Below are 54524 nucleotides of genomic sequence, written 5' to 3'. Positions count from 1 at the left end.
CCGCTCGCCAAGCTCGGCGAGCGAATGGGCGCTGCCGCATCCGTGCTCTACCGCGAAGGCATCCGCCTTCTCACGGTCCACGTCGTAGACCGTGAGCTGCCAGCCGCCGGCAATCTGATTGGCCGCCATAGGCCGGCCCATGTTTCCGATGCCGACGAAGCCAACCTTCGTCGTGCCCATTGAAGCGGTCAACGTTTTCCTCCCTTTCATAAGCTTTTGCCGGCGGGCCAGTGCCGGAATTACATGGCCGAGACCTTTGCTGCCCTGACGCTTTCCTTGCTGGCCTGCGCCGCGATGGCGGCGTTTCGCCCGGCGATGCGGCCGAAGACCGCGCCGCTCATGAGGCCCGTCGCACCGGGATAGTTGAAGTAGAACAGGCCGCCGACCAGCTCGCCTGCCACGTAGAGGCCGGGGATCACCTGTTCGCCGCCATCGATCGCCTGGGCGTCGGTGGAGATACGCAGGCCGCCGAAAGTGAAGGTGATGCCGCAGGTCACGGCATAGGCTTCGAACGGACCGGTCTCGATGGGGTTCGCCCAGTTGGACTTGGGAATATCCAGGCCGTCGGTGCGCCGCCCGTCCTTCACGGTCGGGTCGAAGGGCACGTCGCGCGTGATCGACGCATTATAGTCGCGCACCGTCTTGAGGAAGGTTTCGCGGTCGACATCCCCCATCTTGTCGACCAGTTCCTCCAGCGTATTGGCGACCACGCGGGTGACGCGTCGGGTCTTGTATTCCGGCCGCAGGAGATGAACGACGGTGGAATCGAAGATCTGCCAGGCGAACTGCCCGGGCTGTTCGAGAATGACCTTGCCGTATTTCGCATAGGTGTAGTTGCGGATGTCCGCGCCCTCGTCGAGGAAGCGCTTGCCGGTGGCGTTCACCATGATCGACCACGGATAGCTGTCGCGCTCATAGTCTCCCGTGACGGAGAGGTCGCCGAAGTCCTCGGCATAACGCTCCCAGCCGACGGCATGGCAGCCGGACCAGTTGCCCTTGGGCTGCGCGCCGACCTTCAGCGCCATGTCGAGCCCGTCGCCGGTGTTGAACTTGCTGCCGCGCACCTTGGCGAGATCCCAGCCCGGGCCGAGATATTTGGTGCGCCATTCGCTGTTCGCCTCGAAGCCGCCGCAGGCCAGAACCACCGACTTCGCCCGGACCTGCTGCGTCACGCCGTCGAGCTTGACGACGACGCCTTCGACGCCGGCATCCGAGCTGATGAGTTCGCGGACCCACGCATTGTAGCGCACGTCGATGCCCGCCTTCTTCACCGCCGCATAGAGCGAGTCGACGAGCCCCTGCCCGCCGCCCCAGGCCGCAAGCGTCGCGCCGCCCCAGAACTTGAACTTTCCATCAACCTTGAAGGACTGGCGGCCGAACTGCGGATAGAATTTCACCCCCTGCTTCGCCATCCAGTGCATGGTGGCGTTGCTCTGGCGCACGAGGATTTCGCAAAGATCGGGATCGGTGCGATTGTGCGTGATGCGCGCCATGTCGTCGAAGAACATGTCTTCGGTGTAGCTGCCGAAATCGCTGTCCATCTCCTCGGGCGTCAGGTCCGGTGACAAGGCCCGGATGTCATCCGAACCCGTATAGGCAAAGCGCATCAGGCCTTCGGTATAGGAACTGTTGCCGCCGCGCTCGCCTTCGGGAGCACGTTCCAGAACGAGCACGCTGGCGCCAGTCTCCCGCGCCGACAAAGCCGCGCACAGCGCCGCGTTGCCCCCTCCCACAACCAAAACGTCATACTCAATCTCACTCATCGGCCGCTCCATGACTCCATCCTCGCGAACTTTCGTGCTGGGTCATTCCTAGCAAAGACGCTGCCGGAATTATCAGACTATCTGGTGCTTCTAGTATTCCGGAGGAGCATAGTGAGAGGAGGAGCGGCCAGGATGGCCGGGACAAGCGAAGCTTGACGGAGGGTGGCTTTCTTGCCGGAGCGCGTGGGACGGCGCACCGAACATCACGCGCCGCAGCGTGCCTTCAATGCTGGAGGCCGAGGACAGCGCCGCTCACGGCCCTGATCCTCTTTGCCACGGTGTGCTGCCGATGCGGCTTCTCCACATCACCGGCCGCCGCGTTGAAAATCGAAAAAACTTCGCCGCACGATCATCCCTACCCCAGCCAGACCGTTCGATCCCAGACCGGAACCGTCCCGGCAATTTCCATGATGATCGTGCGGATGCGCAGAACCACGCTGGGCGGAATTCGCCCTTGAATGATGATGGCCTGGGGCTCGAATCTGATTTCGGGCCGGTATTGGGCGCAGAGCTCGTCATATGCGACCGCGGCGTTTATCGAGGCGCGCAAGCCGTAGGCCTGCGCGCCGAAGCCGCCGCCGAGAGATGCCTGGAACATCTCACCCTCCCTTGTTTTCGATATTTATGGGAAACAAAGATACGGTCGCGATGTTCCGTAAAGGCAGGACTTCGGCCTATTATATTTTAAGGGTCCGCGTTGAGCGCGTTTTGCAAGGCTTGCAAAGCCGCGCCTGCTGAAACACGCAAGGCAAATTCCGGCTCCGCTTTAGCCGGTCTCCTTGAGGAACATTTTCCCCGCCCCGTCCGTGCAACGCACCATAATATCTTTATTCTATAGATTTAGTAGATAATATCGGCGTCGATCAATTGCCGATACTCACGGCGTCATCCCTGGGTTCGCAAGCTCGATAACCTGCTTCAAGCGCCGATAGGAGACAGACATCATGGCATTTCCGTACACCGTCGCGACCAACGTTCCCACCGCATCACTCGAGCTCGATGCCGATGTTCTCGTGATCGGCGGCGGCCCGGCAGGGACGTGGGCTGCCATCGCGGCCGCGTCGAAAGGCGCCCGGGTCGTTCTCGTCGACAAGGGGTTCTGTGGTTCCTCCGGCGCCACGGCCCCGTCGGGCACGGGTGTCTGGTATGTGCCGCCGGATCCCGCCCGCCGCGCGAAAGCGATGAACAGCCGCTGGGACCTCGGTGGCCGCCTGGCGGACCCGGCCTGGATGCGTCGGGTGCTGGACCGGACCTACGACAACGTCAACCAGCTCGCGCAATGGGGTTATCCGTTCAGCGACGACGGCGAAGGCAGGTCGATCAGAACCAGCCTCGATGGTCCAGACTACATGCGCCTGATGCGCAAGCGCACGAAATCCGCAGGCGTCAAGATTCTCGACCACAGCCCGGCGCTTGAATTGCTGCGCGACGAGAGCGGCGCCGTAGCAGGAGCGGCGGGTATCCGTCGGCAAAAGGGCGACAGCTGGCTGGTCCGGGCCGGCGCCGTGGTCATCGCGACCGGCGGCTGCGCCTTCCTCAGCAAGGCGCTCGGATGCAACGTCCTCACCGGTGACGGACTTCTCCTGGCAGCCGAACTCGGCGCCGAACTTTCGGGAATGGAATTCTCGACTGCCTATGCGATGGCGCTCGAAGGCGGCTCGGTCACCAAGACACGCTTCTACGATTGGGCGACCTTTACCTTCGAGGACGGCTCGCCAATTCCGGGCGCTGCCTCGAAAGGTGGCCGATCCGTGATCGCGCGTGTGCTCCAGTCCCAGCGCGTCTTTGCGCAGCTCGACAAGGCGGACGCGGAGACCGAGCAGGCGATGCGCTACGCCCAGCCGAACTTCTTCCTGCCGCTCGACCGGGTGGGCATCGATCCCTTCAGACAGCGCTTCCCTGTCACCTTGCTGCTAGAAGGCACGGTCCGCGGCACCGGCGGCCTGAGGATCGTCGACCATAGCTGTGCGACGACCGTTGCCGGTCTCTATGCGGCCGGCGATGCCGCGACGCGCGAGCTGGTTTGCGGCGCCTTCACCGGCGGCGGCAGCCACAATGCCGCCTGGGCAATGTCGTCAGGCTTCTGGGCCGGCAGCGCCGCCGGAGATCACGGCCGCCACCTGCACGGCCGCAACCGCAAATTCGTACGGGCCGGCGGCGTAGGTATCGTCAACGGGTCGAGCAGGGCGATCGACGCGGCTGCCCTGACGCGCACGGTGCAGGACGAGGTCTGGCCCTACGACCGCAACTATCTGCGTTCCGGCGAACGGCTGACGGATTCGCTCGGCCGGCTCGATGGCCTGTGGTCCGGCATCCGCACGGCGCAGTCCGCCACGATCGACGAGGCGCAGCGGACCCGCGAAGGCGTCGCGATGCTGGCCACCGCACGCTGGATGTATCGCAGCGCCCTCTCGCGAACGGAAAGCCGTGGCATGCACAAGCGCGAGGATTTCCCCCAGAAGGACGACAGCCAGCTTCACTACACGACGACCGGCGGTCTCGACGACGTCTGGATCGGGCACGAGCGCGCGCCCTCGCCGGAACTGGAGGTTCTCGCGGCATGATCGAGGTCATCAGTGAGGATCGTTGCACCGGCTGCAACATTTGCGTCAACGTCTGTCCGACCAATGTCTTCGATCCCGCTCCCGGCGGCATTCCGACGATCACCCGCCAGGACGATTGCCAGACGTGCTTCATGTGCGAGGTCTACTGCCCTGAAGATGCGCTCTACGTGGCGCCGCTGACGACGGCTGTCACCGGCGTCACCTCCGCGGAGCTTGAGGCTAAGGACATCTTCGGCAGCTATCGCAAGTCGATCGGCTGGATCAGGGGCGGCCGCCCCCGGCCGGCGCCGGAGATCATGAAACGTCTCGATCATCATTGACGAGCCAACCGGCCGCCGGTCGCGGCGGCCCTGCCCCGTAAAAGTTTGAACAGGATTTTGGCGATGCAACCGACACGCAGGACTTTTCTGGGATTGGCTGCGGCAACGGCCGTGTTTCCCACCACATTCTCCATCACCCGCGCCCAATCCAAGCCGGATGTCATCCGGCTCGCGGGACCGGGCAATGCGGCCGGCAGGCCCTATGGCAACGGCTCGATCGGCGTGCTGCGCGCGCTTGAGCTGCTTGAGAAGGAATTCGAGCCCGACGGCATCCGCATCGAATGGCAGTTCCCGCGCGGCACCGGCCCCGCGATCAACGAGGCCTTCGCCAACCGACAGCTCGAATTCGCGAGCTACGGCGGCCTGCCGAACGTCGTCGGCCGCGGCGCGGGCGTGCGCACCACGGTGCTCGCCGCCTCCGGCATTTCGCCGACCTATGTCGGCGTGCGCCCCGCGGCCGGGATCAAGACGTTTGCCGATCTCAAGGGCAAGAAGGTCGCCTTCCAGCGCGGCACGATCTTCGAGCTCTCGCTCTCGCTCATCCTGGCCGGCGTAGGCCTCAAGAATGAGGACGTGCAGATCTTCGACCTCCAGGGCGCAGACCAGACCGCCGCGATCCAGTCGGGCGACGTGGACGCGCTGCTCGGCCAGGGCAACCAGGTGCTGGCGCTGGTGAAGAGCGGGCTCGTCGAGGTTCTCTACAGCACCAAGGGTAGCCCCGCCCCCGGCTCGACCTTCGGCTCCTTCACCGTCCTCGACAGCTTCGCCGAGGCCAATCCCGAGATCGTCGCGCGGGTCCTGCGCGGCTACGTCCAGGCCTCGCATTTCGCGAGCCTCGATGAGAACCGGGAGAAGCTTTACGACATCTTCGCGCTGACCGGCTCCCCGCGCGAAAGCTATGTCGCCGACTATGCGGGCGATGACCTGCGCGACCGCAACAGCCCGCTGCTCGACGATTTCTACCGCGCGAACATCAAGGCCGGGCTCGACTTCACGCTGGAGCAGAAGCTGGTGCGCAAGCCGTTCGACGTCGACGAGTGGATCAAGGACAGCCTGTTGACCAAGACGCTCGCCGATCTGGGCTATGAGGCGTTCTGGACCCCGCGCGCGGCCGACGGCAAGGCCGTCCAGTTCTGACGAGCCCGTTCACCCAGCGCCCCGGACTAGACGCCTCGGCCGGCCTTGCTGGTGGAAGGAAGGAGATAGAATGTCCGATGTGACTTTCAAAACCGCAGGATCAATCGCCGCCACGCCCTTCGATAGAGCGGCCGGCAAAGCTTCGTCGTATCCTGCCGCAGCCTTCCGGCTGCCGCGATGGGCCAAGCTGTTCCTCCTGGGGATCGTGCCACCGATCGCACTTCTGGCGCTCTGGTCCTATGCCGTGCATCAGGAATGGCTAGCGGAGCAGATCCTTCCCGATCCCCGGCTGGTCTACGAAACCACGCTCGATCTTCTGGTGACGGGGCAGCTCCCGGCCGAGTTGCTCGTCAGCCTGGGGCGCGTCGCCGCCGGACTGGCGCTCGGAGGCGGGCTCGGCCTGCTCTTCGGGCTCGGTTTCGGGCTTTTCCGGACGCTGGACATCTATGCGGCCCCGACGGTGCGGGCCATCTGCCTGGTGCCGTCGCTCGGCTGGCTTCCCTTCTTCATGCTGGTTTTCGGCATCGGCGAAGGGCTCAAGATCGTTCTCATCGCCAAGACATGCTTCCTGCCTTTGATGGTGGGCGCCTATGAGGGCATCCGCAACCGCCCGCGCAAATACGACGACGTCTCCCGCGTGCTGGAATTCTCATGGTTTGCCCGTGTGCGGCTGGTGGTGTGGCCGTCCATCCTGCCGTCGATCCTCACCGGTGTGCGCCAGGCGATGAGCCGCGGCTGGAAGGTGCTGATCCTTGTCGAGATGATCTCTTCGGCCGCCGGCCTCGGTTATCTGATGATGTGGGGACGCAAGGCCTTCCAGCTCGACGTGGTCTTCGCCACCATGATCGTCATCGGTCTCGTCGGCTGGGCGCTCGATCATGCCCTGACACGCTTCCAGCACCGCACGACGCTCTGGTCGTTCAAGGCAGCGGTCTAGGAACATGGCGATGACGACGTCCACCTCCCCCATTTCGCGCCCGGGATTGATCTGGCGGGCGCTCGTGCTGCCGGCGGCCCTGATCGTTCTCTGGGCCCTGCTCGATGCCTTCGGCGCATTGAACAGCGACATTCTCGTCTCGCCCGGCAAGGTCCTCGTCACGGCCTACGAAGGTTTTGCAGACGGCTCCCTTCCGGGCGCCGCGCTCGCGACGCTGCTCCGCGCGCTCACAGGTTGGGTGATCGGCGCGACGCTGGGGCTGGCTGCCGGCGTGCTGCTCGGATTGTCCGGCGTCGCGCGCGGCCTTTTCGACCCGTCGATTTCCAGCCTGCGGCAGATCGCGCTCTTTGCCTGGATCCCGCTGCTCAGCGCCTGGCTCGGCAACGGCGAGGCCATGAAGATCACGCTGATCGCCCTCGGCGCGTTTTTCCCGATGGCGCTGGGCGCGCAGGCGGGCTGCCAGAACGTGCCGGCGCCCTATCGCGAGGTGGGGCGCGTGGTGGAACTCGACCGCAGGGCGATGTTGACCAAGATCATCTTCCCGGCCGCCGTGCCTTCCATTCTTGCCGGAACGGAGCTCTCGCTCAACATCGCATGGCTCGGCACGTTCGGCGCCGAATATCTGATCGGCACCGGCTATATCAACGGCATGGGAGACGGCCTCGGCGCCTATCTCGCTGCCGCGCGCGAATATGCGCGCATGGACCAGGTCCTGCTCGGCGTTCTTTTCCTTGCCCTTATCGGGATCGCGCTCGACCGGTTCGTCCTCGGCCTCTCAAGGAGACTCGTACCATGGCGGATACCCTGACTCTTTCACGACCCAAAGCGGCCCAGGCCGGTTCGGTCAATATCCAGGATGTTTCGAAGACATTCCATGTCGACGACCGCACGGTGCATGCGCTGGACAATGTGTCGCTTGCCATCGAACCCGGCGAGTTCATCAGCATCGTCGGCCCCAGCGGCTGCGGCAAGTCCACGCTGCTGCGCTTCCTGGCCGGCCTCGACCTGCCGGACAGCGGCCGGATACTGGTCGATGGCGAAAAGATCGACCGGCCGAGCCTCAAACGCGGCATCGTCTTCCAGGACCATCGCCTGCTGCCCTGGTTCGATGTTGAGACGAACATCGCCGTCAGCCTTCACAGCGTCGCAGGCCCGGAGGCGGAAAAGCGGAAGCGCGTGCAGTATCTGATCGATCTCGTCGGCCTCACCGGCTTCGAGAAGGCATTGCCCCATGAACTGTCGGGCGGCATGTCGCAGCGCGCGGCGATCGCCCGCGGGCTGGCGCCATGGCCGCCGCTAATGCTGCTGGACGAACCGCTGGGGGCACTCGATTCCCTGACGCGCAGCCATCTGCAAGACGAGCTTCTCGCCATATGGGAGCAGGAAAAGAGCACGGTGTTCATGGTAACGCATGATGTAGAAGAGGCGATCTACCTGTCCGATCGCGTGGTGGTGATGGAGCCACGTCCCGGGCGCATCGCCAGCATCTTCGACATCACCAGCGAGCGGCCACGCCATCGCGACGATCCCGATTTCGTCGCCGTCCGGCGCGAGATCACAAGCCTCCTCGCAAAACGCTAGGCGAGATTGCCCTAAGGAAGCTCGCGCGGATAGGGCTCGATATCGGCACCCCAATAGTGTTTCGCGATGTTCTGGCTGTTTCGGATGACGTCGATAGCGATGCGAGGATCGCCGCCCTCAAAAGTATCCGGATTTGCGCCGCACATCACACAGTACATGTGTTGGTGCAGGACGGCGGCGAAATACTCATAGGGCGGCGCATGTTCCGGAGATCCGACGCGCTGCATCTCTTCGGCCGCCTGTTTCGTGGCAGCCTCCAGGGCTTTGAGAACCGTATCGGTCATGGACTGCTTGGCGCGTTCGATGATATCGACGACTTGCCGTTCGGCAGGCGTCAGGACCGGGCAACTCTTCGTCATGCGGCGTCTCTCCTTAATTTCTCGCGGCGCACCTCTCCAGCGACCACCTGAGGTCCCCGGAGAGGTCAGCATTGCTCTTCGGCCGAATTCTGTCGAAACCGGTTACGTGCGTGTCTCTATTTCAAGTCCTGTCCATCGGGCCGCGAAGGCCCACATGTCAGCAAATTCCTCGATCATCTTGTCGGTTGGTTTTCCGGCACCGTGGCCGGCACGGGTATCGACGCGCAACAGGCGCGGGCGATCACCGAGATCGGCGGCCTGCAAGGCTGCGACATATTTGAAGCTGTGACCCGGCACGACCCGGTCGTCGGTATCTGCCGTCGTCACGAGGATCGCCGGATATGCTCCGTTCGCCTGGATAGTGTGATAGGGCGAGTAGGACAGGAGGTTGCGGAAATCGCGCTCCTTCGCCGGGTCTCCGAAGTCCTGCATCCACAATTGCCCGCCGGTGAAGCGATGGAAGCGCAGCATGTCCATCACACCGACGCCGGGGAGGGCCGCCGCGAAAAGGTCCGGACGCTGGTTGACCACGGCGCCGACCAGAAGACCGCCGTTCGACTCGCCCTGGATGGCGAGACCATCAGGCGATGTTATGCCTTCAGCCTTCAGATATTCGCCGGCCGCGATGAAATCGTCGAAGACATTCTGCTTGTTCTCGCGACGCCCCGCATCGTGCCAGGACTTGCCGTACTCCCCACCGCCCCGGATGCTGGCGACGGCGAAAACGCCGCCTTGCTCCACCCAGGCCAACGAGGCAGGCGAATAGAAGGGGATCATGCTGATGGCAAAACCCCCATAGCCATACAAGAGCGTCGGCGCCGGGCCCGTGACGTCTTTGCGCCGGACGATGAACATGGGCACCTTCGTGCCGTCCTTCGAGGCATAGAAGCGCTGCTCGACGACGATGCGATCGAGGTCGATTGCTACCTTCGGCTCCGCCCAGGCAGACTTTGTATTCGTGGCCACGTCGTAGCGGTAGATCGTGGTGGGCGCGTTGTGGCTGGTGAAGACGAAGAAGGCTTCGTCATCCGCCGCGCGTCCGTGAAACCCTCCGGCGCTGCCAATGCCGGGAAGGTCGATGACGCCATCCGGCGTTCCATCGAGCTTGAAACGCTCGATCTTCGTCTTGGCATCGACGAAATAGCAGACGATGAGCCGACCGCCGAGCAGCGATGCGCTGCTGAGGACCGCGTCGTTCTCCGCGACAATGTCGGTAAATTGGGGCTGTGTGTCACCGAGGTCCAGCGCCACGATCTTCCCGCGCTCCGCGCCCTTCTGCGTGGTGAGAAAGAGCTTCGTCCCGACATTTCCGACAACGGACCAGTAGTGCTCGAAATCCTCGACGATAGCGTGGGGCTTCCAATCCTCGCCCGTCAGGTCCAACACCGTCAGCGCGCTGCCGCCGGAACCGGGCGAAGAGTAGATGATGACATAGCGGCCATCCTCGGTGACGCCGGCAAAATGAAGGAGATGGGGCTGCTCGGGCGTGGCGTAGACGAGCCGGTCCTGGGATTGGGGCGTCCCAAGCGCGTGGAAATAGACCGCATGCCCTGCGACGGTCGCCTCGAAGACCTTTCCCTTTTCCGGTTCGGGAAAGCGGGAATAGAAGAAGCCCGTTCCGTCCGTCGCCCAGGAGATGGACGTAAACCGAACCCACGCGACCTCGTCCTCCAGCAACGTGCCGGTTTCGACGTCCAGGACGCGGATGGTTCGCCAATCCGTTCCGCCCTCCTGCGTCGCGAAGGCGACACGCGACCCGTCCTCCGACGCCGACCACTCCGCCAGCGCGTTCGCACCATCCTCCGACCAGGTATTGGGATCGATCAGCACACGGTCCTGCCCGTCCAAGCCTTCGCGCACGACAAGGGTCTCCTGGTTGGCGAGGCCGGAATTGCGGGTAAAGAAATAGCGGTTGCCTTTCTTGTCCGGAGCGGTGAGACGTTCGAAATCGAACAATTCGGTCAGCCGCGCATGAAAAACGTCCCGTCCAGGCAGGTCCGCAAGATGCGACCGGGTGATGCGGTTTTGTGAATCGATCCAGGCGGCGACGTCCGGATCGCGGCGAACGTCGTTTTCCAGCCAGCGGTAGGGATCGGCTATTGTCGTGCCGAAGTGATTGTCGATGACATCGACACGTTTGGTTTCGGGGTAGGTCAAAAGCGTATCCTCGTTAGCAAATGCAGGGGAGATCAATGGCGCCCACGGAATTGTGGGCGGTCTTTTGCCCGAGTTTCGTCCAGGCAGCCGGAAGCGAGCCCGAAACGCCGGGCTTGATGGATCTTCAGCGTTGTTTCTCCGTTTTTCGGTGGTTTCGCGTCAGCCGTGGCGATGCGAAACGGGTAAGCGCGCCAGGTGCCTCACTCGACGGGGTCGCAGATCGGCAGAGTGCTGGCCGCACGGATGGCAGAAGCGATCCTTTCGGTCACTTCGTCCAGTTCGAATTTTTGGCCCTTGTTGACTGCGGCCGAACTGATGTCTTCATCGACCAGCCGCATGGCGGCCATGGCGGCCGCCGCGCAGAGCTTCACCTCGAAGTCGTCGGGCGATCGGCCGATGCGCCTGGCGACGATCTGCGTAAACTCCACTTCCGCCTGGCTGCACGCCATCAACCAGGCCGATCTCAGCGCCGGCTCCTTTGGAAGAAGCGCGACGATCCGGGCTGCGGCAACGCCGTCGCGAACGGCCTGTTCGCCCTCGATAAACGACTTCATCGCAGCATAGAGGAAGGTCTCTATCGAAACATTGCGGGGCCACTCCCGGAACAACGCGACAAATCGCAATTCCGTCACCAGAAGCAGCGGCTCGACACAGGCTTCCTTCGAGCGGAAATAGCGCCACACCGTGCGTTTCGACACGCCCGATGCCGCAGCGATGTCATCCCCGCTCGTGCCGTCCACACCGTGCCGCCAGAACAGATCCGCAGCATGGCGAGAAACCAGTAGCCGAGCTTCTTCCGTTTTCGAACGTTCGATCGCCGTCTCCCTGTCACTTAGTGCCAGATCGTTATGTCACTAAGTGACAGATCGTGCAAGAGAGGGCCGGGCTTTTTTTGGGCGGGCCCGGCGGCGACATGGTCGACCATCAACTGAAATCGGCGCGTGTCAGGACATAGATCGGCTTGCGAGCGCCGGAATAGGCGCGCCGCGCCGCCTGGTAGATGGAGACACGGGCATCGTCGAAAGCCCTCAGGCAGCCAGCTTCGGAGGTCGCGCCCGGGAAAAGGTCGGACCCGGCAAAAAACGAGATTTCGAACATGCCGTCGTGGCCGATGAAGCGGATGCGCTTGCCGGCCTCTTCATAGCTGCGGCTTTGGTTTGGAAAACTGAGACTCATGAAAGCTCCTTGCGATAGGTGAATGGGCCATCTCCTCGACACGCAGTTTGCGCGTCGATCTGCGAAGAGGCTCCCAATCACCAAGTTGAGGGAAAGCGAAAAATCCGGATTTCTTCTCGGACACAAAGAAATCTGTGAGTATTTTGGAAATCGAGGGAAAAAATGAAGCTCAGAATTGCAGAATCCCATCGATACCGTGCGGCATCCGGAGCTTTAAAACCGAATTCAGCATACCACGGAAACGAAAATCCTGATTTTTATTTTTGAGAAAAGGATCCAGGCGACGGGCCCATCAAGGGCGTTGTCCCGCTTCACTTTTCCAGGCGATCGAACGCGCTTCCCAGGGCTGGACGAGCGCGTGCTCCACGATCAGCATGACACCCACGAAGGCAAGGGAATAGGCGATCACATGCGCGGTCTGGAATTGCTGGAAATAGAGGTGGATACGAAAGCCGATGCCGTTGGACCGGCCGAGGAATTCGACGACGAGGACGATCTTCCAGATGACGGCGATCCCGTTGCGCGCGGCGACGGCCAGCCAAGGTGCGAGTTGCGGCAGGATGAGGTGCCGAAGCCGCTCCCGGGGCGAAAGACGGGCGACGAAAGCCAGATCGTCGAGGGCCGGATCGAAGGACTTCACGCCCTGGCGCACGGTGACCATGACCATAGCCGTCTTGTTGAGGGTCACCGCGACAATCGCCGCAAGCTCGTTGAGGCCGATCCACAGATAGCAGAGCACGATCAGGACCAGCGCCGGCAGGTTCATGAAGATCGTCACCCACGGATCTGCCCAGCGATTGAGCGCCCTGTAGCGGCCGAGCAGGAAACCCAGCAGCGAGCCCGCCGCCATGGCGAGCCCGAAGGAGACGGCCACGCGCAAAAGTGTCGCCAGCAGTTCTCGCGGCAACCGTCCGGCAACGGTTTCCGACCAGAAGACCCGCGCGACCTCGACAGGCCCCGGCAGGACGGTCGGATCGGCCTTCAGTGCGGCGAGCACTGCCCAGAAGAGGCCGAACAAGCCGAGGGAAAGAAGGAACACGCTCCCCTGCAAGCGATCGTCGAGGCTCTTCTCAGACATGCGAATTCTCCCGGCCCGAATATAGCCGCCGAGGACCTCGCCGGATCCGCGACCTTGGTCGTATGGCGGCCTTTCGCCTGGCGCGTAGAGATCGGGCTGGGAGGATCGCGCCATGAGACGACGCTTTGCCCTGCTGAGCTTTCTCGTTTTCAGCCTGCTTGTCTGCCCCGGTATGGCGGGCGCGGCACCGCTCGATCGTGACGCGCTTGCAGGCCTGATCGTGCCGCCCTACGCGCTCGGCGAGCCGGTGAATGAAAAGGGTGTGTGGACGCTGCTGAATTCCGGTGGCGCGGAGGCGGGTTACGTTTTCGAGACCGGTCCGCTGGCGCCGCTTCCGGGCTTTTCCGGCGCTCCCATCAACATGCTCGTGACGATCGACCGCGACGGCCGCTTTCTCGATGTGCGCCTCATCGCGCACAACGAGCCGATCTTCGTTTCCGGCTTGGGGGAAGCGCCACTGCGCGCATTCCTCGAACAATATCGCGGCCATTCGATCCGGGAAGCACTCGTTGTCGGCACGCCGTATGGCGAGGCCGGGGGCGGCTCCGACCTCGTCTATCTCGATGGGGTAACGAAGGCCACGGCCTCCGTCCGCATCGCGCACGAATCGATCCTCGCCGCAACGCTCGCCGTCGCGCGCGAGAAGATGCAGGGCGTGGCGAGCGGTCCGCCGGTACACCCCGATCCGTCGATAGACGAGACATTCGACTGGGCGGAATTGGTCAAGCGAGGGCTGGCCCGGAACCTGAAGGTAACCAACGCCGAACTCGACGACGGCTTCAAGACGACGATCTGGGCGCGCGACGATCCCGAGGCGGCGGACGATCCGCAAGGCCTGTTCCTCGATCTGTGGGTGGTCGATATCGGTCCGCCGTCCATCGCCCGGGCCGTCCTGAGCGAGGAGAGTTTCGCCGATCTTCAACGCCTGCTGCGCGTATCGCCGGACGACGAGCCCATGCTCGTCATCGATGGCGGCCGCCACGGGCTGGTGTCGGCGGATTTCGTGCGCAACACCGCACCTGACCGGCTTGCGGCCGTGCAGGACGGCCTGCCCGTTGCCCTTCGCGATGCCGACATGATGGTGGAGACGCAGCCGGATGTGCCGCAGGGCACGACGATGATCCTGAGGATCGACCGGCGCCTCGGTTTCGACCCCACGCGCGACTGGACGCTTTCCGCCCAGGCCGTGCGCGCCCACGGCATGCTGAAGCCGGAAATGGGCTCGGTCCATTTTCAGCTCGCCCTGAAGGCTGACCCCGCTTTCTTCTTGCGCCCGGAAACGTCAAGGGCGCTGCCGCCCTGGCAGGCCGCGATCGTTGATCGAAAATGGGACGTTGCCGGGCTCGGCATCCTGCTTGCGGGATTGCTCGGCGCCGTCGGCCCCGGCATGCACCGGCTCGCCGCGCCGACGGTGCTGCGTCCGGCACGGCTGGCCTTTCTGGGCCTGATGATCGGCTTCGTTGGCTGGTGGGGCCAGGGCCAGCTTTCGATCGTCACGCCACTCGCGGCACTTCGGGCCGCAAATGGCGGCGGCAGCCTGGCGGTCCTGCTCTACGATCCCTTCTCCCTGATGATCTGGGGCGCCGCCATCCTTGGATTTGTCCTGTGGGGACGCGGCCTCTTCTGCGGATGGCTTTGCCCGTTCGGCGCCATGCAGGAATTCGCCCATCATGCCGGCCGCCTGCTCCGGTTGCCGCAATGGAACCCCTCACCCCTCTGGGACAGGCGACTGAAGGCCGGAGCATGGATTTCGCTCGCCGGCCTGGTCGCCGTCACCTTTCTCGCACCCGAAAAAATTGAAACCGCAGCCGAGATCGAGCCCTTCAAGACGGCGGTGACCACGCTCTTCCAGCGCGAATGGTACTACGTCGCCTATGCCGTCTTCTGGCTGCTTCTCGCGGCAACGACCTTCAAGGGCTTCTGCCGTTATGTCTGCCCTCTCGGCGCGGTCATGGCGCTCGGCGGCCTGTTGCGCACCCGCTCCTGGATACCCCGCCGCGCCGAATGCGGTTCGCCCTGCCAGCTCTGCCGGGTGCGCTGCCCCTACGGCGCCATCCGCAAGACGGGCGAGATCGCCTACAGCGAGTGTTTCCAGTGTCTCGACTGCGTTTCGATCCACGATGACGCGCGGCAATGCGTGCCGCTGGTGCTGGCGCAACGAAAGCGCCCGCCAGTCCAAGCGCTTGCCAAGGTGGAGGCATCGGGATGAAGCGACGGCGGTTCCTGTTCATCGCCGCGGCGGCTGCGTTTTCCGGCACCGCGCGCGCTGAAAACACGACCTGGCAGGCAGACATGCTTGGCGGCACGGTACGGGTGGATCTGCGCGGCCCGCGCGGCCTTGCGCAGGATATCGTCGGACGGATCGGCAGCACGATTGCCGAGGTCGAGGCCGCGGCCAGCCTGTTCAAAACCAGTTCCGCCCTCAGCAGGCTGAATGCCGTAGGCCATCTGGACGATCCGCCGCCGGCTCTTCTCGATCTCCTGAGCCTAGCCAACCATGTCCATCAGGCAACAGCTAGTCGTTTTGACCCAACGGTGCAGCCCCTCTGGCGCGCGCTTGCCGAAGGTCGCGACGTCACCGAAGCACAGGCCGCGATCGGTTGGGAGCGGGTGCGCATCGGACCACCCGTCCAGCTTGCTCGCGGCCAAGCCCTGACCTTGAACGGCATCGCGCAGGGCTACGCGGCTGATCGGGTTCGCCGCCTGCTGTTGGAAGAAGGCTATGCGCAGGCCCTCGTAGACATGGGGGAGTTCGCCGCCATTGGCGGTCCGTTCAGCGTATCCGTCGAAGATCCGGCCCTGGGCCAGATCGCCACGCGCCGCCTCGCCGGCAACGCCATTGCGACCTCAAGCCCTTCGGCGATGATGCTCGGCGCCGGTGTCCACATTCTCGGACCCCATGGTGAGCGGCCCTGCTGGTCGACCATCTCGGTGGAGGCAGAAAGTGCCGCGATGGCGGACGGCTTTTCAACCGCCTTCTGCCTGACGACACGCGATGAGATCCGCGCGACCCTGCGCCGTGTTCCCGGCATCACGCGCGTTACCGCGGTCGATGAGGCCGGCGACGTTTCGACCTTCTAAGCCTATCGTTCCGGCGGCGTGAAGGTCAGGCCATGCGCCGCGAAAACCCGCGCGATTTCCCCGTCGGCAAGCGCTTTTTCGATCGCCTCGTCGACGGCATAGGCGAGGTCCTTGTGTTGGAAATTCACACCGACGCCGATCGTCCAGCTTCCACGCGCAAAGCCGACAAGCGGCGGAGAATGGACCTTCAGCCCGGCATCCGGATGGCGCACGAGACCGGCTTCCAGCTCCGCCCGAGGCCCCATCGCCGCCTTGGTATCACCGTCCGCCAGGCCGTCCATCGCTGCGGCGGTCGAGCGATAGCGGTGAATCTTGTCCACCGGGCCGATCAGGGACGTCAGGTAAAAGTCCGAGATCGCGTCGTTTTCGACCGCCACCGCGTCGAACCGGAAGAAGGGCGGGGTCGGCGCCTTCTCTTCGTAGTCGGACGCACGATAGGCGATGGCGATGCTCTCCTTGGCATATTTGCCGGTAAAGCTCACCTGCTCGATGCGGCAGACGAGCGCGCTGTCATAGGGCACATGCAGCATCACATCGCTGACCCGCCCGCCGACGGCAGCGCCCTTCCAGACATAGTTCAACAGATCGGCTTCGAGATTCTCGCCGGCCGCGACAAGGCGGAATTTCGCCTCGACACCGAGGGCCTTCGCAACCAGCCGGCCGATCTCGACATCCACGCCGACAGCCTTGCCCTTCTCTTCATAGGACCAGGGGGCATAGTTCTCGTAGACGGCGAACTCGATCCAGCCGTCCTCGATGATCCGGTCGAATTCGCGCCCGACATCCTGCGCGAAAGTGTTCTGTGGCTTGGCCTGGGGCACGTAGTCCTCGCAACGCGCGAAAGCGCCGCCCGGAAGGGCGACGCCGAGGACAATGGCCAGAAGTGCACGGCGCAGCATGGCGGGTTACTGCGTGGCCGAAAGGCCGACGGTCAGCACCTCGGCCGCCTTTTTCCAGCTTTCCGGCTTGTCCGACAGGATGCGCGCGGCCTCATAGGTGACGCTGTCGGCAACCGGCGCGCCGGAGGCGGTCTTTACTTCGGTCGCGATCGTCTCCAGTTCCTTCTTGATCGCGCCCGTATCGGCCACCTTGCCGCTGCCGAGTTCGTCGCGGATTTCATGGAGGCGCTTGGCATGGGCATCGAGCGCGCCGTCCTCCGGCCGTGTCTCCACATAGGTGCGGATCGCCCAGGCGGCCTTCTGGCCCAGAATGTCGCCGAAGGCCGGCATCTTGGTCGTGCCGTCCTGCGTATAGCCGTGCCGGAAGCGCTCCACGAACCACTCGTCGCCGACTTCTTCCGCTTCCAGAAAACGCAGGTCCGGCGCAAGCCCGCCGGACACCGCGCCCAAGCCATGACAGCGCGCGCAGTTCTGGGTATAGCCGGAGGCACCGATCTCGACGGCCTTCAACCAGGCCTCATGGCCGATCTTCGCCTCGCGATAGGGGTTTTCGGTCAGCCACTCCTCGCCCACCTCGGGCAGCGCATCGGTATTGACCGGTTGCGGCGCGACATCGCCATGCGCAATCACCAGGCTCGTCGTCGCCATGAGAATGAATGCGGCGACCCCGCCGCGAATGATGTTGGCCGACATGCCGTCCTCCTTCGCATTTCCAACTGCGCATTTTGTAAGGCAGCACGGACACGGCGCGATATGCGACCTAGGTCGCGGCGGCGCATGGCACCAAGGTCGTATTTCTAGCTCTCCCCTTTGGCGACATGGTTGCTACGGGAGGATGTAACATGCGGGAATGCTTCAAAGGGAGCCGGAAAGGCTTGTGGCTTGCGGCCGCGGCTTTCTGCTGGGCGTCCCCTGCCGCAGCCGACATTGCCATATCGATGACCTATCTCCGCCAGGAGATGCACGCGCCGCCGGTGCTATCCAATCTCGATCCAATTCCGGAGGACCGCGGCATTGCCGGCGCCGAGGTGGCGCTGACCGACACCAAGACCACCGGCAGCTTCATGGGCCACGACTACAGCCTCGCATTGCTGTCGGTCGAACCCGATGGCGACTTCCTCGACGCTGCCCGCAAGGCGCTTGCCACGTCGAAAATCCTCTTCATCGACGCGCCGCCCGAAGGCATTCTCGCCGTGGCGGACCTGCCGGAAGCCAAGGGCGCGCTCCTCTTCAACGTCTCTTCCGGCGCGCGGCGGCTGCGGGACGCCGACTGCCGCGCGAACGTGCTGCATACGATGGCGGAGGATGCCATGCGCACGGATGCGCTGATGCAGGTGCTGAAGGCGCGGCGCTGGACCCGCACGGTGCTGATCGTCGGACCGAAACCGGAGGACCGCGCCTTCGCCGACACGCTGCGCGCCTCCGCGCAAAAATTCGGCGTCGAGATCCTCGCCGCGAAGGACTGGACGTTCGACACGGACCTGCGGCGCGCGGCCGGCCAGGAAATCCCCCTCTTCACCCAGGATTTTCCCGACCATGACATCCTGCTGATCGCCGACGAGGCCGACGATTTCGCGCGTTACGTTCAGGACAATACCTGGCTGCCGCGCCCGGTCGCGGGCTCCGATGGCCTGCGCGGCGAGGGCTGGGCGCCGGTCTTGGAACAATGGGCCGCCGTGCAGCTCCAGAACCGCTTCGAAAAGGCAACGGGCCGCGAGATGGGCTCGCGCGATTACGCCGCATGGACGGCGCTGCGCACCATCGGCGAGGCCGTCACACGAACCAATTCCGCCGATCCCGCCGTGCTGCGCACCTTCATCCTGTCCGAAAAGTTCGCCCTCGACGGCTTCAAGGGCCGTAGCCTCACCTATCGCGACTGGGATGGCCAGTTGCGCCAGCCGATGGCGGTGGTCAACGCACGCGCGCTGGTCGAACTGGCACCGCTCGACGGCTACCTGCACCAGACCAATGAAATGGACACGCTGGGCCTCGACCGGCCCGAAAGCACCTGCACCGCCTTTGGAGGATGAGATGAAATTTCCGGCCCTGCTGATCGCGCCCATGCTGGCCGCCATGCCGCTTCCGGCGATTGCCGGCGAGATCTGGGTGACGAACGAGAAGGACGATACGATTTCCGTGATCGACACGCAGACGCTGGAAATGGTGCGCACCATCAAGACCGGCGAGCGGCCACGCGGCATCACCTTCAATTCCGACCACAGCCGCGTCTATATCTGCGCCTCCGACAGCGACACGGTCCAGGTCATGGATCCCGCGACCGGCGAGATCCTGCACGACCTGCCCTCCGGCGAGGACCCCGAGCAGTTCGTGCTCGCCCCGGACGACAAGCATTTATGGATCGCCAACGAGGACGATGCCGTGACGACGGTCGTCGATGTCGAGACCCGGCAGGTCGTGGCGCAGGTCAATGTCGGTATTGAGCCGGAAGGCATGGCGGTCTCGCCGGATGGCAAGATCGTCATCACCACGTCGGAAACGACGAACATGGCGCACTGGATCGACACCGGCACCAAAAAGATCTTCGCCAACACGCTCGTCGATTCCCGTCCGCGCCATGCCGAGTTCGCCAAGGGCGGAACGGAGCTCTGGGTCTCGTCCGAAATCGGCGGCACGATCACCGTCTTCGACGTGGCCACGCAGGCGGAAAAGGCCAAGATCCGCTTCGAGATCACCGGCGTCAACGCCGACCTCGTCCAGCCGGTCGGCTTCGAGTTCACGCCGGACGGCAAGATGGCCTTCGTCGCGCTTGGCCCTGCCAACCATGTCGCGGTGATCGATGCCGATACGTTCGCGGTCAAGTCCTACGTCCTCGTCGGCCGGCGGGTCTGGCACCTCGCCTTCTCGCCGGACCACACGCAGCTTTTCACCACCAACGGCGTCTCCGGCGACGTGACCGTCATCGACGTCACCTCGCTCGAACCCGTGAAATCCATCAAGGTCGGCCGCTTCCCCTGGGGCGCGGCGAGCCGGCCGTAACAGTCGAAGAGGGAGGACATCATGAAAAAAGCAATCCTGGCCGCCATCGCGCTTGTCGCCGTGCCGTTCGTGGCGCTGGCGGATGACGATGACGACAACAAGGCCGAAGCCGGCATGGGCCTTGCCGGCATCCTGTCCAAATCCAATCGCGAAACGTTGCCCGAACTCACCCTCTCCGCAGGCCAGCCGGTTTCCAAGGGGGCGCTGACGCTAAAATCCGGCAAATATTACACGCTGGAAATCAAGGCGGACGGCAGCCAGGAACTGGCGCTGGAGGGGGCCGGTTTCTTCCGCGCCGTCTGGGTCAACGAGATCGTCATCGAGGGCATCGAGATCCGGCCGCTCGGCGTCGATTCCATCGAATTCGACGAGGCGGGCGACGCGGAGATCAGCTTCATCGCGATCAAGCCGGGCAGTTATCACCTCAAGGTGCCCGGCAGCACGGGCGATACGCAACAGGTCGCGATCACCATAGAATGAGCAGGACATGAGCGGCTTGACGGTAGAGGATATCAGCCACGCCTGGGGCGCCCGGCGCGCCCTCGACGGCGTATCCTTTACCGTCGAACGCGGCCGTTTCTGCGCCCTGCTCGGGCCGAACGGCGCCGGGAAATCGACACTGTTCGGTATGTTGACGCGGCTCTTCACGCCGCGCACCGGCCGCATCGCGATCGCCGGCCATGACATGGCCCATGCGCCGCGCGCCGCCCTTGCCCGCATGGGCGTCGTGTTCCAGGCCTCAACGCTCGATCCGGACCTGACCGTCAGGCGCAACCTGCTTTACTTCGCAGCCCTGCACGGGCTTTCCGGACGGGAGGCGGAGACGCGCGCCATGGCGGCGCTGGAAAGGCTGGGCATGGCGGAGCGCGCAGACGAGAAGGCAGCCAGACTCAATGGCGGCCACCGCCGCCGCATGGAAATCGCGCGGGCCCTCATCCACCGGCCCGACGTGCTGCTGTTGGACGAGCCGACCGTTGGTCTGGACGCCGCCTCACGCGCCGCCATCACGCAGCACGTGCACGATCTTGCTTCCGGAGGGCTGACGGTGCTCTGGGCGACCCATCTGGTGGACGAGGTTCGTCCGCAGGATCGGCTCGTCATCCTTCACCAAGGCCGGGTGCTGGCCGACGGCGAAGCCGGAGACATTAGCGGTACGGATTTGACCGGCCGTTTTCTTGCGCTCACGGGAGATCGGCCATGACGGCGGAGGCATTTCCAAGCGTGAACTCGGCACCCACCGGCTTCTTCAGATCGCACCCCTTCATTGCGATGCGCGCGATCATCCATCGCGAGGCGCTGCGGTTTCTTGGCCAGCGCGGGCGGTTGATTGCAGCGCTCGTGCGGCCGCTCGTCTGGCTCTTCGTCTTCGCCGCCGGTTTTCGGGCAGCGCTCGGTCTTTCGATCACCCCGCCCTACCAGACCTACATCACCTACGAAATCTATATCGTGCCCGGGCTGGTGGGCATGATCCTGCTGTTCAGCGGCATGCAATCCTCGTTGAGCCTCGTCTATGACCGCGAGATGGGATCGATGCGGCTGCTGCTGACGGCGCCGTTGCCGCGCTGGTGGCTGCTGTTCTGCCGGCTTCTCGCCGGCAGCCTGATCGCCATGCTGCAGGCCTATGCCTTCCTGGCGATCGCCGCACTCTATGGTATCCGCTTTCCATTGCTCGGCTATCTGGCCGCGGCACCGGCGATGGCCGCGAGCGCGATGATGCTGGGCGCGCTCGGGCTGCTCCTCTCCTCCTTCATTCGGCAGCTGGAAAACTTTGCCGGCGTGATGAACTTCGTCATCTTCCCGATGTTCTTCCTCTCCTCCGCGCTCTATCCGCTGTGGAAAATGGCCGAAGCCTCTCCCCGGCTGAGGGACCTGTGCGCGCTGAACCCTTTCACCCACGCCGTCGAGCTCATCCGCTTCGCGCTCTATGCGAAGGGCAACCTGACAGCGCTTGCCGTCACGCTCGCCGCTTTCGCCATCTTCGGGCTCGTCGCCGTCTGGGGCTACGATCCCGCCCGCGGGCTTACCGCGCGCAAGGCCTGACTAGGGCCGTAAAGGAGAACTGCCATGCGCCTTGCCACCCTCGCCACGGGCCTTCTGCTGATATCCGCCAACACCGCCTTGTCCCAGACGGAGACCGATGCGGGCGGCACGCTCAATCCGGAAGAGCTGACGCTCAACCGCGTCATGAAAGATGTTGCGGAAGGCCGGACGAGCATGACCATCTGCGCGACCGGCTACTACATCACCAAGTCGGGCCGCCACGAAATGGCGCGCGAACTTTTCGAGCGTTGTGCCGCAGCCGGGTGGACGCACGCCATGACCTGGATGTCCCAGCTTGACGACAACGGCCTCGGCGGCCCGGAAGACCCCGACACTGCGGCCGAGTGGGACCGCCGGGCGGCAGAGGCCGGCGATCCGATCGGCAAGCTGAACTACGGGCTCGACCTGATGCGGGGCCGCGGCGTGGTGGAAAACCGCGCACTCGGCCGCCAATATATCGACGAGGCGGCCCGCAGCGGCCTTCCCACCGCAAAACGCCTGCGCGCCGCCGACTACGACCTCGATGTCGTGACGCCGGACGCCGACAACTGGAAATACGCGCCGGCCTTCTGATCCTCCTCGACGATCCGCGCGGGACGTCCCTCAAGCCGAAGGATGCGCCCGGCAAGCCGCTCCGCTTCCGCGCGGACATGGGTGACGAGCAACGTCGCGCAGGGCCGCTTCGCGATCAGCCGCTCGAAAAGGCCCATCATTTCGCCGGCAAGCGCCGGGTCCAGGCTGACAAAGGGCTCGTCCATCAGGAGAAGATCGGGCTTGGAAGCAAAGGCCCGCGCCAGGGACAGGCGCCGCTGCTGGCCGAGGGAAAGCATGCCGGGAAAGCGTTCGCCGAAATCGCCGAGCTCCACGGCCTCAAGCCAATGCCGCGCCTCTTCCCGTGAGATGCGCGCGACGATGGTGAGGTTTTCGATCGCGGTCCGCCAGGGCAGCAGCACCGGTTCCTGAAACACCATGGCAAGCCACGCCGTGGCCTCCCGTCGGCCGCGAAAACTGCGGTCGAGGCCGGCGACGACGCGCAGCAGCGAGGTTTTCCCGACGCCGGAAGGCCCGGTCAAGGCCACAGTCTCGCCTGGCGCCAGCGAAAGCCTCATCGGGCCGAGTACACCGCCCGGCCCTCCGCGTTGAAGGTCGAGCGTGAGGACGGGCTCAACTGCCGGGGTGGTGGAAGACGCCATCGGGCAGCTCTTTCAGGTCGCCGACCAGATCGGCGCCGCCGAGCTCGGTCATGATGGCCAGCATGCGTGCGGCCGCCTTTTCGTCCACCGCGCGCCTTTCCGCCGTGCCCGCGAGGAAGCCCGCCTTCAGCGCCTCGAATTCAGCGTCCGTCTCCGCCCGCATCATCGGCCGGATACGCTCCCAGGCGGCCGGATCGGCGGCAAGCTTGTCCTTCGCCTGGCGCGAAGCGGTGGCGATCGCTTCGCCCAGTCCGGGATGGCTCTTCAGGATGTCGCCCCGCACCACATAGCCGATCAGCGGCGTCTCCGGATCGAGGCCGAGAGCTCTCGCGGCCTCGTCGACGCCGACGAGCGTGCGCATGCCCGCCACCTGCATGCGTGCGCCAAAATTCCAGAAGTTCAGGGCGCCCTGCACCTCGCCGTCGAGTGCGGCCTTGTAGATCAGCGGCGGCGCGCCGAAGACCTGCTCGGTCGTGCCGGAAAGATCGAAATGCTCCACCTTCTGGGCATAGGCGCGCAGGATGAGCCAGCTCTTGTCGATCGGGCTGCCGGCGACGCCGATCTTTTGGCCCTTCAGGTCGGCAAGGCTTTTCGCCGTGCTGCCCGCCGGCACCATCAGCCCACCCACCGCGCGCGAATAGGGAATAAAGACGACGTCGCGGCCGGCGGCCCGCTCCCGCGCCACCCACAGCCAATCGGAGACGATGACGTCCACCTCGCCCCCGGCAAGCGCAATCTGGGCCGCGGGAGCGCTGGCAATGTCCATCACCTCCATGGAAAAGCCGTTCGCCGTGTCGAAGCCGTAGTAACGGATCGTATCGACTTCCCAGTTCACCGTGCCCGAAAGCTGGAGCGCGGCACGCACGACAGTCGGCTCGGCGCGTGCCGGCAGGCTGGACAGAACCGCGGCAAATGCCGCTCCGACAAGCGATTTCAGGATTGTCATGGGCTCTCCTCCCCTGCTTCCGCGATGCTATCCGCCACCGCCACGGGCCGATATACGACCTATTGGGGGTCCCCAAAGACATCGGGGTCCCGGCATTACGACCAAGGTCCAATTCATCCGTTGCAAGAGTGAGCAGATGATCCACGCCATGAAGCCCGCATCGATCTGCGGGCAGGGAGTGGGAGGATGCCATGAGGAGTCTCGTTCTGGCCGCGGTTGCGGCCATTGCCTGTGCGGGTGCCGTGCAGGCCGGCGTAACGGAGGAGGATCTCGCAAAGGACGCCGAAACCGCCGCCGACGTGCTGACCAACGGCATGGGGCGCGGCCTGCAGCGCTTCTCGCCGATGGAGACGCTGAACACGAAGAACGTCAAGAACCTGCTGCCGGCCTGGGCATTCTCGCTCGGCGGCGAGAAGCAGCGCGGCCAGGAAAGCCAGCCGATCATCTATGACGGCATGATGTACATTACCGGCTCCTATAGCCGCCTCTACGCCATCGACATCAAGACCGGCAAGGAAGTCTGGCAGTACGATGCCCGCCTGCCGGAAGGCATCCTGCCCTGTTGCGACGTGGTCAATCGCGGCGCGGCGATCTTCGGCGACAACATCTTTTTCGGCACGCTCGATGCCCGCCTCGTGGCGCTCAATCGCAAGACGGGCGATGTCGTCTGGAACAAGAAGATCGCCGACTACAAGGAAGGCTACAGCTATACCGCTGCCCCGCTGATCGTGAACGGCCTTGTCGTTACGGGCAATTCCGGCGGCGAATTCGGCGTCGTTGGCGAGGTGCAGGCGCGCAATGCCGAAACCGGCGAGCTTGTCTGGACCCGGCCCGTGATCGAAGGCCACATGGGCACCTTCAAGGGCAAGGAAAGCACGATGACCGGGACGCTGAACGCGACCTGGCCCGGCGACATGTGGAAGACGGGCGGCGGTGCGACCTGGCTCGGCGGCTCCTATGACGAAGACACCAAGACGCTCGTCTTCGGCGCCGGCAACCCCTCGCCCTGGAACAGCCACCTGCGCGGTGCCGGCAAGCCGGTGGATGGCAACAAGGGCGACAACCTCTATGCCGCCTCGCGCATCGGCATCGATCCGGAAAACGGCGAGATCAAGTGGCACTTCCAGACCACGCCGCGCGAAGGCTGGGATTTCGACGGCGTCAACGAGGTCGTGCCCTTCGTCGACAAGGACGGCAACAAGCGCTTTGCGACAGCCGACCGCAACGGCTTCTTCTACGTGCTGAACCGCGAGGACGGCAAGTTCGTCTCCGCCCATCCCTTCGTGAAGAACATCAGCTGGGCCAAGGGCATCGATGAGACGGGCCGCCCGATCTACAACGAGGACAACCGTCCGGGTGATGCCGCTGCCGCCGCCGATGGCGCCAAGGGCCAGCAGGTCTTCGCGGTGCCGTCGTTCCTCGGCGGCAAGAACTGGATGCCGATGGCCTACAGCCCGAAGACCGGCCTGTTCTATGTTCCCTCCAACGAATGGGGCATGGACATCTGGAACGAGCCGATCAGCTACAAGAAGGGTGCCGCCTATCTCGGCGCAGGCTTCACCATCAAGCCGCTCTTCGAGGACCATATCGGCAGCCTGAAGGCGATCGACCCCAACACGGGCGAGATCAAGTGGGAATACAAGAACGGCGCTCCCCTCTGGGGCGGCGCGATGACCACCGCCGGCGGCCTCGTCTTCTTCGGCACGCCAGAAGGCGATTTCGTCGCCCTCAACAATGAGACCGGCGAGGAGCTCTGGAAGTTCCAGACCGGCTCCGGGATCGTCGGGCAGCCGGTGACGTGGGAACAGGACGGCGAGCAATATGTCTCGGTGATTTCCGGCTGGGGCGGCGCGGTCCCCCTGTGGGGCGGTGAGGTGGCCAAGAAGGTCAACTATCTCAACCAGGGCGGGATGGTCTGGACCTTCCGCCTGCCAAAACAGCTCGCAGCGCTGGACTGAGACGACAAGCCGGGCGGAAACGCCCGGCTTCCTGCTTTCTGCACGGGCCAACAAGGCCGATGAAGACGGACGAAATCAATGCTAAGCTATCGCCAGCCCTTTCGGGAATTTCGCATGATGCCAGTCCCAGCCCCCGAGAAACCCGTGCGCACGCTGAAATCGGCGCTGATCGTCGACGATCACCCGCTGTTCTGCGATGCGCTGGCGATGACCTTGACCGGCCCGGTCGGCATTCCGGACGTCGAGGCCGTCGGTGCGCTTGAGGCGGCCCTTGCGAGGCTCGAGACCGGCCCGCTGCCCGACGTGGTCGTGCTGGATCTCAACCTTCCCGACGTTAACGGGCTCGACGGGGTGGTGCGCCTGCGCCGCGCCCTGCCGGACACGCCGATCGTCGTCGTCTCCTCGCTCGACGAGATCCGCGTCGTGCGGGCGGCGCTGAAAGCCGGCGTCAATGCCTTCGTGCCGAAGCACGCCTCCCGCGAGGAGTTCCGCGAGGCGTTCGCCGTCATCGCCCGCGGCGAAATCCATGCGAGCCGCATGGCGCTCGAAGCCTCGGCGCCGACGCCGTCGGAAGAGGCGGTGAAGCGGCTGGCATTGCTGACGCGCCAGCAGGCACGCATCCTGCAACTCGTCTGCGCCGGGCGTATGAACAAGCACATCGCCTATGAGCTTTCCATCGCGGAAACCACCGTGAAGGCCCATGTCACCGCCATCATGCGCAAGCTCGGCGTGCAGACGCGCATGCAGGCCGTGCTTTTCGCCCAGGAGGCAAGTTTCAACGTCATGGCGACCGACATCTGACAACGAACTGCGTGCTGGCGTCCGGTCATCATGGATGCTCTAAGCTTTAAGGCGGGGGAAACGGCGGAGGAGGCCATCACCCGTGGAGGAACAGTTCATCACGCGCGCGCTCGCATCGGCGCATGACGTCCATGCGGTCGAGAGACTGGCGTCAAGCCTCGGTCCCGGCCCGTTCTCGCTTGTCCTGTTGTTCGTTTCACCGGAGGCCGACGTGCCCGGCATCGTGTCGGGCGCGGCAAGGGCCTGGCCGGATGCACGCATCGCCGGCTGTACCACCGCCGGAGAAATCTCCGGCGCCGGCTATGAGGACGGAAGCATCGTCGCCATCGGTTTCCGCGCACGCCACTTCGCGGCCGAAACCCTGCTCATTCCGGATCTGTCGCAGCTCGCGGCAAGCGAGCTTTCGGAGGCACTGCTCCATGTCAGGCAATCGCTCGCCCGCGATCATGGACATTTACCGGAAGAGTTCGCGCTGCTTTTCGTCGATGGGTTGTCGGCGCGCGAGGACGAACTTGCTTCGGTGCTTGCCGCCGGCACCGGCGCGATGCCGCTCATCGGCGGATCGGCCGGCGACGGCACGAATTTCCGCGAAACCCTCGTCTTCGACGGCAGGCGGCTTCTGGCGAATGCCGCGGTGATCTCCGTCATGCGCGGCGCCTGTCCGCTGCGGGCCTTCAAGATGGACCATATCAGGCCGACGGAGCGGCGCATGGTCGTGACGGAAGCCGACCCCGCCGCCCGCATCGTGCGAAAAATCAACGCCGAACCCGCCGTGCAGGAATATGCCCGTCTCATCGGCATGCAGCCGGAAAGCGTCGATACCCTCACCTTCGCGATCCATCCGCTTACCGTGCGCATGGGCGAGCGCCACCACGTGCGCGCCATCCAACGCGTTCTGCCATCCGGCGAACTCCTGTTCTTTTCGGCGATCGATGAAGGAATGGTTCTCACCATCGCCGAACCGCACGATCTCGTGGATCACCTGGCGGGTGAATTGCAGGCGCTGAAGCAGCCGGGAAACCCCGTCGCCGTGCTTGCCTTCGACTGCATCCTGCGACGCGTCGAGGCGCAGGAAAAACAGATGACCGGCCGCGTTTCCGAGCTTCTGCGGCATCATGGCGTCATCGGCTTTTCCACCTATGGCGAGCAGATCGGCCCGATGCACATCAACCATACCATGACCGGTTTTGCCTTCTACCCGCCCGGCACGATCCTTTCGGGAAGCGATCCATGAACACACGCCTGTCCGAAGGATTGCTCGACCCCGCCGATGGGGAGACGAAAAACCTCGAAAAGATGCTCGTCATCGCCGATGCCCTCATCCGCCATGTCGAGCAGAATTCCGGCGACAGGGGTGCTGCTTTCGAGCAGTTCCGCCGCGCCGCCGTTCTGGAGGACCGGGTGCGCCAGCGCACGCGCGACCTCGAAACCACGCTCAAGCAGCTCAACGACGCCAACAGCGCCGCCGAGCGGGCGAGACGCGACCTGTCCCAGGCGATCGAGGCCGTCGATGAGGGTTTCGCCCTTTTCGACCCTGCCGATATCCTCGTGCTCTGCAATTCCCGTTTCTGTCGCGACCTCACCGACGTCCGCCCAAAACTCTTTGCCGGCATCGCCTTTGCCGATTATGTGGAAATCGTCAGCCGTTCCACGATGCTGGCCTTTCCCAAAGGCGTGACGGTGAAGGCCTGGGCCGCGGAACGCATGCGCCTGCATCGAACCCGGCAGGTCTTCAATGTCGGGCTGACCGGCGACCGCTGGCTTCAGGTCAGCGAGCAGCGCACCGCCGATGGCGGCACCGTCATCCTCCAGACCGATATCACCGACATCATCCGCATGGAGCGCTCGGAACGCGGCAAGCTGCTGGACGACCAGGCCCGCATGATCCGCGCGACGCTGGAACATATCAACCAGGGCGTCGGCATCTTCGACGCAAACCGCCGGCTGGCCGGCTGGAACGGCCGCGTCGCGCAACTTCTCGACATCCCGCCGCGGTTGCTGCGGCGGGGAACACCCTTCGAATTGCTGGCCGACCGCATTGCCCGCTCGATCACCCTCAGCGACGGTTTTTCTGCCGACATGTTGCGCCAATGGATCGACGGCCGCCTGCCGCGCGAACCCCTGTCCTTCGAACTCCAGCATGTTTCGGGCATCATCCTTGACGTCTTTGCGCAGGAAATGCCGGGGCGCGGCTTCGTCATGTCGTTTGCCGACGTGACGCGCGAGCGCCTTGCCATCCACGCCATGATCCGGGCCAACAGTTCGCTCGAAGCGCGCGTGGCGGCGCGCACCGGGGATCTCGCAGCAGCGCTTGCCGAGGCCGAACGCGCCAATTCCGCCCGCGTCCGCTTCGTCGCGGCGGCGAGCCACGATCTCTTACAACCGCTGTCCGCCGCCAAACTCTTCGTCGCGGCGGCACGTGACGACGCGGGCGCCACGCCGATGTGCGGGACGCTGGAGAAGGCACACAATGCCCTTGTCAGCGTGGAGGGGATCCTCGGCGCCTTGCTCGACATATCCCGCCTGGAAGCCGGCGGCGCTGCGGTCGATATCGGCCCGGTTCCCCTTTCCGTTCTGCTCAACCAGCTGACCGACGAATTCGCCCCCATCGCCGCCCGCAAGGGCCTGCGGCTCGACATTCTGCACTGCGGCCTCACCGTATCGAGCGATCCGACCTACCTGCGCCGCATCCTGCAGAACCTGATCAGCAACGCCATCCGCTACACGAGTAGCGGCCGCGTCCTCGTCGGGCCGCGGCGGGTGAAAGGGCATGTGCGCATCGAGGTGCATGACACCGGGCCGGGCATCGCAGCCGACCAGCAGCAATCGATCTTCCGCGAGTTCCACCGCATCCAGGGCTCCGCCTCGGCGTCGGAGGGGATGGGGCTGGGCCTTGCGATCGTGGAACGGGCCTGCGGCCTGCTTGGCCACCGGCTGGCGCTTCACTCGGAGCCCGGGCGCGGCACCTGTTTCGCCGTCGATCTGGCCGTTGTTCCGCACCACGCCAAACCGGCCTACCGGGAGACCGCGCCGGCAATACCCGAGGAGCCGGGCGACAACTCCGACCGCATCGCGCTTCTCGTGGAGAACGACGAGGACCTGCGCCGCGCCATCTCCCTGCTCCTAGAGCGGCGCGGGGTGAGCGTGCTCGAAGCGGCAAGCGGCGAGGAAGCGCTCTCCCTGCTGGAGGAAATCGGCATCGTGCCCGACCTCTACCTGATCGACCAGCAGCTCGATGGCACGCTCACCGGCATCGAAACCGTGCTGGCGCTGCACGCGGAATATGGCGAGCGCCCCACCCGCCTCCTCACCGCCAACCGTACGCCGCAGACGCGGCTTGCCGCGGACGCCGCGGGCATCGAGGTTATGTACAAGCCGATCGCCGCGGACGCGCTGGAGGCCTTCGTGCTGCACGCCAGCTGACCCGGCACCAAGGTCGCATTGCGACACGGCGTGCCAGATGGGACATCCCTTCCACCCGAATTGGAGGAGGAAGGACATGAAGAAGCTACTCGCGGCAACCGCCCTGATGATCCTTGCGAGCGGTGCGGCACAGGCCGCCGAGCACGCCGTCAAGATGATGAACAAGGGCGAAAGTGGCGCCATGGTCTTCGAACCGGCCGCCATCGCCGCGGCACCCGGCGATACGATCCGCTTCATCCCGACGGACAAGAGCCACAATGTCGAGGGCATCAAGGGCATGCTTCCCGAGGGCGTACAACCCTTCAAGAGCAAGGTGAACCAGGAATATGTCCTGACGGTCAGCGAGCCCGGCTTCTACGGCGTGAAGTGCTCGCCGCACTACAGCATGGGCATGGTCGCCCTCATCCGGGTCGGCGATGGTTCCCCCAATCTTGACGCTGCAAAAACGGTGAAGCTGCCGAAGAAAGCGGCGGAGCGCATGACGGCTGCCTTCGATACGCTGGCGGCAGCGGCGGTGAACTGACCCAATCGAGAGACCCGAGACCTTGGTCGCATTGTGAAGCCGACCGGACGAGCGCAGCCTGACAGGGTGAACTGTCCACATTCTGGAGGAGAGACAAATGGCCTGGAAGAAACCCGTCGTCAAAGACATTGCCTGCGGCATGGAAATCAACATGTATGGCCCGTCGGAAGATGATCCGCGTCCCGAACATCCGTTCTGAACGGGACGCTGTGCGTATCACCGTTCTCGGGGCAGGCGCCGGTGGCGGCCTGCCCCAATGGAACTGCGGCTGTGTACAATGTGCCGCAGCGCGCGAAGGCCTGATCCCCGCGATGACGCAGAGCACGCTGGCCGCCAGCATCGACGGTCTCGACTGGGTGCTGCTCAACGCCTCTCCGGACCTGCGCCACCAGCTTGCCGCCAATGCATCGCTGCACCCGACGAGCCTGCGCGGCAGCCCCGTCAAGGCGGTGGTGCTGACCAACGGCGATGTCGATCACATTACCGGCCTTCTCACGCTGCGGGAAAAAACCGCCCTGGCCGTCTACGCGACCGAAGCCACGCATCGGGTTCTCTCGGAGAACACGGTCTTCGGCGTTCTCGATCCGGCGCTGGTCGAGCGGAAAACGATTGTCCTCGATCAGCCGTTCAGTCCGCTGCCGGGCTTGACCATCACCGCCTATGCGGTGCCCGGAAAGATCCCGCTTTATCTGGAAGGTGAGGCGCCGGACCTGGAAATGATGGGAGAACAGACCGTAGGCCTGCGCTTACAATCGTCGGAACACGACGTGCACTACATTCCGGGTTGCGCGGTCCTGCACGACTGGCTCGTCGCGCGGCTGGAGCCAGCCAACGTCGTGCTGTTCGACGGGACGATCTGGAGCGACGACGAAATGCCGGCCTCCGGCACCGGCTCCAAGACTGGAGCGCGCATGGGGCATGTGGCGATGAGCGGACCGGACGGCTCGCTCGAACGCCTCTCCCGGCTGCGGGGACGGCGCATCTACACCCATGTGAACAATACCAATCCGGCGCTGATGCCCGAAAGCGATGCCCGCGCGGCGATCACGACCGCCGGATGGGAGATTGCGAAGGATGGCATGGAGATAATCCTGTGAACATCAGCCCGAGGCACGAAGACTGGCCCTTGAGCCGCGCGGAATTCGAGGCGCGCCTGCACCAGGTCGGCGAGGCGCGCTATCACGACAAACACCGGTTTCATGATCGCCTGCATGCCGGCCAGTGCACCATGGACGAGGTGCAGGCCTGGGTGATCAATCGCTGGCAGTACCAGTCCTCCATCCCCATGAAGGATGCCGCGTTCCTTTCGCGCTGTCGCGACCCGGATCTGCGCCGTATCTGGCGATCCCGCATCGAGGACCATGACGGCGCGGTGGAGGATGGCGGCGGCATCCGCCGTTGGCTGCGGCTCGCGCAGGGCGTCGGGCTCGATCCCGCCTACGTCGCCTCCGGGCGCGGCGTGATGCCGGCCACGCGCTTCATCGTCGATGCCTATATCCGCTTCGTGCGCGACGAGCCGCTCATCGCCGCCATGGCAAGCTCGCTGACCGAGATGTTTGCGCCCGCCATTCACACACAGCGCATCGCCGGCCTGCTGGCGCATTACGACTTCGCCGACCCGGAAACGATCGCCTATTTCGGCCACCGCCTGACGGAAGCGCCAAAGGATGTGCAGTTCACGCTCGACTGGGTGTTGACCCATGCCGTGACCCGTGCGGACCAGGAAGCGGCGATCGCCGCCCTGACATTCAAGACGGACGTACTTTGGACCCAGCTCGACGCGCTCTGGAGCGGCTATGTCGAAGGCCACATACCGCCGGGCGCCTGGAAACCTGGCGAAGGACAAATGGCGGATCGTCCATGAACGCCGATCCCGTTCCCCTCCTACCGCGCGGCACACGCCTGCATCACGACCGGGTCCGCGACACCATGGTGCTGCTTGTCCCCGAACGCGCGCTGCTGCTCGACGAGATCGGCACCGCCATCCTTCAGGAGGTGGACGGCAAATCGACGCTCGCGGCGATATCCGCCCGGCTGGCAGAGCGCTATGGCGCGCCGGAGCCGGATGTGACAGCCGACATCCGCGCCTTTCTCGACGGGCTGGTCGCCCAGCGTCTGGTGGACTACCAATGACGGAGCGCCCCGGCGCGCCGATCGCCATGCTTGCGGAACTCACGCATCGCTGTCCGCTGTCCTGCTCCTACTGCTCCAATCCGCTTGAATTGACGGCACGCGAAAAGGAGCTTCCGACGGACGTCTGGGCGCGCGTGTTTCGCGAGGCTGCCGATCTCGGCGTGCTGCAACTGCATCTTTCCGGCGGAGAACCCGCATCGCGGCGTGATCTTCAGGATCTCGTCAAGGCGGCCCGCGACGCGAACCTCTATGTGAACCTGATCACCTCCGGCATCGGCCTGACCCCGGCGCGGCTCGACGCGCTAGAGGCAGCCGGGCTCGATCATGTGCAGCTCTCGCTGCAAGCGATTGACGCCGAAAAGGCCGACTGGATCGGCGGCTACAGCGGCGGCTTCGCCCGCAAGCTTGCTTTCGCGGGTGAAGTCCGCCAGCGCGGCATTCCCCTCACGGTCAATGCCGTCATGCACCGTCATACGATCGACGATATCGACGCGGCGATTGCCTTTGCCGCGGATTTGGGAGCGCGCCGGATCGAGGTTGCCTGCGTCCAGTTCTATGGCTGGGCATTGGCGAACCGCGCCGCACTCCTGCCCTTCCGTGATCAGGTCACGCGCGCGAAAAGCGCGGTGGCCGAGGCAAGGCGAGCCTATGCCGGTCGCATGACGATCGACTTCGTTCCGCCGGATTATTACGCGGACTATCCCAAGGCCTGCATGGGCGGCTGGGGCTCGACCGGCATCAACATCGCCCCCGACGGCACTGCCCTGCCCTGCCACGCCGCCGCGACGATACCGGGCCTTAAGTTCGACCGGGTGACAGACCGCAGCCTCGCCGAGATCTGGTATGACGGTTCGGCCTTCAACGCGTTTCGCGGCCACGAATGGATGCAGGAGCCCTGCCGCAGCTGCGCGCGCCGCGACCGGGACCACGGCGGCTGCCGCTGCCAGGCCATGGCCCTGGCCTCCGATCCCAACGCTGCCGACCCCGTCTGCCACCACGCACCGGCCCGACCCATCGTGGATCACATCATTTCCGAGCAAGCCGCGGCATCGCCACAGTTCATTTATCGCACCCACAAGCACCAATGAACCGTCGGAGCGTCCCCGGATCGGAAGCGATCACCCTCAAGCCTGCGATTCCGTCCGCAGCATCGAAAGGCCCGTTGCGCGATCGAAAAGGTGCAGGCTCTCGACGCTGGCTGAAAAGGCAACCGGTGCCCCGGTCTTCGGCCGGCCGCTTGCAGGAACGAGGGCGCCGATTTCCTTGCCGCCGACAAGGAACGAAACAAGCGCGCTGTCACCGTGGAACTCCACGAGATCGGTGATGCCCGCGAGCGTGTTCTCCCTGTTGTCTTGTAGAGGCGCGGCCGACAGCGACGATGGCCTCACACCAAGTGTATAGGCATGTCCCTCCTTCAGAGCGAACCGGTTTCGGTCGACCCTGAAGCGCAGGCCGTCGCCTTCGAGCAGCCAGTCTTGACCGTCGGAACGGGCTGTGACGTCAAGGAAATTCATGTTGGGCGTGCCGATGAAACCGGCGACGAAGAGCGTGCGCGGACGCTCGTAGATTTCCGCCGGCGTACCGACCTGCTCGATCGCACCACCCTTCATGAGAACGATACGGTCGGCCAGCGTCATGGCTTCAAGCTGGTCGTGCGTAACGTAGATCGTGGTGGTCTTGAGATTCTGGTGCAGGCGGGCGATCTCGACGCGCATGTGGTTGCGCAGCTTGGCATCGAGGTTGGAAAGCGGCTCGTCGAAGAGGAAGACGCGCGGCGTCTTGATCATGGCACGGGCGATGGCCACGCGCTGCTGCTGGCCGCCGGACAATTCGGTCGGCTTGCGGGAAAGATATGGCTCCAGTCCAAGCGTGGCGGCGACGGTCTTTATGCGGCTGTCGATCTCCGCCTTGTCGACCTTCATGCGTTTCAGGCCGAAGGCGATGTTGTCGTAGATCGTCATATGCGGATAGAGCGCATAGTTCTGGAAAACCATCGCGACGCCGCGGTCGCGCGGCTCGAGATCGTTGACGGTGCGTCCTGCAATCGACACTTCGCCGCCGGAAATGTCTTCCAGTCCCGCGATCATGCGCAGGAGCGTGGACTTCCCGCAGCCCGACGGGCCGAGGAAGACGACGAATTCATGGTCGTCGATCTCCAGGTTGAAGTCCTTGATGACATTGACGGCCCCGTAGGCCTTGTCGACATGGGAGCAGACGATATGGGCCATGGTCAGTTCCCCTCCTGCACACAGATCTGGAGTTTCACGTCGGTCGCGCGCGCCTCGACGGCGCGCTCAAAGGCGGCGATGCTTTCGCCGAAGGCATAGGTGCCGGTGATCAGCGGCTTCAGGTCGACCTTGCCGGAGGCGATGAGTTCGAGCGCACGGTCGAAGACATTGGCATAGCGGAAGACCGTCTCGATGCGCACTTCCTTGGAAATGGCGCCCGGCACGTCGAAGCGCACGGCATCGACCGGCAGGCCGACCAGCACAACGGCGCCGCCCGGCCGCACAAGATCGAAGAGGCCGTCAAAGGCTTTGGCACTGCCGCTCGCCTCGAAGACCACGTCGGCGCCCCAGCTTTCCGTCGCCTTGGCGATGGCGGCGGCAAAGGTGGTCTCGGTGAGTTTCACCGGCTCGATGCCCGGATAGGCGGCGGCAATCGCCAGCTTCTCCGCGGAGAAATCCGAGATGAGCACACGGCTGCAGCCCCCGGCAAGCGCCGCAAGCGCCACCATGATGCCGATCGGTCCCGCACCGATGACCGCAGCGACGTCGCCGGGTACGATACGGGCCCGCGCCGCCGCCTGCATGCCGATGGCGAAGGGTTCGACCATCGCGCCCGCGGCGAACGAGACATTGTCCGGCAGGCGATAGGTGAAGGCGGCGGGATGAACCGCATAGGGCGCAAGAATGCCATGCACCGGTGGCGTCGCCCAGAAGCGGACGGCCGGATCGACATTGTAGAGCCCGAGCTTGGAGGCGCGGGAGGAAGGATCGGGAATGCCTGGCTCCATGCAGACCCGATCGCCGACCGAGAGGGAGCGTACATTCTCGCCGACCTCGACAACCGTGCCCGCCGCCTCGTGGCCGAGCACCATGGGCGCACGCACCACATAGGGACCGATTGCGCCATGCGTATAGTAGTGCACGTCGCTGCCGCAGATGCCGACGGTGTGGATGGCGATCTTCACCTCATCCGGCCCGACAGCCAGCGGAAGGTCGATGTCGCGAAGGGCAAGCACACCCTTTTCTTCAAGAACCAAGGCTTGCATGAAATTTTCCTGTCATCACTTGCTGTTGCGCCGGAACGCATTGTTGAGGAGGCCGCTCAGAATGCCAACGAGCAGGAGCGGTGGAATGGAGAGCAGCACCACCGAGGCATTGAGGATGCCCCAGGGCACGTCGCGGCCGAGCTGGGTGAGTTCCGAAGCGACGATCGGCAGCGTCTTGGCATCCGAGGTCGTCAGCATCAGCGCGATCAGGAACTCGTTCCAGACCAGCACGAAGGCGAAGGCGACGGCGCCGATGAGCGAGCGCGCGGCGATCGGAAGTGCGACGCGCAGGAAGACGGCATAGGGGCCGTAACCATCGACGCGCGCGGCTTCTTCGACCTCCTTCGGCACCTGGGCAAAGGCGGGCACACCGAGCCAGATGACGGTTGCGAGCGTCAACAAAGTATAGGTCAGGATCAGCGATAGCCGCGTGTCGTAGAAGCCGAGATCGAGCCAGATGACCATGAGCGGGATCGCAACCGCGACCGGCGGCAGGAAGCGCAACGAGAGGACAAAGAACTGGATGTCCGCCGACCAGCGGTTCGGGTAGCGGGCGATGGCATAGGCTGCCGGCAGGCCAAGCAGCGCGCCGATCAGCACCGAGCCTCCGGCGGCGATCAGCGAGTTGACGAGGCCGGTCGCCACACTCTCCCGACCCAGCACATAGGCAAAGTTATCGAGCGTCGGCGTGAAGATGAAGAGCGGCGTGGGGGTGACGATATCCACCCGGTTCTTGAAGGCGTTGATGACGGTCCACACCATGGGGAAGACCGCGGAAAAGGCCGCGAGATAGAGCACGGACCTGCCGAGGAAACGGGAGACACTCATGGCTTCACCCTCTTCCAGATCACCGTGAAGATCACGGTCGTCGCCAGCATCATCAGCACCGCCATGCCGGACGCATAGGAGATGCGCCCCGATTCGATGAAGCCCTGCGAAAAGGCGTACATGTCGAGCGTTTCCGTTGCGATGCCGGGGCCGCCGCGGGTCATGACATAGATGAGATCGAAGGCGCGCAGGGACTCGATCATCTTGATGAAGGCAAGCGAAATGAGCGGCGCCTTGAGCATGGGCAGCGCGACATAGGCATAGACTTCCCAGGGGCGCGCATGATCGAGCCGTGCGGCCTCGAAGGGCTGCGGCGGCAGGGTTTCGAGCAGCTTCAGCACGATAACCGCGAAGAACAGCCCCCATTGCCAGACATCGACCAAAGCCACCGTCATCAGCGCCGTGGCGGGGCTGGAAAGCAGATCCAGCGGCTGGCCGGTGATCGCCTTGTAAGGATAGGTCACGATGCCATAGAGCGGATGGAAGGCGAACTTCCAGACGAAGGCGGCCGAGACGCGCGGCAGGATGACCGGCACCAGAAACAGCAGCGTCAGGACGGCCCGCATGCGTGATGACGCAAACTCGAAAAGCAGGATCCCGAGAGCGATCGCGACGAGAAGCGTCAGCGTGACGGTGACGACCTCCCAGGTCAGCGACACGCCGACCGCATTGATGAAGCGCCGATCGGAAAACAGGTCGAGATAGTTCTGGAGCCCGACGAAGCTGCCGTCCGGACGGCTGAGTTCGCGGTTGCGGAACGAAATATAGATGGCATAGGCCGTCGGCACGAAGGCGAGCACCGCGAGGATGGCAAGCGGCGGCGCCAGGAAGACGGCGGGCAGGCTGGTTCTGGATTTCATGGATTTTTCCTCAAGATCGCGCGGCCGCCGTCTCGGGAGGCGAAGCGGCCGCGCGGCTCAAAGGCTCACTGGTTGCGGGCGACGAGGTCCTTGGCAAAGCCTTCGAGTTCGTTCAGGCCATCCTTGATGTCCGTGCGCGAACCGGCGATCAACTCTTCCAGGATGATGCCCCAGCGGTCGCCGAGATCGGGCCAGAGCGGGCTCTGCCAGAAGTTGACGGCCGTGACCTTACCCGTATCGGCCAGTGCCTGGCCGAGATCGGGGCCGTAGAGCTTGGCGAAAGTCTCGCTGGTCATGATGCTCGTGCGGTTGAGCTCGCTGAACTGGTTTGCCTCCAGGCGACGCTGTTCATTCTCCTTGGACGTCGCCCAGGCGATGAAGAGGCCGGCGCAGGCTTTCGACGCATCATCCGCATTCGCCTTGGTGCCGATGGCAAGACCATGGCCATAACCACCGCCGGTCAGCGGCGTCGGCGGCGGCAGGTAACCGACCTTGCCGGCAACCTGCGACGACTTCGGGTCGATCGCCATGCCGACGAGCGGGGTCGATTCCACCAGCATCGCCACCTGGCCGGAGGTGAATGCACCGACCGACTCGTCCCACCCGCCGGTTTGCGTGCCCGGTGCGGAATATTTGAACAGTTCGAGATAGGTCTCCGTCGCCTTGACAGCCGCCTCGCTGTTGAACTTGGGCGTGTCGCCATCGAACCATTCGCCGCCAAAGCCCTTGAAATAGGGCATCCAGCGCCAGACATTCGCGCCCGAGCCGCGCTGGCCGCGTAGCGCAATGCCGTAAATGCCCTTGTCCGGCTGGTGCAGCTTCTTGACGGCCTCCTTCATCTCGTCGAGCGTCGTCGGCGGCTTGACGCCGGCAGCCTCCAGGAGATCCTTGCGGTAGACCAGAAGGTCGCCGCCACCGGTCAGCGGCGCGAACCAGACCTTGCCGTCATAGGTCGCAACCTTCTGGCGGCCAGGGTCGAAATCGGCGTAGTCGTATTCTTCAGGATAATAATCCATCAGCGGCGAGACCCAACCCGCGGAGGCAAAAAGCGCGACGTTCGCCTCGTCGATATAGTACACATTGTACTTGCCGATGGTGGAGGCGTCCGCCTTGGTCTTGGCACGCCGGTCGTTCTCGTTGAGGTAGTCGATCTCGAACGATGCGCCGCCGGAAAGCGTTGTGAATTCGTCCTTGTAGTTTTCCAGAAGCGTCAGGCCTTCGCGTGGCTGGGCAAGCACGCGGATCGTGCCGGAGCATTCGGCGGCCAGCGCAATCGACGAGACCGAGCTGGAAAGAAGGCATGCGTAGGCGATGCTCGAAACGAGCGTCTTCACGGATGTCATGGATGAACCTCCCCTAAGGATCCGATGGTCGGCGCGGCACGACCTCCTCGTGGCCTACGCCAATCTGTCAGCGAATATCTTCGCTAACACTGATACTAGCGGAGGAAATTTCGGGAACTAGCGCGCTTGATGCGGAGATTCTGTACTTTAATGCGAATTACTATGCTGCATTGCGAAAAAATGGTTCTATCTGCGCAAGGTTTCATCGGGCGGCGCCAGGTCATCGCGCTGGGGGCGGCGCTGCGGCGTCAGCCGGCGATAGGCGGAGGGCGTCATGCGGTGATGGCGAAGGAAGGTCCGGTTGAAATTGGAAATGTTCAGGTAGCCGACCTCGAAGCAGATGTCGGTGATCGGCATGTCGCTCTCCGCCAGAAGCTTGCAGGCCTGCCAGATGCGCAGCTTGTTGACGTGATCGGTAAAGGTGTTGCCGGTGTTCTTCTTGAAGAAGCGCGAAAACGCGCTCTCGCTCATGCCGGCAAGATCGGCGACGTCGGATAGGCGAATGTCGGTCGCGAAATTGCGATAGATGAAGACGAGCGCGCGTTGGAGGGCATCGAGCGTTTCGGCATCGAGCTTCGGAGAGTATTCCGGCGAGGACAGGATCTCGTATTCCGCAGAGCGGGCAAGCAGATCCAGCAATTGCAGGAAGAGCGCAAGCCGCGCCATGCCTTTTTCCGTTCCCATGCGTTCGACAAGGTCCGCGCCCTTCACCAGCGTCTCGCCGCTGAACACGAGACCCCGCTGGGCACGGGCGAAAAAGTCCTCCAGCTGGGCGAATTCCGGCAGCAACCGCGTCGCCTCGCGGATGCGGTCCGGATGGAACTGCACGACGACCTCCCGTCCTTCGATCACCTCGCCCGGCGCAGTCATCGTCACCCAGTCATGCGGCAGGTCGCTGCCGATCACGGTGAGATAGGTGGCGGAAAAGGCGCCGATATAGTCGCCGACAAAGGCAACACCCTCACCCTTGCGGATCAGATGGATCTCGAATTCCGGGTGGAAGTTCCAGACATTGCGCTCCCAGGGATAATCGTCGAGCCGCCAGAGAAAGCTCTCGTCAATGCCCGTGATGATGTGCTCGAAGGTCGGCGGGCTTGAGGCGAACGGGCCAGACCTCAGATCTATGCCGCCCTTGGCTTCGCGCATCTTGGTAAGAGTGGCCACGTCCTGCTCCTGCGGATCAAATTCCAAGGAAAGCACGTGCCACCCGCCCGCCCCCGGACGTCCCGCATCCTGCCTTCCACTTGCATTGTGACGCCAAATACTGCGTCGGACAATCGATCGAGCGGAGGTCGCGCTTACCGAGGACGAAGCTAGCCCCTCATGAGGCCGACAATCCGAAACCTCCCGACGCTCGAGGGTCACCCAAATTTAACCCCGCGTTAACCGGACGTTTTACCTAAGCGCCTATCCTGTTTGACATCGGTGCAACCGGCTAGCACGTTGTCCGCGGAGGCGAAGCGTGGGTACAGTATGGCATGATCTGCTCGCCAACATGGCGATCCTCGCACTCCTGGTTTCGATCTGGAGCAATACGCAACTTCCGCGGCTCTTCCGCCACGCCGTGGTGCGGCAGCTTGGTTTCGGCCTGCTCCTGGGAACCGGCGCAATCCTCGTAATGCTGCTGCCGTTCCAGATCAGTGACGGTATCTTCATCGACCTGCGGACCACGGTGATTGCGGTTTCGGGCCTCTTCGGCGGACCGATCGCCCTGACCGTGACGACCGTTCTCGTCGCGGCCTTCAGGCTCTCTTCCGGCGGTGCTGGAACCGTGGCCGGGCTGACGGGTATCGCGATCGCCGCTGCTGTCGGCATGGCCGCCTACCACCTGAAGAAGGACCAGCGTCCTTCCTTTCCTGCCATTCTGGTTTTCTCCGCGACCGTCGCCGTCAGCGGCCTCCTGGGTTTCCTTGCACTGCCGCGCGACACGTTGATCGCCATCGCGCCCACCGTGCTGCTGCCGACGACGATCATCGTCTTTGCCTCCACGCTGATGATCTCGCTTGCAATCGCCAGCGAGCTTCGCCGGCGTGAAATGACGCGGAAAAACCATATCTACAAGGTCGTCATCGACAGCCTTCCCGACTGCCTGAACGTGAAAGACGTCGAAGGGCGGTTCATCGTCGCCAATCCGGCAACGGCGGCGCTGATGAAAGCAACGGATTCGAACGCTCTAATCGGAAAATCCGATTTCGACTTCTATCCGGCCGATATCGCCCTCAAGTTCAAAGCCGATGAAGACAAGGCGGCACAGGGAGAAACGTCCTACGTCATCGAGCAGGAGGTAACCCACCGGGACGGAACGATCGCCTGGCTTTCGACTCTCAAGTCGCCGCTGCTGGACGAGAACGGGCACGTGACGGGCGTCATCACCCACAATCGCGATGTGACCGCCAAAAAGGAGCTTGAGACGGCGCTCGCCGAAAGCGAGCGCAAGGCGACGGCCGCGCTGACCAATATGGCCGATGGCCTCGTCATGTTCGACGAGAACCTCAATGTCGTTTTCTGCAACGAGCAATATCGGACGATGTTTCCCCTCACGGCGGATCTGCGCGTGCCGGGCACGCCCGCCGCATCCATCCTCTATGCCTCGATCGCGCGCGGCGAACTCATCAACATTCCCACGGACAACGTGACCGAATGGATCAATACCGCCGTATCCCGCCTGCGCAGTCCCGGAACGATGCAGTTTCCGCTCTTCGACGGACGATGGATCGAGTCCAGGACGAACCCTGCGCCCGACGGTACATGTTTCGTGGTCTGTTCGGACATCACCGACGGCAAGCAAAGCGAACAAAGGCTGCGCGATCTCAATATAAGGCTGGCGGAACTTGCAGAAACAGACGGGCTGACGGGCCTGCTGAACCGACGCGCCTTCGACACCATCCTTGCGCAGGAAATAGCGGCCGCGGGGCGCGGGGAAGGACCGCTGAGCCTCCTGCTTCTCGACGTGGACCGCTTCAAGGCATTCAACGACACCTATGGCCACACGGCCGGAGATGACTGCCTGCGTGCGATCGCCGAGTGCCTGCGCGCAGTCGCCCACCGCCCCACCGATCGCGTCGCCCGTTATGGCGGCGAGGAAATCGCGTTGATCCTGCCCGACACGCCGGAGGAAGGCGCGCTCACCCTTGCCCACAAGCTGCGCAATCGCATCCGCGCGCTGGAGATTGCCCATACCGGCAGCGAGAAAGGCATCGTGACAGCCAGCATCGGGGTGGCGACGCTCACCAACCATACGATCGGGCCGGATGCCGGCCGGCTCGTGCTGCGCGCCGATGAAGCCCTCTATCTAGCCAAGGCGTCCGGTCGGGACCTCGTGCGCGCATGGGAGCCCACCAAGCCGCACCTCGTGAAAACAAAGGGATAATCGGCGCACCTGAAGGCCGCCACTATCCTCGGTCCGCGATCCTCTGCAGCATTTCCTCCAGCAGAAGGCGCTCACCTGGCGACAGAACGGCGACCTCGCCCAGCCTGGACCGCAAGGCGGTGGCGATGCTTGAAAGCTCGCTGCTATTTTTCAGAGGGCGCCCCTCGATAATCTGCGAAAACACAGCTTCGCGCGCGGCCTCCGCCAAATCGCCCCGTTGATCCGGCGCCTTTGCCAAAAGGGAAAGAACACAGCCGATTCCTGCCGCATGAACGAGATCGACCGCATGTTCTTCGCTCACGCGAAGACGCCCGAGGCGCGCAAGACGGCCAACCTTTTCCCGCAGCACCGCCAATCCGGCAAGGGTCACTTTTGATGGCGGATTTGGGTAGGTCGTCTTGATCAGGTTGAAGATCGCCGGGTTGGCGAGACCGAACGCGATATAGTCGTCCCACCCCCTGCACATGTCATCAACGGGATCGGCCTCCGGTTCGCGCCGCACCTTCTCGGCGATGTAGTTTGCATAGGCCCCTTCCGCCACGGCGTCGAGAAGCCCCCGTTTGTCGCCAAACAGGCGGTAGATGGTGGGTGCCTGGACGGAGGCAGCGTCCGCCACCGCCCGCGTGGTCGCCGCCTCCTCCCCGCCCGCCGCCACAAGGCGGGTAGCCGCGGCGAGAATACGCGCTCGCGTATCGCTGGGTTCATCTGCGGGAGAGGGAAATTCATTTGTCGCCATCAGCCGATTTTAGCAGCGATTGTTAGCGGCGCTATCACAAACTTGATTTCAACGATAATCACTGATATCACCGTCACGTTATCATTGCTAACAAGAGGTAGAATCATGATTGTCGTAACGGGCGCCACCGGAAAGCTGGGCCGTCTGGTGGTTCAACACCTGCTCGAACGGGTTCCTGCCGAGAGGATCGCAGTCAGCGTGCGCGATCCCGGCAAGGCAGCGGCGTTCTTGCAGCAGGGTGTGCGGGTGCGCCATGGCGATTTCGCACAGCCCGACAGCCTTGCCGGTGCGTTCGAGGGCGCAACGCAGGTGCTTGTCGTCTCATCCAACGCCAGCGCCTATGGCGGGGACTCGAAAGCGCAGCATCGCGACGCCATAGCGGCGGCCAAGACCGCGGGCGTGCGGCGCATCCTGTATACGAGCCATATGGCCGTAAGCGCGACGTCGGCATTCCTGCCGATGCATGTGCATGCGGCGACGGAAACTATGTTGCAGGAGTCCGGCCTGGCCTGGACGGCGCTGCGCAACGGTTTCTACGCCGAGAGCGCCCGACAAATGACCGCCGATGCCGCAAGGACTGGAGAGGTCGTCGCTCCGGAGGACGGAAAATTCTCCTGGACCGCCCACGAAGATCTGGCGGCAGCCGCTGCAACCATCCTCGCCGAGGAAGGCCGCTTCGACGGCCCAACGCCACCGCTGACAGCCCCGGCGGCGCTGGATTTCACGGACATCGCCAATATCATGAGCGAGATTTCCGGGCGGACGATCACCCGCAGAACCCCGACGGATGAAGAATTCGAGCTGCTTCTTACAGCCCGCAGCCTGCCCCCGGCCGTAATCGCCATCACGCTCAGCATGTATCGTGCAGCGCGTGCCGGAGAGTTCGCAAGGACGGACCCCACGCTCGGCAAGCTCCTGGGGCGCGAGCCGATTGCCGCAAGACAAATCCTTGCAAGCTAGAATGGCGTACGCGGGCTGGATCCGGAACTCAGAAGAAGGACCCCGCCATTTCAGGTGGGCCTTCGAGGGCGTGGGCCATGAACTCCAGCGCCGATTGCAGGGACGGGCGGCTGATCGGGCCGCCGAGGCAGATGCGCACCGCTTCCGGCGGCGTGCCATCGACGGCGAAGGCATCTGAAGCGACGACGCCGATGCCGGCGGAGCGCATGTGCGTGCCGAAGGTGGAGCGCGTCCAGCCGTTTGAAAGCGGCAGCCAGATGTTGAAGCTGATCGGATCGGCACGGTAGCTGCCGGCAGGCAGCATTGCGGCGACGATCGCCTGGCGCGCTTCGGATTCGGCACGGATGAAGCGCAGGATCGTGTCGGCCGTGCCGTCTTCGATCCAGCGCGTGGCAAGCGCCATCATCAGCGGCGAGGCCATGACGTTGTTCGCCCGCATGGCGCTGGCGAAGGGCCAGGCGGCGCGGCTGTCCGGCGCGACCACATAGGCAAGGCGCAGGCCGGCACCGATGCATTTCGCCAGCCCGCCGATATGCCAGGTGAGGTCCGGCGCCATGGCGGCGAGCGGGGCCGGCGCATGGAGCGGAATGAAGCCGTACGCGTCATCCTCGACGATCGGCACATGGTACTTGCGCGCCACCGCGCAGATGGCCTCGCGCCGGACGGTCGGGATTGTAAGGGTCGTCGGGTTCTGAAGGGTCGGATTGAGGTAGATCGCCTTCGGCTTCTCGCGCTCGCAGGCCTCCGCGAACGCCTCCGGCAGGATGCCTTCCTCATCCGTCGGCAGGCCGACGAGGCGCAGGCGAAGCTGGGCGGCGATCGAGCGCATGCCGGGATAGGTGATGTTTTCCGAAAGAACCGTCTCGCCCGGCTTTGCCAGCATGCTCAAGATGGCGAGCAGTGCGGGATGCGCGCCGGGGGTGACGAAAATGCGCTCCTGCGCCGGCACGAGGCCGCGGCGGCTGAGCCAGGCGGCAGCGGCGTCCTTGTCCATGACGGTTCCGCCGAACCCCTGGTAGCGCAGGAGGGGCACGAGATCGGCGGCGACGGCCGAAAGCCCTTCCCGCATGCGGGCGAGCAAGTCCGGATTGTCCGGTTCCGGCGGCATGTTCATGGAAAAATCGACGACGGTGGCGCGACGCGGGTCGGACGCCATTGCGGAGGAGAAACCGCGCCGCTCGCTGTCCAGGCCGCCGGTGACGAAGGTGCCACGCCCGACATGGGACTGCACGAGCCCGCGCTTCTGCGCCTCCAGATAGCCGCGCGCGACCGTGGTGAAGTCGATGTCGAGCCGCTTCGCCAGCTCACGCTGCGGCGGCAGCCGGTCACCGACGACCAGATGGCCGCTGCGCAGGTCCATCTCTATCAAATCGGCGATCGCCATGTAGCGCGGGCTGTGGGAGCGGCTGAGGTCGGGATGCCAAGTCTTCATGGGGTGCGGGAGTCCGTCTGCGATCATTGACTGTATATTGCTGCTTTTTCTCCCTGTCATCCCGCGATTGCGGCCAAGGCATAGCAAAGCGCGGCATCCAGACGGGGTACCGCCGCACCGCGGCCTTACGATGCCGTATTGAATGCAATTTGAATGCATTCAATACGGCCATTGCTGATCGCTGTTTCAGCAGGGCTCTGCTCTCATTTTTGACTCCCGGAATCGGGATTTCGCCTATTGACTGCGTAATTGAATGCATTTTTGCGACCGTTGACTGCAATTTGTGCAAAATCAATTCTGGCATGGGCCTTGCAATTGAATGGCTGTGCCCCGGCAGGGGCTTGACGCCAACACAGGAGCCATTCATGCCCGCAATCACCGCACCGGCCCACGCAGACGGAGACTTCTTCGTCGATTACGAAGAGAAGGTCTTCGAGGACGTCCAGGCCAGGGAAGGCGAGAAAGCCCTTATCACGTTCCACACCGTCGCCTTCGAAGGCTCGATCGGCCTCGTCAACCTGTTGCAGGCCAAGCGCCTGAAGCGCAAGGGGTTCGAGACCGCGGTCCTGCTTTACGGCCCGGGCGTCACGCTCGGCGTGCAGCGCGGTTTCCCGAAACTCGGCGCCGAAGCCTTCCCCGGCCATCTCAACTTCAACAACCAGATCAAGGGCTTCATTGAGGAAGGCGGCAAGGTCTATGCCTGCCGGTTCGCGCTGCAGGCGCTCTATGGCCACGGCGAACAGGCGCTGATCCCCGGCATACGGCCGATCAGTCCGCTTGACGTGCTCGACCTGATCCTCATCCACCGCCGCGACGGCGCCTTCATCCTCGACACCTGGACCCTGTGACCCGGCGGAGGCGGACACGCTCCGCCTCCCCGTCCCGATGGAAGGAATTCGTCATGGACAAGAAGCTGATGGTCCGGGCCGCCGCCGCGCAGATCGCGCCGGACCTCACCTCCCGCGAGGCGACGATGGCGCGCGTGCTGGAAACGATCCGCGAGGCCGCCGGCAAGGGCGCCGACCTGATCGTCTTTCCCGAGACCTTCGTGCCCTGGTATCCCTATTTCTCCTTCGTGCTGCCGCCGGTGCTTTCCGGCGGCGAGCATGTGCGGCTCTACGAGGAGGCCGTGACCGTGCCGAGCCCGGCGACGGATGCGGTCGCCGCCGCCGCGCGGGAAAACGGCATCGTCGTCGCGCTTGGCATCAACGAACGCGACCGCGGCTCGCTCTACAATGCCCAGCTCATCTTCGATGCCGACGGCACGCTTCTCCTGAAGCGCCGCAAGATCACGCCGACCTTCCACGAGCGCATGATCTGGGGCCAGGGCGACGGCGCCGGGCTGACGGTGGTCGACAGCCGCGTCGGGCGCATCGGCGCGCTCGCCTGCTGGGAGCATTACAATCCGCTCGCCCGCTATGCGCTGATGGTCCGCCACGAGGAGATCCACGTCGCGCAGTTTCCCGGCTCCATGGTCGGCCCGATCTTCGCCGAGCAGATGGAGGTGACGATCCGCCACCACGCGCTCGAAAGCGGCTGCTTCGTCGTCAATGCCACCGGCTGGCTCACCGACGCGCAGATCGCCTCGATCACGCCGGACGAGAAGCTGCAACGGGCACTACGCGGCGGCTGCATGACGGCGATCATCTCGCCTGAGGGAAAGCATCTCGCGCCGCCGATCACCGAGGGCGAAGGCATCCTCATCGCCGATCTCGACATGAGCCTCATCGTCAAGCGCAAGCGCATGATGGATTCGGTCGGCCACTACGCCCGGCCGGAGCTTCTCTCCCTTCTCCATGACGACCGGCCAGCGCGGCCGATGGTCACCGCCCACCCCTCCTTCGAAACCGATCCGGCAAGGAACAGCACCGATGGACACGATAACGCGTCTTCCGACCGAGAAACTGATCAACGAATTGCAGTCCTTCGGAGCCAGGCTGGTTGATCCGAAGGCGGGGCACGAGAGCCGCCGCGGCGGCGCCGGCCCTTCCGACCACAAGCCGATGACCATCGACGGCATGACCGTCATGGTGCCGGTGCACACCGCACCCGCCTTCGAGAGCCCCTATCTGGTCGAAAAGCCGGACGCGGCGGGCAAGAGCCGCATCAGCCGCGACGGCCGCGTCATCGGCGAGGTCGCCTTTCCGCTCCGCCCGCGCTTCTACGAGAAGATGACGGCGGACGGCATCCCCTATTCGCAGATCGCCGTGCTGCACGGGCGCGACGTGCTGGCGACGACGGTGCTGCAGACCTGCATCCGCTACCAGAGCCGCACCAAGACCTGTCAGTTCTGCGCGATCGGCCAGTCGCTCGCCGCCGGCCGCACCATCGCCCACAAGACGCCGGAGCAGCTGGCCGAGGTGGCGAAGGCCGCCGTCGAACTCGACGGGGTCAAGCACATGGTGATGACCACGGGCACGCCGAAGGGGCCGGACCGGGGTGCCGCGATCCTCGCCGAGAGCGCCCGCGCCATCAAGGCCGCCGTCGACCTGCCGATCCAGGCCCAGTGCGAGCCGCCGGAGGACGACGGCTGGTACCAGATCATGAAGGATGCAGGCGTCGATGCGCTTGGCATGCATCTCGAAGTGGTGACGCCGGAACTGCGCGCGAGGATCATGCCCGGCAAGGCGCAGGTGTCGGTCCCGCAATATATGCGCGCCTTCGAGGCGGCGGTGAAGGTCTTCGGCCGCGGGCAGGTTTCGACCTATATCCTCGCCGGTCTCGGCGACACGCGCGAGGCGATCCTCGACATCTGCGCAAAGCTGGTGGCGATCGGCGTTTATCCGTTCGTCGTGCCCTTCGTGCCGATCTCCGGCACGCCGCTCGAAAGCCATCCCGCGCCGAAGCCGGACTTCATGCATTCGATCCTCGACCCGCTTTCGAAGATGCTGGTCGACAGCGGCCTCAAGGCCGTGGACATCAAGGCGGGCTGCGGCAAGTGCGGCGCCTGCTCGGCCCTTTCCACCTATGAGAGGATGCTGACGAAATGATCATCGAACCGGTCTCCCCCTTCCGCGCCAGCGAGTTCCAGGTGAAGTTCGCCACCTCCGCCTGGGAGCGGGCGCAGGCGCATGCGCTCAGGCGCGCCGTGTTCTGCGCGGAACAGGGCCTTTTCGAGGGCGACGACCGCGACGCGATCGACGCCCACGCCACGCCCATCGTCGCGCTGTCGATGCTGGGCGTGGCGGCGGACCGGCTCGTCGGCACGGTGCGCATCCACGAGGCGGAGCCCGGTGTCTGGTGGGGCTCGCGGCTCGCCGTGCATGCGGACTACCGCACGATCGGCGCGCTCGGAGCGACGCTCATCCGGCTTGCCGTCTCTTCGGCAAACGCGATGGGCTGCCACACGTTTCTCGCCAATGTGCAGCCGCAGAACGGCTTGCTCTTCCGCCGGCTGCACTGGGATGCGGTCGAGGAAATCGACATCTACGGCAAGCCGCATCTGCGCATGAAGGCGGACCTCGCCTGGTATCCGCCGTGCCCCACACCCGAAGCGGGCTTCGTGGCCCTTCCGAGAAAGGCGGCGTGAGATGGCGACGGTCGATATTCCGGGCCTTGCCGCCCTTCTCGCCGAATCCAGCGGCATCGCCGCCAAGGCGGACATTGCCGGCGTTTCCACCCGGCTCGGCCTTGCCGGCGCGCCGGTCGCCGTCGGTGACGACTGCGCGGCGCTGCCGGATGGCGACGGCTACCTGCTCTTCGCCATCGAGGGCTTCATGAACGGCTTCGTCGCCGCCGATCCGTGGTTTGCCGGCTGGTGCGGGGTGATGGTCAACATTTCGGACGTCGCCGCGATGGGCGGCCGGCCGCTCGCCGTGGTCGATGCCGTCTGGGCGGATGGCAACGAGGCGGCCGCCCCCGTACTCGACGGCATGCGCGCGGCCTCCGCCGCCTTCGGCGTGCCGATCGTCGGCGGCCACACCAACATCCGCACCGACCGCGGCCAGCTTTCGGTGGCCATCCTCGGTCGGGCGAAGCGACTGCTGACGAGCTTTGACGCCAGGCCCGGCGACATGCTGATCGCGGCGATCGACCATCGCGGCCGCTACCGCGAGCCATTCGACAACTGGGAGGCCGCGACCGACGCCCCGCCGACGAGGCTGCGCGGTGATCTCGAAATCCTGCCGGAGATCGCGGAAGCGGGCCTCGCCCTTGCCACCAAGGACATCAGCCAGGGCGGGATCATCGGCACGGCGATCATGCTCGCCGAATGTTCGGATGTGGCGATCGAGATCGACGTGACCCGCATTCCGCTGCCGGCCGGCGTGCCGCTCACCCGCTGGCTGAAAACCTTCCCGAGCTTCGGCTATCTGCTCTCCGTTCCACCTGAAACGCTCGATGCGGTGCTGGAGCGCTTTGCCCGCCGTGCGATCGCCGCCGCCGCGATCGGCACGGTCACGGCCGGCAGCACGGTCGCGATCACCGACGGGGGGACCCGCGCAGTTATCCGCGACCACGCCGAAACCCCGCTCATGAAGGCCGCACCGCTGGAGGAAAGCGCATGACTGGGCGGCTGCGCATCGCCATGCTGACGCATTCCACCAATCCGCGCGGCGGGGTGGTGCATGCCATGCAGCTCGCCGAGGCGCTGACGGCACTCGGCCACACGGTCGTGCTGCATGCGCCGGACGCGAAGGGCAAGGGCTTTTTCCGCCAGCCGGCCTGCGTCACCGCCGCCTTCCCCGTCGCCGAGGCGCCGGCGGACATGACGGCAATGGTCGAGCAGCGCATTGCCGACTACGTTTCCCATTTCGAGCCGCGCGCCAACCGCGGCTTCGACATCTTCCACGCCCATGACGGTATTTCCGGCAATGCGCTGGCCACGCTGAAGGCGCGCGGCCTCATCCCCGGATTCGGCCGAACAGTGCACCATGTCGATACGTTCGGCGATCCGCGGCTGGTGGCATTGCAGGACCGCTCGATCGTCGAGGCGGACCTGTTCTTCGCCGTGAGCACGCTCTGGCAGCAGGCGCTCGGCGAGCGCGGCATGCCGGCCGTCGTCGTCGGCAACGGCGTCGATACGGAACGCTTCGCGCCGACCTGGAGCGGCGAGCAGACGGCGCTGCGCGACCGGCTCGGCATTCCGTCAGGCCCAGTCTTCCTCAGCATCGGCGGCGTGGAGAAGCGCAAGAACACCATGGCCATCCTCGAGGCCTTCCGCCAGCTGCGCGCCGTGCGCCCCGATGCGCAGCTAGTGATCGCCGGCGGCGCCTCGCTGCTCGACCATAGCGCCTACCAGGCAGAATTCCGCACCGAGCTTGCCGCGCTCGCCAGCCATGCCGCCGCCGTGCACATGATCGGCCCCGTTGCGGACGAGGACATGCCGAACCTCTACCGGCTCGCCGACGCGCTGGTCTTCCCCTCGCTGAAGGAAGGGTTCGGCCTCGTCGTGCTGGAGGCATTGGCGAGCGGCATTCCGGCCATCGTCTCCTCCATCCCGCCCTTCACCGAATATCTCGGCGCCGACCATGCGCTCTGGTGCGATCCGAAGCATCCCGCCTCCATTGCCGATGCCATGGCGTTGGCCCTCGTGCCGGCGATCCGCGAGCGCGTCATTCCCCGCGGGCTGGATGTGGCGGCGCGCTTCAGCTGGCGCCGCGTCGCTGAAAGCCATCTCGCCGCCTACCGGACCCTGAAGGAGGCCGTCCATGCCTGAAATGCACTTCGTCGTCACCTGGCCGGACGGCCGGCAGGAGACCTGCTACTCGCCCTCGCTCGTCGTGAAGGAGTTCCTCGACGAAGGCGAAAGCTACCCCGTCTCCGACTTTCTCGACCGCAGCCGCAAGGCGCTCACCATCGCCAGCGAGCGGGTCGAGGCGAAATACGGATATCCCTGCTCGCTCGCCCGCGGCCAACTCGCCCGCATCGTGGCGACGGGCGCACCCTTCCTTGCCGACACCGAGGCGCGCGTGCGCTGCGAAACCTTCCTTCCCTGAAAGGACCCGCCATGACCAAGCCCATCCTCAAATCCCATTACAGCGCCGTCGTCGTTGGCGGCGGGCAGGCAGGCCTTTCGGCCAGCCACTACCTCCAGAAACACGGCATCGACCACGTCGTCTTCGAGCAGAAGACCGTCGCCCACAAATGGAAGGACGAGCGCTGGGACGCCTTCTGCCTCGTCACGCCCAACTGGCAATGCCAGCTTCCCGACCATCCCTATGACGGCGACGACCCGCACGGCTTCATGGTCAAGGACGAGATCATCGCCTATGTCGACCGCTTCATCGACAAGGTGAAGGCGCCCGTCTTCGAGCATGCGGGCGTAACCTCGGTGGAGAAGGCCGGCGATCTCTTCCGCATCGAAACCTCCATCGGCACCGTGACGGCCGAAAGCGTTATCCTCGCCACCAGCCTCTACAGCCGCCCCGCGATCCCGCGCGCCGCCGAACGCCTGCCGGACGCGATCGTCCAGATCCACACCGCGGACTACCGCAATCCCGGACAACTGCCGGAGGGTGCGGTGGTCGTCGTCGGCTCCGGCCAGTCGGGCGCGCAGATCGCCGAGGACCTTCACCTTGCAGGCCGCAAGGTGCACATGGTCACTGGCAACGCCCCGCGCTGCGCCCGCTTCTACCGCGGCCGCGACGTGGTCGACTGGCTCGCCGACATCGGCCAGTACGACATCACCGTCGAGCACGACGGCATGACGAAGAAACGCCACGACACCAACCATTACCTCACCGGCCGCGACGGCGGGCGCGACATCGACCTCAGGAAATTCGCGCTGGAGGGCATGGCGCTCTATGGCCGCATGCGCACGGTGGAGCACGGCCGTATGCTCTTCGATGCGGACCTGACGGCCAATCTCGACGAGGCCGACCGTGTCTATAACGGCATCAACGCACTGATCGACCGGCACATCCTCAAGCACGGCATCGATGCGCCGGGGGAAAGCGTCTATCAACCGGCGTGGCGACCGGAGACGGACCCGACGGAACTCGACTTCGCGGCGGCCGGCGTCTCCGCCGTCATCTGGGCGACCGGCTTTTCGCCGGACTGGTCCTATGTCGGCCTGCCGATCTTCGACGGCACCGGCTATCCTGTGCAGCGGCGCGGCGTGACCGGCGTGGAGGGCGTCTATGTGCTCGGCCTGCCATGGCTCTGGACCTGGGGCTCGGGCCGCCTCCTCGCCGTCGGCAAGGACGCCGAACATGTCGTTGGCCATCTCGCCGGAACGCTTGCCGAGCGGCGATCCATGACCCGGCAGGCGGCGAACGGTTGACACCCATGAACCTCGCGATCTTCCCCGAGGCGATGCGCGCCCCCACCGCCCGCCTGCTGATGGAGCGGGCGCTGGAGCCGCACCTCCTGATCGGCATGCCGCACCTGACGCCGGACGGACTTTCCGAAACCTGGCTGATGAAGGAGCTCGGCCATCGCCACTGGCTGATGCTGGCGCGAGATCTCGGCATGGACAACGCCGATTTCCGTACGCCGGACGGGGCCGAGGCCTATGCTGCCTTCTGCGCGACGGCGCTGAGCAATGCCGATTTCGCAGCGGTCGAGGCAAACGACGTGCTGACCATCCGCTCGAGGCTTCATCCCGTCGGGCGGACGCAGACACTCACGCGGCACCACCTTTCCTGCGGCGAAAGGCCGATCGGCACGGTGGAGCTCCTGTCGCTTTTTGTGACCCGCGGCCGGGCGGATGACAACCGCTCCATCATACGCACCGCGCTGTCGAACCGCAGGAGCGCGGCCGGCGTGGAAAGCACGTTGGCGAAGACGGCGGCAGCGCTTCGTGCGGGGACGCTGCGCAGCCATTTCGGCCTTGCGACCGACAGCGCGCCCCTCGCCTCCCACCGCTTCCAGCCCGACCGTCTTCAGGAATTCAACGGCGCCGGCCTGTTCTACTGCGTTGAGTTCCAGGCCGTCGCCAGCAGGGCCCTGACATCCTGGTGTCCGGCGGAAGACAGGACGATCGGCGACCGCGATGTCTTCTTCTTCGGCAATATCGATGCCGGAGAAACCATCGAGGCCGAGCTTGCGGCCGAGACACCCAACAGCCCGACCCAGCTATGCCGGCTCAAGCGGAGCGACGGAAAGACAATCGGGATGGTGTTTTCCAACTATAGGGCGGGCCGCATTCTTCGATGAGAAGCTCGCACCTGGACTCGATCTCGGACATCATCCTGATCGATAAGATGCATGCAGATTTCACAAAGTCTGCCGGCCGTGCTGTCTTTGATCGAAATTAGGCTTTCGGTGATCTTGCGTGTGCCTAACTGCCGTGCACCAGACTGTGGATCATGGCCACAAGGCGCAAAATCTCTGCTTCACTATTGTAGTAGTGGGGCGACGCCCGCACGACGTTGGGCAGTGCACGGGCGGTTGCATCGAGCAAGGTGTCACGATCGCGGCGGGACGTGGCCCAAGATCGTGGACCTTCACGCCGGAAATCCCGGCAAGGGCTCACGAAGCTGGTCGGCCAAGGATCGACAACGCTCCATAATGACATCGATCCCAATTGCTTGCGCATAATCGATTGCAACACCGAATCCCAGCCGCGCGGCATAATTGTTCTCCCAGGTCTCAAACCGGCGAGCGTCAGGCCGCAAGTCATAATGAATAGCCCCTAGAAGTACGCGTTGATTGCCTTGCATCGCTTGCAGTTTTCCGTGCGGACGATGTGCCGTCTTCTGCGGGTTCATCCCA

55 protein-coding genes and 1 pseudogene (1 of these 56 running past the window's edge) are annotated in these 54524 nt (G+C 64.4%); 35 read left to right on the top strand and 21 right to left on the bottom strand.

Annotated features, from left to right (window positions below):
• The 3 genes from AC1Q6Z_RS32535 to AC1Q6Z_RS32525 form a co-directional block, all read right to left on the bottom strand.
• On the bottom strand, positions 1-210 hold the 5' portion of the coding sequence (locus AC1Q6Z_RS32535) for an NAD(P)-dependent oxidoreductase (RefSeq protein WP_492650401.1). 741 nt of this gene lie to the left of the window's left edge; the window shows 210 of its 951 coding nt (coding positions 1-210); its start codon is at positions 208-210; its stop codon lies off the left edge, out of view.
• Between the two features lie 29 nt (positions 211-239).
• Entirely contained in the window at positions 240-1763 is a 1524-nt protein-coding gene (gene tcuA / locus AC1Q6Z_RS32530; protein WP_492650400.1) for an FAD-dependent tricarballylate dehydrogenase TcuA, read from the bottom strand.
• Positions 1764-2118: 355 nt separating this feature from the next.
• The gene (locus AC1Q6Z_RS32525) at positions 2119-2361 is read right to left on the bottom strand and encodes a hypothetical protein (RefSeq protein WP_439617909.1); all 243 of its coding nucleotides are present in this window, start codon (positions 2359-2361) and stop codon (positions 2119-2121) included.
• A gap of 346 nt (positions 2362-2707) precedes the next feature.
• Between AC1Q6Z_RS32525 and AC1Q6Z_RS32520 the strand changes: the two genes are divergently transcribed.
• The 6 genes from AC1Q6Z_RS32520 (at position 2708) to AC1Q6Z_RS32495 (ending at position 8302) form a co-directional block, all read left to right on the top strand.
• Positions 2708-4327: an FAD-dependent oxidoreductase gene (locus AC1Q6Z_RS32520; protein WP_492650399.1), complete on the top strand. Its 1620-nt coding sequence runs from the start codon at positions 2708-2710 to the stop codon at positions 4325-4327.
• Positions 4324-4647 carry a 4Fe-4S binding protein gene (locus AC1Q6Z_RS32515; protein WP_492650398.1) on the top strand — a complete coding sequence of 108 codons (324 nt, stop codon included), beginning with the start codon at positions 4324-4326 and terminating at the stop codon, positions 4645-4647. Before AC1Q6Z_RS32520 ends, AC1Q6Z_RS32515 begins: the two co-directional genes overlap by 4 nt.
• A 63-nt stretch (positions 4648-4710) precedes the next feature.
• Positions 4711-5784 (top strand): ABC transporter substrate-binding protein, encoded by a 1074-nt coding sequence (locus AC1Q6Z_RS32510; protein ID WP_492650397.1) that lies wholly within the window; start codon positions 4711-4713, stop codon positions 5782-5784.
• A gap of 70 nt (positions 5785-5854) precedes the next feature.
• Positions 5855-6721 carry an ABC transporter permease gene (locus AC1Q6Z_RS32505; protein WP_492650396.1) on the top strand — a complete coding sequence of 289 codons (867 nt, stop codon included), beginning with the start codon at positions 5855-5857 and terminating at the stop codon, positions 6719-6721.
• A gap of 10 nt (positions 6722-6731) precedes the next feature.
• Positions 6732-7529, top strand: coding sequence for an ABC transporter permease (locus AC1Q6Z_RS32500; protein WP_492650395.1), 798 nt, complete (start codon positions 6732-6734; stop codon positions 7527-7529).
• Positions 7514-8302 (top strand): ABC transporter ATP-binding protein, encoded by a 789-nt coding sequence (locus tag AC1Q6Z_RS32495; protein WP_492650394.1) that lies wholly within the window; start codon positions 7514-7516, stop codon positions 8300-8302. Before AC1Q6Z_RS32500 ends, AC1Q6Z_RS32495 begins: the two co-directional genes overlap by 16 nt.
• A gap of 11 nt (positions 8303-8313) precedes the next feature.
• Here the strand turns inward: AC1Q6Z_RS32495 and AC1Q6Z_RS32490 are convergent, their stop codons facing one another.
• The 5 genes from AC1Q6Z_RS32490 to AC1Q6Z_RS32470 all read right to left on the bottom strand — a co-directional run bounded on the left by AC1Q6Z_RS32490 (position 8314) and on the right by AC1Q6Z_RS32470 (position 13072).
• Positions 8314-8661, bottom strand: a complete 348-nt coding sequence (locus tag AC1Q6Z_RS32490; protein WP_492650393.1) for a hypothetical protein — start codon at positions 8659-8661, stop codon at positions 8314-8316.
• A 102-nt stretch (positions 8662-8763) separates the two neighbouring features.
• Positions 8764-10818: a prolyl oligopeptidase family serine peptidase gene (locus AC1Q6Z_RS32485; RefSeq protein WP_492650392.1), complete on the bottom strand. Its 2055-nt coding sequence runs from the start codon at positions 10816-10818 to the stop codon at positions 8764-8766.
• Positions 10819-11018: 200 nt separating this feature from the next.
• The gene (locus tag AC1Q6Z_RS32480) at positions 11019-11576 is read right to left on the bottom strand and encodes a TetR/AcrR family transcriptional regulator (protein WP_492650413.1); all 558 of its coding nucleotides are present in this window, start codon (positions 11574-11576) and stop codon (positions 11019-11021) included.
• Positions 11577-11742: 166 nt separating this feature from the next.
• Entirely contained in the window at positions 11743-11994 is a 252-nt protein-coding gene (locus AC1Q6Z_RS32475) for a DUF1488 family protein (protein WP_435269251.1), read from the bottom strand.
• A gap of 292 nt (positions 11995-12286) precedes the next feature.
• Positions 12287-13072, bottom strand: a complete 786-nt coding sequence (locus tag AC1Q6Z_RS32470; RefSeq protein WP_492650391.1) for an ABC transporter permease — start codon at positions 13070-13072, stop codon at positions 12287-12289.
• A gap of 112 nt (positions 13073-13184) precedes the next feature.
• On the opposite strand from AC1Q6Z_RS32470, the gene AC1Q6Z_RS32465 reads away from it, so the two are divergent.
• Together AC1Q6Z_RS32465 and AC1Q6Z_RS32460 are read left to right on the top strand one after the other, a co-directional pair.
• On the top strand, positions 13185-15281 hold the full coding sequence (locus AC1Q6Z_RS32465) for a 4Fe-4S binding protein (RefSeq protein WP_492650390.1): 2097 nt from the start codon (positions 13185-13187) through the stop codon (positions 15279-15281).
• Complete coding sequence (locus AC1Q6Z_RS32460) at positions 15278-16153, top strand: FAD:protein FMN transferase (RefSeq protein ID WP_492650389.1); 876 nt, start codon at positions 15278-15280, stop codon at positions 16151-16153. The genes AC1Q6Z_RS32465 and AC1Q6Z_RS32460 overlap by 4 nt, the downstream gene beginning before the upstream one ends.
• Before the next feature lie 2 nt (positions 16154-16155).
• Here the strand turns inward: AC1Q6Z_RS32460 and AC1Q6Z_RS32455 are convergent, their stop codons facing one another.
• Positions 16156-17052: a substrate-binding periplasmic protein gene (locus AC1Q6Z_RS32455; RefSeq protein ID WP_492650388.1), complete on the bottom strand. Its 897-nt coding sequence runs from the start codon at positions 17050-17052 to the stop codon at positions 16156-16158.
• Between the two features lie 6 nt (positions 17053-17058).
• Positions 17059-17745, bottom strand: a complete 687-nt coding sequence (gene pedF / locus AC1Q6Z_RS32450; protein WP_160862047.1) for a cytochrome c-550 PedF — start codon at positions 17743-17745, stop codon at positions 17059-17061.
• 245 nt (positions 17746-17990) lie between these two features.
• Here pedF and AC1Q6Z_RS32445 point away from each other — a divergent pair, with 245 nt between their 5' ends.
• From AC1Q6Z_RS32445 to AC1Q6Z_RS32420, 6 genes are all read left to right on the top strand, one after another.
• Positions 17991-19082, top strand: a complete 1092-nt coding sequence (locus AC1Q6Z_RS32445; protein WP_492650387.1) for an ABC transporter substrate-binding protein — start codon at positions 17991-17993, stop codon at positions 19080-19082.
• Between the two features lies 1 nt (position 19083).
• Positions 19084-20049: a YVTN family beta-propeller repeat protein gene (locus tag AC1Q6Z_RS32440; protein WP_492650386.1), complete on the top strand. Its 966-nt coding sequence runs from the start codon at positions 19084-19086 to the stop codon at positions 20047-20049.
• A 21-nt stretch (positions 20050-20070) separates the two neighbouring features.
• Entirely contained in the window at positions 20071-20529 is a 459-nt protein-coding gene (locus tag AC1Q6Z_RS32435) for a cupredoxin domain-containing protein (RefSeq protein ID WP_492650385.1), read from the top strand.
• Between the two features lie 7 nt (positions 20530-20536).
• Entirely contained in the window at positions 20537-21250 is a 714-nt protein-coding gene (locus AC1Q6Z_RS32430) for an ABC transporter ATP-binding protein (protein ID WP_492650384.1), read from the top strand.
• Positions 21251-21318: 68 nt separating this feature from the next.
• Complete coding sequence (locus tag AC1Q6Z_RS32425; RefSeq protein WP_492650412.1) at positions 21319-22089, top strand: ABC transporter permease; 771 nt, start codon at positions 21319-21321, stop codon at positions 22087-22089.
• A gap of 24 nt (positions 22090-22113) precedes the next feature.
• Complete coding sequence (locus tag AC1Q6Z_RS32420) at positions 22114-22662, top strand: tetratricopeptide repeat protein (RefSeq protein ID WP_492650383.1); 549 nt, start codon at positions 22114-22116, stop codon at positions 22660-22662.
• Here the strand turns inward: AC1Q6Z_RS32420 and AC1Q6Z_RS32415 are convergent.
• Entirely contained in the window at positions 22602-23282 is a 681-nt protein-coding gene (locus tag AC1Q6Z_RS32415; RefSeq protein ID WP_492650382.1) for an ABC transporter ATP-binding protein, read from the bottom strand. The genes AC1Q6Z_RS32420 and AC1Q6Z_RS32415 overlap by 61 nt on opposite strands.
• Positions 23254-24228: an ABC transporter substrate-binding protein gene (locus AC1Q6Z_RS32410; protein WP_492650381.1), complete on the bottom strand. Its 975-nt coding sequence runs from the start codon at positions 24226-24228 to the stop codon at positions 23254-23256. Before AC1Q6Z_RS32410 ends, AC1Q6Z_RS32415 begins: the two co-directional genes overlap by 29 nt.
• 191 nt (positions 24229-24419) lie before the next feature.
• On the opposite strand from AC1Q6Z_RS32410, the gene AC1Q6Z_RS32405 reads away from it, so the two are divergent.
• The 10 genes from AC1Q6Z_RS32405 to pqqE all read left to right on the top strand — a co-directional run bounded on the left by AC1Q6Z_RS32405 (position 24420) and on the right by pqqE (position 34154).
• Positions 24420-26186, top strand: coding sequence for a PQQ-dependent methanol/ethanol family dehydrogenase (locus AC1Q6Z_RS32405; protein WP_256115325.1), 1767 nt, complete (start codon positions 24420-24422; stop codon positions 26184-26186).
• A gap of 114 nt (positions 26187-26300) precedes the next feature.
• Entirely contained in the window at positions 26301-26987 is a 687-nt protein-coding gene (locus tag AC1Q6Z_RS32400) for a response regulator transcription factor (protein ID WP_256115326.1), read from the top strand.
• 82 nt (positions 26988-27069) lie between these two features.
• Complete coding sequence (locus AC1Q6Z_RS32395) at positions 27070-28221, top strand: FIST N-terminal domain-containing protein (RefSeq protein ID WP_492650380.1); 1152 nt, start codon at positions 27070-27072, stop codon at positions 28219-28221.
• Entirely contained in the window at positions 28218-30410 is a 2193-nt protein-coding gene (locus AC1Q6Z_RS32390) for a PAS-domain containing protein (protein ID WP_492650379.1), read from the top strand. Before AC1Q6Z_RS32395 ends, AC1Q6Z_RS32390 begins: the two co-directional genes overlap by 4 nt.
• A 76-nt stretch (positions 30411-30486) precedes the next feature.
• The gene (locus AC1Q6Z_RS32385) at positions 30487-30933 is read left to right on the top strand and encodes a pseudoazurin (protein WP_492650378.1); all 447 of its coding nucleotides are present in this window, start codon (positions 30487-30489) and stop codon (positions 30931-30933) included.
• A gap of 97 nt (positions 30934-31030) precedes the next feature.
• Positions 31031-31132: a pyrroloquinoline quinone precursor peptide PqqA gene (gene pqqA / locus AC1Q6Z_RS32380; RefSeq protein ID WP_160862034.1), complete on the top strand. Its 102-nt coding sequence runs from the start codon at positions 31031-31033 to the stop codon at positions 31130-31132.
• Complete coding sequence (gene pqqB, locus AC1Q6Z_RS32375; protein ID WP_492650411.1) at positions 31104-32030, top strand: pyrroloquinoline quinone biosynthesis protein PqqB; 927 nt, start codon at positions 31104-31106, stop codon at positions 32028-32030. Before pqqA ends, pqqB begins: the two co-directional genes overlap by 29 nt.
• On the top strand, positions 32027-32797 hold the full coding sequence (gene pqqC / locus AC1Q6Z_RS32370) for a pyrroloquinoline-quinone synthase PqqC (protein WP_492650377.1): 771 nt from the start codon (positions 32027-32029) through the stop codon (positions 32795-32797). Before pqqB ends, pqqC begins: the two co-directional genes overlap by 4 nt.
• Positions 32794-33066 carry a pyrroloquinoline quinone biosynthesis peptide chaperone PqqD gene (gene pqqD / locus AC1Q6Z_RS32365; RefSeq protein WP_435269269.1) on the top strand — a complete coding sequence of 91 codons (273 nt, stop codon included), beginning with the start codon at positions 32794-32796 and terminating at the stop codon, positions 33064-33066. The genes pqqC and pqqD overlap by 4 nt, the downstream gene beginning before the upstream one ends.
• Positions 33063-34154: a pyrroloquinoline quinone biosynthesis protein PqqE gene (gene pqqE, locus AC1Q6Z_RS32360; RefSeq protein ID WP_492650376.1), complete on the top strand. Its 1092-nt coding sequence runs from the start codon at positions 33063-33065 to the stop codon at positions 34152-34154. The genes pqqD and pqqE overlap by 4 nt, the downstream gene beginning before the upstream one ends.
• A gap of 36 nt (positions 34155-34190) precedes the next feature.
• Here pqqE and AC1Q6Z_RS32355 read toward each other — a convergent pair whose 3' ends face one another.
• From AC1Q6Z_RS32355 to AC1Q6Z_RS32330, 6 genes are all read right to left on the bottom strand, one after another.
• The gene (locus tag AC1Q6Z_RS32355; RefSeq protein ID WP_435269271.1) at positions 34191-35294 is read right to left on the bottom strand and encodes an ABC transporter ATP-binding protein; all 1104 of its coding nucleotides are present in this window, start codon (positions 35292-35294) and stop codon (positions 34191-34193) included.
• A gap of 2 nt (positions 35295-35296) precedes the next feature.
• On the bottom strand, positions 35297-36340 hold the full coding sequence (locus AC1Q6Z_RS32350; RefSeq protein WP_492650375.1) for an NAD(P)-dependent alcohol dehydrogenase: 1044 nt from the start codon (positions 36338-36340) through the stop codon (positions 35297-35299).
• Positions 36341-36355: 15 nt separating this feature from the next.
• Complete coding sequence (locus AC1Q6Z_RS32345; RefSeq protein WP_256115338.1) at positions 36356-37168, bottom strand: carbohydrate ABC transporter permease; 813 nt, start codon at positions 37166-37168, stop codon at positions 36356-36358.
• Positions 37165-38028: a carbohydrate ABC transporter permease gene (locus tag AC1Q6Z_RS32340; protein WP_439617935.1), complete on the bottom strand. Its 864-nt coding sequence runs from the start codon at positions 38026-38028 to the stop codon at positions 37165-37167. The genes AC1Q6Z_RS32345 and AC1Q6Z_RS32340 overlap by 4 nt, the downstream gene beginning before the upstream one ends.
• Positions 38029-38093: 65 nt before the next feature.
• Positions 38094-39371, bottom strand: coding sequence for an ABC transporter substrate-binding protein (locus AC1Q6Z_RS32335; protein WP_492650374.1), 1278 nt, complete (start codon positions 39369-39371; stop codon positions 38094-38096).
• A gap of 186 nt (positions 39372-39557) precedes the next feature.
• Positions 39558-40535: an AraC family transcriptional regulator gene (locus AC1Q6Z_RS32330; RefSeq protein WP_492650373.1), complete on the bottom strand. Its 978-nt coding sequence runs from the start codon at positions 40533-40535 to the stop codon at positions 39558-39560.
• Between the two features lie 298 nt (positions 40536-40833).
• Between AC1Q6Z_RS32330 and AC1Q6Z_RS32325 the strand changes: the two genes are divergently transcribed.
• The gene (locus tag AC1Q6Z_RS32325) at positions 40834-42741 is read left to right on the top strand and encodes a diguanylate cyclase (RefSeq protein WP_492650372.1); all 1908 of its coding nucleotides are present in this window, start codon (positions 40834-40836) and stop codon (positions 42739-42741) included.
• Positions 42742-42763: 22 nt separating this feature from the next.
• Here the strand turns inward: AC1Q6Z_RS32325 and AC1Q6Z_RS32320 are convergent, their stop codons facing one another.
• Positions 42764-43477, bottom strand: coding sequence for a TetR/AcrR family transcriptional regulator (locus tag AC1Q6Z_RS32320; RefSeq protein WP_492650371.1), 714 nt, complete (start codon positions 43475-43477; stop codon positions 42764-42766).
• 105 nt (positions 43478-43582) lie between these two features.
• Here AC1Q6Z_RS32320 and AC1Q6Z_RS32315 point away from each other — a divergent pair, with 105 nt between their 5' ends.
• On the top strand, positions 43583-44437 hold the full coding sequence (locus tag AC1Q6Z_RS32315; RefSeq protein WP_492650370.1) for an SDR family oxidoreductase: 855 nt from the start codon (positions 43583-43585) through the stop codon (positions 44435-44437).
• Positions 44438-44465: 28 nt separating this feature from the next.
• Here the strand turns inward: AC1Q6Z_RS32315 and AC1Q6Z_RS32310 are convergent, their stop codons facing one another.
• Entirely contained in the window at positions 44466-45869 is a 1404-nt protein-coding gene (locus AC1Q6Z_RS32310) for an aminotransferase-like domain-containing protein (RefSeq protein WP_492650369.1), read from the bottom strand.
• 365 nt (positions 45870-46234) lie between these two features.
• Between AC1Q6Z_RS32310 and AC1Q6Z_RS32305 the strand changes: the two genes are divergently transcribed.
• Genes AC1Q6Z_RS32305 through AC1Q6Z_RS32265 form a run of 9 tightly spaced genes read left to right on the top strand, consistent with a single transcriptional unit; the run spans position 46235 to position 53966 of the window.
• Complete coding sequence (locus tag AC1Q6Z_RS32305) at positions 46235-46717, top strand: MSMEG_0572/Sll0783 family nitrogen starvation response protein (RefSeq protein WP_435269282.1); 483 nt, start codon at positions 46235-46237, stop codon at positions 46715-46717.
• Between the two features lie 53 nt (positions 46718-46770).
• The gene (locus tag AC1Q6Z_RS32300; RefSeq protein ID WP_492650368.1) at positions 46771-47814 is read left to right on the top strand and encodes a Nit6803 family nitrilase; all 1044 of its coding nucleotides are present in this window, start codon (positions 46771-46773) and stop codon (positions 47812-47814) included.
• Positions 47741-48859: an MSMEG_0568 family radical SAM protein gene (locus AC1Q6Z_RS32295; RefSeq protein WP_492650367.1), complete on the top strand. Its 1119-nt coding sequence runs from the start codon at positions 47741-47743 to the stop codon at positions 48857-48859. The genes AC1Q6Z_RS32300 and AC1Q6Z_RS32295 overlap by 74 nt, the downstream gene beginning before the upstream one ends.
• On the top strand, positions 48856-49398 hold the full coding sequence (locus AC1Q6Z_RS32290; RefSeq protein WP_492650366.1) for an MSMEG_0567/Sll0786 family nitrogen starvation N-acetyltransferase: 543 nt from the start codon (positions 48856-48858) through the stop codon (positions 49396-49398). Before AC1Q6Z_RS32295 ends, AC1Q6Z_RS32290 begins: the two co-directional genes overlap by 4 nt.
• Position 49399: 1 nt before the next feature.
• Positions 49400-50374 (top strand): sll0787 family AIR synthase-like protein, encoded by a 975-nt coding sequence (locus AC1Q6Z_RS32285; RefSeq protein WP_492650365.1) that lies wholly within the window; start codon positions 49400-49402, stop codon positions 50372-50374.
• On the top strand, positions 50371-51525 hold the full coding sequence (locus AC1Q6Z_RS32280; RefSeq protein ID WP_492650364.1) for an MSMEG_0565 family glycosyltransferase: 1155 nt from the start codon (positions 50371-50373) through the stop codon (positions 51523-51525). The genes AC1Q6Z_RS32285 and AC1Q6Z_RS32280 overlap by 4 nt, the downstream gene beginning before the upstream one ends.
• A complete protein-coding gene (locus tag AC1Q6Z_RS32275; RefSeq protein WP_492650363.1) occupies positions 51518-51805 on the top strand; it encodes an MSMEG_0570 family nitrogen starvation response protein in 288 nt (95 codons plus the stop codon). Before AC1Q6Z_RS32280 ends, AC1Q6Z_RS32275 begins: the two co-directional genes overlap by 8 nt.
• 11 nt (positions 51806-51816) lie before the next feature.
• Positions 51817-53091 carry an MSMEG_0569 family flavin-dependent oxidoreductase gene (locus AC1Q6Z_RS32270; RefSeq protein ID WP_492650362.1) on the top strand — a complete coding sequence of 425 codons (1275 nt, stop codon included), beginning with the start codon at positions 51817-51819 and terminating at the stop codon, positions 53089-53091.
• Positions 53092-53096: 5 nt separating this feature from the next.
• Complete coding sequence (locus AC1Q6Z_RS32265; protein WP_492650361.1) at positions 53097-53966, top strand: Pnap_2097 family protein; 870 nt, start codon at positions 53097-53099, stop codon at positions 53964-53966.
• A 124-nt stretch (positions 53967-54090) separates the two neighbouring features.
• Here AC1Q6Z_RS32265 and AC1Q6Z_RS32260 read toward each other — a convergent pair.
• Positions 54091-54433 (bottom strand): annotated as a pseudogene (locus tag AC1Q6Z_RS32260) (aminotransferase); the annotation flags it as partial.
• Positions 54434-54524: the final 91 nt, after the last annotated feature.

It is taken from the genome of Shinella sp. GW835-FHT14H05 (assembly GCF_058793575.1).
The sequence above is the reverse complement of the archived record's forward strand: the minus strand, read 5'-3'. Positions and strand labels throughout refer to the sequence as shown.

What these genes read in the sequence shown, in the direction of transcription:
- AC1Q6Z_RS32515 (WP_492650398.1), top strand. Translation starts at nt 4,324, where the DNA reads ATGATCGAGGTCATCAGTGAGGATCGTTGCACCGGCTGCAACATTTGC.
- AC1Q6Z_RS32505 (WP_492650396.1), top strand. Translation starts at nt 5,855, where the DNA reads ATGTCCGATGTGACTTTCAAAACCGCAGGATCAATCGCCGCCACGCCC.
- AC1Q6Z_RS32435 (WP_492650385.1), top strand. Translation starts at nt 20,071, where the DNA reads ATGAAAAAAGCAATCCTGGCCGCCATCGCGCTTGTCGCCGTGCCGTTC.
- AC1Q6Z_RS32300 (WP_492650368.1), top strand. Translation starts at nt 46,771, where the DNA reads ATGGACAAGAAGCTGATGGTCCGGGCCGCCGCCGCGCAGATCGCGCCG.
- AC1Q6Z_RS32335 (WP_492650374.1), bottom strand. Translation starts at nt 39,371, where the DNA reads ATGACATCCGTGAAGACGCTCGTTTCGAGCATCGCCTACGCATGCCTT.
- pqqE (WP_492650376.1), top strand. Translation starts at nt 33,063, where the DNA reads ATGACGGAGCGCCCCGGCGCGCCGATCGCCATGCTTGCGGAACTCACG.
- AC1Q6Z_RS32310 (WP_492650369.1), bottom strand. Translation starts at nt 45,869, where the DNA reads ATGAAGACTTGGCATCCCGACCTCAGCCGCTCCCACAGCCCGCGCTAC.
- AC1Q6Z_RS32305 (WP_435269282.1), top strand. Translation starts at nt 46,235, where the DNA reads ATGCCCGCAATCACCGCACCGGCCCACGCAGACGGAGACTTCTTCGTC.
- AC1Q6Z_RS32355 (WP_435269271.1), bottom strand. Translation starts at nt 35,294, where the DNA reads ATGGCCCATATCGTCTGCTCCCATGTCGACAAGGCCTACGGGGCCGTC.
- pqqB (WP_492650411.1), top strand. Translation starts at nt 31,104, where the DNA reads ATGATCCGCGTCCCGAACATCCGTTCTGAACGGGACGCTGTGCGTATC.
- AC1Q6Z_RS32410 (WP_492650381.1), bottom strand. Translation starts at nt 24,228, where the DNA reads ATGACAATCCTGAAATCGCTTGTCGGAGCGGCATTTGCCGCGGTTCTG.
- AC1Q6Z_RS32295 (WP_492650367.1), top strand. Translation starts at nt 47,741, where the DNA reads ATGGACACGATAACGCGTCTTCCGACCGAGAAACTGATCAACGAATTG.
- AC1Q6Z_RS32425 (WP_492650412.1), top strand. Translation starts at nt 21,319, where the DNA reads ATGCGCGCGATCATCCATCGCGAGGCGCTGCGGTTTCTTGGCCAGCGC.
- AC1Q6Z_RS32265 (WP_492650361.1), top strand. Translation starts at nt 53,097, where the DNA reads ATGAACCTCGCGATCTTCCCCGAGGCGATGCGCGCCCCCACCGCCCGC.
- AC1Q6Z_RS32385 (WP_492650378.1), top strand. Translation starts at nt 30,487, where the DNA reads ATGAAGAAGCTACTCGCGGCAACCGCCCTGATGATCCTTGCGAGCGGT.
- AC1Q6Z_RS32420 (WP_492650383.1), top strand. Translation starts at nt 22,114, where the DNA reads ATGCGCCTTGCCACCCTCGCCACGGGCCTTCTGCTGATATCCGCCAAC.
- AC1Q6Z_RS32280 (WP_492650364.1), top strand. Translation starts at nt 50,371, where the DNA reads ATGACTGGGCGGCTGCGCATCGCCATGCTGACGCATTCCACCAATCCG.
- pqqA (WP_160862034.1), top strand. Translation starts at nt 31,031, where the DNA reads ATGGCCTGGAAGAAACCCGTCGTCAAAGACATTGCCTGCGGCATGGAA.
- AC1Q6Z_RS32525 (WP_439617909.1), bottom strand. Translation starts at nt 2,361, where the DNA reads ATGTTCCAGGCATCTCTCGGCGGCGGCTTCGGCGCGCAGGCCTACGGC.
- AC1Q6Z_RS32500 (WP_492650395.1), top strand. Translation starts at nt 6,732, where the DNA reads ATGACGACGTCCACCTCCCCCATTTCGCGCCCGGGATTGATCTGGCGG.
- AC1Q6Z_RS32270 (WP_492650362.1), top strand. Translation starts at nt 51,817, where the DNA reads ATGACCAAGCCCATCCTCAAATCCCATTACAGCGCCGTCGTCGTTGGC.
- AC1Q6Z_RS32290 (WP_492650366.1), top strand. Translation starts at nt 48,856, where the DNA reads ATGATCATCGAACCGGTCTCCCCCTTCCGCGCCAGCGAGTTCCAGGTG.
- AC1Q6Z_RS32430 (WP_492650384.1), top strand. Translation starts at nt 20,537, where the DNA reads ATGAGCGGCTTGACGGTAGAGGATATCAGCCACGCCTGGGGCGCCCGG.
- AC1Q6Z_RS32495 (WP_492650394.1), top strand. Translation starts at nt 7,514, where the DNA reads ATGGCGGATACCCTGACTCTTTCACGACCCAAAGCGGCCCAGGCCGGT.
- AC1Q6Z_RS32320 (WP_492650371.1), bottom strand. Translation starts at nt 43,477, where the DNA reads ATGGCGACAAATGAATTTCCCTCTCCCGCAGATGAACCCAGCGATACG.
- tcuA (WP_492650400.1), bottom strand. Translation starts at nt 1,763, where the DNA reads ATGAGTGAGATTGAGTATGACGTTTTGGTTGTGGGAGGGGGCAACGCG.
- pedF (WP_160862047.1), bottom strand. Translation starts at nt 17,745, where the DNA reads ATGTCGGCCAACATCATTCGCGGCGGGGTCGCCGCATTCATTCTCATG.
- AC1Q6Z_RS32350 (WP_492650375.1), bottom strand. Translation starts at nt 36,340, where the DNA reads ATGCAAGCCTTGGTTCTTGAAGAAAAGGGTGTGCTTGCCCTTCGCGAC.
- AC1Q6Z_RS32465 (WP_492650390.1), top strand. Translation starts at nt 13,185, where the DNA reads ATGAGACGACGCTTTGCCCTGCTGAGCTTTCTCGTTTTCAGCCTGCTT.
- AC1Q6Z_RS32520 (WP_492650399.1), top strand. Translation starts at nt 2,708, where the DNA reads ATGGCATTTCCGTACACCGTCGCGACCAACGTTCCCACCGCATCACTC.
- AC1Q6Z_RS32460 (WP_492650389.1), top strand. Translation starts at nt 15,278, where the DNA reads ATGAAGCGACGGCGGTTCCTGTTCATCGCCGCGGCGGCTGCGTTTTCC.
- AC1Q6Z_RS32285 (WP_492650365.1), top strand. Translation starts at nt 49,400, where the DNA reads ATGGCGACGGTCGATATTCCGGGCCTTGCCGCCCTTCTCGCCGAATCC.
- AC1Q6Z_RS32315 (WP_492650370.1), top strand. Translation starts at nt 43,583, where the DNA reads ATGATTGTCGTAACGGGCGCCACCGGAAAGCTGGGCCGTCTGGTGGTT.
- AC1Q6Z_RS32340 (WP_439617935.1), bottom strand. Translation starts at nt 38,028, where the DNA reads ATGAAATCCAGAACCAGCCTGCCCGCCGTCTTCCTGGCGCCGCCGCTT.
- AC1Q6Z_RS32345 (WP_256115338.1), bottom strand. Translation starts at nt 37,168, where the DNA reads ATGAGTGTCTCCCGTTTCCTCGGCAGGTCCGTGCTCTATCTCGCGGCC.
- AC1Q6Z_RS32455 (WP_492650388.1), bottom strand. Translation starts at nt 17,052, where the DNA reads ATGCTGCGCCGTGCACTTCTGGCCATTGTCCTCGGCGTCGCCCTTCCG.
- AC1Q6Z_RS32405 (WP_256115325.1), top strand. Translation starts at nt 24,420, where the DNA reads ATGAGGAGTCTCGTTCTGGCCGCGGTTGCGGCCATTGCCTGTGCGGGT.
- AC1Q6Z_RS32415 (WP_492650382.1), bottom strand. Translation starts at nt 23,282, where the DNA reads ATGGCGTCTTCCACCACCCCGGCAGTTGAGCCCGTCCTCACGCTCGAC.
- AC1Q6Z_RS32440 (WP_492650386.1), top strand. Translation starts at nt 19,084, where the DNA reads ATGAAATTTCCGGCCCTGCTGATCGCGCCCATGCTGGCCGCCATGCCG.
- AC1Q6Z_RS32400 (WP_256115326.1), top strand. Translation starts at nt 26,301, where the DNA reads ATGATGCCAGTCCCAGCCCCCGAGAAACCCGTGCGCACGCTGAAATCG.
- AC1Q6Z_RS32475 (WP_435269251.1), bottom strand. Translation starts at nt 11,994, where the DNA reads ATGAGTCTCAGTTTTCCAAACCAAAGCCGCAGCTATGAAGAGGCCGGC.
- AC1Q6Z_RS32275 (WP_492650363.1), top strand. Translation starts at nt 51,518, where the DNA reads ATGCCTGAAATGCACTTCGTCGTCACCTGGCCGGACGGCCGGCAGGAG.
- pqqD (WP_435269269.1), top strand. Translation starts at nt 32,794, where the DNA reads ATGAACGCCGATCCCGTTCCCCTCCTACCGCGCGGCACACGCCTGCAT.
- AC1Q6Z_RS32470 (WP_492650391.1), bottom strand. Translation starts at nt 13,072, where the DNA reads ATGTCTGAGAAGAGCCTCGACGATCGCTTGCAGGGGAGCGTGTTCCTT.
- AC1Q6Z_RS32445 (WP_492650387.1), top strand. Translation starts at nt 17,991, where the DNA reads ATGACCTATCTCCGCCAGGAGATGCACGCGCCGCCGGTGCTATCCAAT.
- AC1Q6Z_RS32390 (WP_492650379.1), top strand. Translation starts at nt 28,218, where the DNA reads ATGAACACACGCCTGTCCGAAGGATTGCTCGACCCCGCCGATGGGGAG.
- AC1Q6Z_RS32510 (WP_492650397.1), top strand. Translation starts at nt 4,711, where the DNA reads ATGCAACCGACACGCAGGACTTTTCTGGGATTGGCTGCGGCAACGGCC.
- AC1Q6Z_RS32490 (WP_492650393.1), bottom strand. Translation starts at nt 8,661, where the DNA reads ATGACGAAGAGTTGCCCGGTCCTGACGCCTGCCGAACGGCAAGTCGTC.